Below are 57,671 nucleotides of genomic sequence, written 5' to 3'. Positions count from 1 at the left end.
GATCCGTGCAGCAATGAAAGTTGTAAAAAAAATCAATCATAATGTGGTGCTAATTGATGATGAAGGAATAGAGAAAGTTGCGATGGGAAAAGGAATAGGTTTTTCTACTTCTGTCAATGAACTATTTGATCCGACTGTTGCAGATAAATTTTTTACTTTAGATTCTAAAGAAAAAACGAAGATGTTTACGGAAATGGCTGCTCAGATTCCAATCGAATTTATTGAGTTTTCTGAAGAGGTGATTCAATTTATTTCAAAAAATATCTCATCTCAGCTGGATTCAAATATTTATATCGCATTGACAGATCATATTTATTTTGCAATCCAAAGACAAAAGGAAGATAGTCAAGTAACAGCTATTATGTTGCCTGAGATGAAGTTGCTTTATCCTGATGAATATGAAACAGCAAAAGAAGTCGTTGCTCTTATCAATCAACGGTATGGGACACAATTAGGTGCTAATGAAGTTGGGTTTATTACAATGCATATTATCAATGCGGAATTGGGTGAGCCCAATAGTTTTAATAGCTTGAAAATATTGGAAATGACCAAAGAAATCAGCTTGGCATTGGAAGAAATTTATGGCTATCGCTTTGATACAGACTCCTTGATCTATTCCCGGATGATGATCCATATCAAATTTTTGGCAAAACGGTTAGTTTATCAAGAAGATTCTTCAAGTAAAAATATTGGTTTTTTTAGTAATGCTTTTAAGGAAAGCGAGCCATATCGAGTCGCTTTTGCAATCAAAAAAATGATTGAAGAAAAGTTTCATTTAAACGTTCAAGAAAATGAAGTGACTTATCTCGCAATCCATTTAGCAAGAATTCAATAATTAGGGCGTAACTATCAGGTAGGCGTAACCTTTTGAAACACAAAATTTTTTGTGGTCATGAGGTTGCGTCTATTTTTAGTGAAAAAGAAAGGAAGGAAGAAATGGGAAAAGTAATAATTAATTCAGATGATTTTGGTTATAGCAATGGCGTAAATTATGGAATTGTTGATGCTCATCAGCAAGGGATTCTAACTTCAACAACTTTAATGGCAAATATGCCAGGATTTGATCACGCAGTAAAGTTGAAAAAAGAATTACCAGATTTAGGGGTTGGCGTTCATTTAACGTTGACATGTGGAGAACCACTTTTGAAAAATGTAGATAGTTTGATGGATGGAGCAAACTTCAAAAAATTAGCTTTTTATCAACGGCCTTTTGAAATAGATGGTGACCAGTTATATGAAGAATGGAATGCACAAATTCAAAAGGTTTATCACGCTGGAATCATTCCGACTCATTTAGATAGTCATCATCATACGCATACTTTTGGAATGAATCAGGAAGTTGTTGTGGCATTAGCAAAAAAATATGGGCTACCTGTTCGTGGAAACTTTGAAAAAAGAGCAGAAGTTCGCCACGTTGATTATTTTGAACCACATTTTGATGATGTTGGAGAAAGTATTGTAGAAAAACGTCAGATTAATTGTTCAGTAGAAGAGTATTTAGAAGGACTACTAGAAATTTTACGTGAAGAAAAAACTGTTGAAATCATGTGTCACACAGCTTATATTGACCAGTTGCTGTTAAATGGATCAAGTTTTATTTATCCACGAGTCAATCAAGTTGAATTTTTGATTCACTCAGCTTTTGCGAAACAAGTGAAAGAAGATGAATTGATTGAACAAATCACGTACCAAGAATTATAGATAAGGGGGAGAAAAAGTTGTCAAATTTTAAAGAAAGCGTACAAAAGCTTGGTAGAGCAATGCTATTACCGGTCGCTGCAATGCCTTTAGCTGGATTGATTATGCGTCTCTCAGCTGATGATATGTTAAATATCCCAGTAATTGGGGCTGCCGGAAATGCTGTGTTTGGAAATTTGGATATTCTATTCGCAATTGGGGTAACGATTGGATTTGCGAAAACGAAAGATAAAGGAATACCTGCACTTACAGGTTTCTTGGCAATTGCAACGTTGAAAAAAGGATTGGAAATCATGAATCCGGCAGTCAACATGGGGATATTTGGAGGGATTATTTCTGGTTTGATTGCGGCTTGGACGTATAACCGGTTTAAAGAGCAACGCTTACCAATGGTGTTTTCTTATTTTGCTGGTGAAAAATTTCCATTGACGATGATTATGATTTTTCAGACAGTCACTTCAATTGTTTTTGGTATTTTATGGCCATTTGCACAAGCGGGAATCGACAGTTTTGCACGATTATTAGTTAACATGGGTGCTTTGGGTGTTGGAATTTTCATGTTCTTGAATCGTCTACTGATTCCTTTTGGACTGCACCACGTGCTTAATACGTATGTCTATTATGATCTAGGTAGTTATACTGCGCCCAATGGCGAGGTTTTTCGAGGAGAAATGACCCGTTTTATCAATGGTGACCCACAAGCAGGCTTGTTTTTATCTGGCTTTTTTGTGGTTATGATGTTTGGGGTACCAGCGATTTGTTTAGCTATTTATCGAGCTGCGTTTAAAGAAAATAAAAAGATGGTGAAAGGGATCATGGGGAGTGGAGCAGCTACTTCTTTTATCTCGAATATCACAGAACCAGTAGAATTTAGTTTTATGTTTATTTCACCAATGCTATACGTTGTTCATGCGGTATTTGCTGGTTTGGCTGGAATGGTTTGCTACTTGTTGAATATTAGGATTGGTTTTACATTTGGTGCTTGTATCGTAGACTATCTAATCAATTTTAAGATTGCGACGAATGCGATTTTGATTCTTCCAGTTGGCCTCGTATTTTTTGGATTATACTATTTTACTTTTTATTATTTAATCAAGAAACGGGACATTCCAACTTTAGGAAGAGAAGTGGCAACGGAATATGGCGCTGAGGCAATCACTGAAGAAAATGAGTTGGTTTTAGCAAGTAAAAATTATGAATACATGGCAAAAAAAATGTTGCAAGCTTTTGGTGGTTCCGAAAATATTTCTGATGCGTTTAGTTGTAACACACGTTTAAGAGTTGAAGTGGAAAAACCAGAAATTGTTGATGAACAACGTATCAAACAGTTGGGAATTAGTGGTTTGATAAAACCAACAGAAAAAAATTATCAAGTCATTATTGGGCTAGAGGTTACGTATGTAATGGCGGAATTCAATAAATTATTAGAGCAATAGAAAGGAAGAAAAATATGACAAAAAAACAAATTATTACAATTGCTGGTGGAGGTAGCACTTATACACCAGGAATCATTCAAGCAGTATTAAATAATTCAGAACGCTTACCACTCTCAGAAATTCGGTTGTATGACATTGATGCACAAAGAAATGAGGACATGTACTTGATTATTCAGTATATGTTGGAGAAAGAAGGTTTTTCAGATGTCGTAATCTCATCAACAGAAGATCCAGAAGTAGCTTTTACTGGTTGCGACTTCATTTTCTCGCAAATTCGAGTTGGTGGTCTGAAAATGCGTGAAAAAGATGAAAAAATTCCTTTGAGTCATGGTTTGGTTGGTCAAGAAACTTGTGGTTTGGGTGGCTTTGCTTACGGGATGCGTTCAATGAGCGGGCTCTTGGAAATCGTAGGATATGTACAGAAATATGCACCTGAAGCATGGATTTTGAATTATACGAATCCTGAATCAATTGTTTCGGAGGCTGTTCGTCGACGCTATCCAAAAGCGAAAATGATTAATGCTTGTGATATGACAATCTCAATTGAAGAAACAATTGCGATCAACTATGGGTATGATCGTAAAAACTGGATTCCGACATATTATGGATTAAACCATTTTGGTTGGTACACAGCTATTTATGACAAGAAATTGAAGCGTGATGTTATGCCTGAAATCATCAAAAAGCTGAACGGTCAGGAAATGCAGGTTGCAGACTTTAATGCTGGAGATCAAACATGGCAAGAAGCATTTAGTATGATGTCTGTAATTACAAAGAACTTTCCACAAAATATTCCGAATAATTATTTAGAGTATTATTTATATCCGGATATGGTTATTGAGCATTCTGACAAAAACTATACTCGTGCTAATATGGTGATGGAAGGGCGAGAAAAAAATACCAAAGAAATGGCGAAAAAAATTCGGAATGGTGTGACCAAAGATGTTTTAAACTTTAACTTTGGTGAACATGGTCAATATATCGTTGACATGGCAACCTCTTTACTAAACGATGAGCGCCGACGTTTTATGTTGATTGTTCCGAATCAAGGTGCTATTCCTAATTTACGCCCAGACGCCGTGGTAGAAGTTCCTGCTTATGTCGGAGCAACAGGTGTGGAACCCATTTCCTTGAGAGAACCAATTTGTGATTTTCATAAAGGTATGATGGAAGCACAAGTAGCAGCAGAAAAACTATTAGTTGACGCTTATTTTGAAGGTTCCTATCAAAAAGCATTACAGGCATTTACGCTAAATCAAACAGTTCCTAATGCCAGAGTTGCGAAAAAAGTTTTGGATGAAATGATTGAAGCGAACAAAGAATACTGGCCAGAATTAGTTTAGGAGATGAAAGAATGCTTTTTTTTAAAACGAAGAAGATGTTGAAGTCTGTTGCGAACGGCTATGTTATCCCATTAGAAGAGGTTGATGATGAAGTTTTCTCTTCAAAAATGATGGGTGAAGGCTATGCCATAAAACAACATGATGGTAAGGTTTACGCACCGGTTGAAGGACGCGTGGAGAGTATTTTTCCAACGCTTCATGCACTCACGATTGCATGTAAAACAGGTGAGAAATTATTGATCCATATGGGAATAGATACTGTGGAATTAAAAGGTAAACCTTTTTCAATTCAAGTAACCAAAGACCAGAAAGTAAAGGCTGGAACATTGTTGGCTATTATCGATCTTCCACAATTAGAAAAAGCACAAAAAGAGGCTACACTTATGGTTGTTTTTCCGGGAATGACTAAGGGGAAAATTTTGAAAGAAAAACAAAAAGTTTCCTTACAAGATGAGTTGTTCCAATTTTAGAGCAAAAAGAATATCATTTATTTTTATCTCATCCGAAGTAAGAAGCATCGTGCACTGTAAGGAATTGATCCAACAAACTGAGACAAATTAAAAAAGCACCTCTTGTTGAATTCAAATAAAATGAATTTAACTAGGAGGTGTTTTTTTTGGGGGGAATCGAGTAGCTTATCTGATTTCACCTCAAAGAAACGGATATACAGATGAAACAAAATGAAATTCCTGTAAAAATGATAATGGGAGAATTAGGTATTAAGAACAAAACACAAATAGAAACGTGGCAACGGTGGCTTACTTTTGTTTTTTTAGGAATGTATTTTTATAAAAAAGTGGTATTTAAAAATATTGCAGAGTTAGAGGTATTAGAATATTTAAAAAAATCTGTCGTTATTGAATCAAGTGATCCATTTTAAAGATGGAAATAATTATTTAGTATTAAGAATGAGAATTTTATATAAACTATCGAAATTATTCAGCAAAGAGATATGCTATAATTAAGAGGTAGAAAAGTGAAAAGATGGTGGCTAATCTCTTGAAAAAGGGGTGATGCCTATGGTTCATAGCTTTATCCCTAGAAGGGAGTAGGCACGTGTCAAGTTTTGAAGCAATTCAACTGATGATCGCTTTCGCGACGTTAGTTTTGCTGATTATTGACCATAAAGACCAAAAAAAAATAACCATCTAATAACACTTTGGCGAGTAGTTAGATGGTTAAAAAATCAAAACAATAAAAGCCACCGTCTTTTTAACGGTTCTACATTGGAGCTATGTTAGAGCATAGTTCCTTTTTCTTGTCTTTAGTATATCATAATTCTTTTGAAAAATACAAATACTAGATTGCTAGGAGAAAAAAATGTCCGCTAGTATGTTTAATGATTATTTAGAAAAATGGTTGAAAGAACCTAGATTTAAAGTGATGTTTGAAGCTGAAAATGATAAATTGACTAGTGTACTTGATTCTCAAAAAGAATGGACAAAGACTCTGATTTAAGAGAAAAGGGTCGAGTAGACACTGATTATTAGATTAGGAAAAATGATAACAATATCATTAGTGATAAAGAATTTGAGAAATTGCTAAAAGATGATAGTAATAATTTTGAATTAATTGATGCAGAAAAATAATCAAAGACTAGTTAGCGTATGGAAGTGCAACTACTTTTTGATACAAAATAAAAAGAGCAACTCAATTTGATGGAACTGACCCAACAAACTGAGACAAATTAAAAAAGCACCTCTCGTTGAATTCAAATAAAATGAATTTAACTAGGAGGTGCTTTTTGGGAGAAAAATCGAGTCGCTTATCTGATTTCAGATCAAAGAAATGGCTGTACAGATGAAACAAAATGAAATTCCTGTAAAAACGATAATGGGAGAATTAGGTATTAAGAACAAAACACAAATAGAAACATGGTGGCGCTGGTATCCTAACGATGAGAATCACCGACTGGTCCAATTGGGGCCACAACCTTATTCCTCAATCATCATTGCCTTAATACCAAAACCTGCCAAAATTCGAGCAGAAGTATACGTATTCAACCCTTTTCTAAAAGTAAGAAAGACTTGTCGATCTTTAGGAATTTCATCAATTCGATCACGTAATTCGTTCATCGGAATATTTTTGGTTGCTTCGATACTACCAGATTTTGGCTTATCTGTTTCGCGGATATCTAAGAAGAAACCATTTTTTAATTCTTCTTGGGTTAATTCACTTGCTTTGATTGTTTCCACTGTATTATTCAGTTGATTGATTGCAACGTAACCAGCGATATTCAATGGATCTCTAGTAGTTGAATAAGGTGGAGAGTAGGGCAACTCAAGATCTGGTAAATCAAAGACAGTTAAGTTTCCTGTAATGGCAACAGATAATTCCCCAATTCGTTTATCGACACCATGTTCACCAACTGCCTGCCCACCCAAAATTTTACCAGTTTCTTCTTCAAAAATCAGTTTGAGATTTAGTCGAGTAGCACCTGGATAAAAATTAGCATGATCAAAAGGTGTAATGAAAATTGTTCTATAGTTAGTGATACCTGTGTCTTTTAATTGGTGTTCAGTAAGACCAACATAACTTGCAGTATAGTTAAAAATTTTTGCTACACCTGCACCAATATATCCACGATACGTAAATGGCGCACCATTTACGATATCTGCTAGTAGATGGCCTTGCCGATTTGCCGCACTTGACAACATGCTTGGTGTTGGCTGATGCGTAATAACACTAGTTGTTTCGATAATATCACCAATGGCAAAGATATCAGGAAGATTTGTTTTTAATTGATTATCAACGATAATTTGGCCATGCTCATTCATTGAAATACCAGCAGACTGAATGATTTCATTATTTGGTGCTACACCAGTGGCAAATAAAATCATGTCGGGATGCAGAAGAGCTCCATCTGATAAGTGGACTTCGCTTCCTTGTTGTCGAATTTCATTGATGTGCGTATTTAAATGAACCGTTAAGCCTTGTTCAATTAGTTTATCATAGACTAAATCGGCAATCTCATGATCGTAAGGAAAAGCAACTTGATCTAGCTGGTCGACTAAAGTCACTTCCATACCGCGATGCTTAAAGTTTTCAGCTAGTTCCAATCCCATGACTCCAGCACCTAAAACTAAAACATTTTTCGGAGCATTGTTTTGAATGAAGGATTGGATTTTGTCGGCGTCAGTCACACTACGCAAAACAAAACCATTTTCGGCTTGGTCTGCACCAGGGATTGATGGTAAAGTAGGACGAGCCCCCGCAGAAATAATTAGATAATCATAATTTGTTTGGCTGACTTGGCCAGTTGTTAAGTCATGGATGGTCAACTCTTTTTTATCTGGGTCAATCTTTGTGACTTCGTGTTTTGTAAAGACATCAATATTGTTTTTAACTTTTAAAATTTCAGGTGTCCGCTCGATCAATGAATCACGATCATCAATTACTTGTCCGAGATAATAAGGAAGTGCACAACTAGCATAGGAAATGTGTTCACCTCGTTCATAAATCACAATTTCATGTTCTTCATTTAATCGGCGTAAGCGAGTCGCAAAGGAAGGACCGCCAGCAACGCCACCAATGACTACAAATTTCATAAAAACAACTCCTTTTCTAATTTGAATAGTACTATTTTATTTGTAATCCAGCAAAGAATTGTGCCGGAAGCAAAGCAAGTAATGGAAATGAGCAAAAAGAAAAAAGCATGTGAGACGAAAAAAAGTCGCTACATGCTTTTTTGACAAGTAAATAATTGTTTTATTTTGTGGTGAAGATTTTTAATTTTTTTGTCAGCTTAATGTTGTGTGTCACAACTTTAGCTATAGTGTTCCCAAAGCAATTCCTCGAAATAATTCATAACTGTTCGAAAATATGAAAAGCTATTTTGAGTGCCCGCTGACTATCTTTTCGGAGCTAAACGTTTTGCGCCACAACCTTATTCACGGTGTTCCCAAAACAACTCCTCCATATAGCTTACATTCACTTCAAAATATGAAAAGCTATTTTGAGTGCCTGTTCGCTATCTTTTCGGAGCTAAACGTTTTGCGCCACAACCTTATTCACGGTGTTCCCAAAACAATTCCTCGATATAGTTTGCATTCACTTCAAAATATGGAAAGCTATTTTGAGTGTCTGTTCACTATCTTTTCGGAGCTAAACGTTTTGCGCCACAACCTTATTCATACTCTTCCAACTCAATACTCAAGTTTTCCCAATCAACTAGCTTTTCTTCTTGCTCAACTCGCGCATTTTCCAACTGCTGGTTCAAGTCGTTTAATTTTACATGATCGTCAAGAACATCAGGACGAACCATTTCGGCCTCTAGCTGTGCAATTGTTTCGTCCAATTGTGCCATTTCTTCTTCGACTTGCGTAATTTTTCGACTTAAACTACGCATTAATTTTTGTTGTTCTTTACTTTGATAGTAATTTGATTTGCTAGTGGGTGTTTCAACGACTTCTGTTTGTTCTTCTTTTGCCAAGAGTTCTGCAATTTCTTCTTCTTCCTGTTTCTTTTCCAAATAATAATCATAGTCGCCAAGGTACATCTTGCTACCATTTTCAGATAACTCAACAACCTTTGTTGCGATACGATTGATAAAGTAACGGTCATGAGAAACAAAGAGCAGGGTACCATCGTAATCTATCAGAGCATTTTCTAGAACTTCTTTATTATCAATGTCTAAGTGGTTTGTTGGCTCATCAAGAATTAAAAAGTTTTCTTGATTCATCGCTAGTTTGGCTAAAGCAACTCGTGCTTTTTCGCCACCACTTAATAACGGAATCGTTTTTTCAACATCTTCGCCAGAAAATAAAAAAGCTCCTAGCGCACTACGAATTTCTTTTTCCGGTAAAGTAGGATGTTCATCCCATAATTCTGCCAAAATTGTTTTATTTGTGTGTAAGTCTGCTTGTCCTTGGTCATAGTAACCAATTGTTACATTCGTTCCAAGGTGCTGATTTCCTCGAATAAAAGGCAGCTGATGAATAATTGATTTAAGCAAAGTTGACTTCCCGATTCCATTTGGTCCAACGAGAGCAATCGCTTCTTGACGACGAACATCTAAATTAATTGGTTCGGATAATACTTCACCGTCGTAGCCAATTGCAGCATCTTCCACTTGTAAGACAACATTTCCAGAAGGTTTTTCTGCGTGGAAAAGAAAATGCGCTTGCTTTTCATCCCCTTGAGGACGATCTAGGCGGTCCATTTTTTCTAGCGCTTTCCGACGGCTCTGGGCACGCTTAGTTGTTGATGCTCGCACAAGATTCCGCGCAACAAAGTCTTCCAGTTTGTGAATTTCTGTTTGTTGTTTTTCGTATGCTTTCCAATCACTTGCAAGTTGTTCCGCTTTTAGGTCAAGATATTTGGAATAATTTCCTTTGTAATGACGCATCTTTTGACGGCTAAGCTCGTATACTTCAGTGACAACTTTGTCAAGAAAATAACGGTCATGTGAGACAATTAGTAAAGCACCTGTGTAGCCTTGTAAATAATTTTCTAACCATGAAAGTGTTTCAATGTCCAGGTGGTTAGTTGGTTCATCGAGAATCAAGATGTCTGGATGTTGCAAAAGCATCCGAGCTAGTGCAAGACGGGTTCGTTGGCCACCTGATAAAGTATCGATTGTTTGTTCATAAAAAGAAGGATCAAATTTGAATCCATGCAAGACGGAACGAATTTCGTTTTCATAACCATAGCCGTTTTTGTCGGAAAATTCGTGTTGTAATCGATCATATTCTTTTAAAAAAGAGTCGTAAGCAGGTGTTTCAGGGACTCCTTCACTGATTGCAATCTCTAGTTCGCGCATGCGTTGTTCCATTTTGCGAACTTCTGCAAAAGCTTTTAGCATTTCGTTCCAGACGGTTTCATTAGAAGACAAACCGGTATCTTGCGCTAAGTAACCGAGTGTAGCTGTTTTATTTTTGGTAATCGCGCCTTCATCCGGAGCTTCTAGACCTGCAATTATTTTTAGTAATGTTGATTTCCCAGCACCATTGCGACCAACTAAGGCAATTCGTGCGCCAGTGCTGATTTCTAAATGAATATTTTGAAACAAAACGTCCGCACCAAAATGGCGGGCGACTTGGTTGGCTTGTAATAAAATCATCGAATCCTCTTTTCTACTTTGTGAATTCTTCTAGGAATAAAAAGTAATTTTCAACTTGTAGTCTACCATAAATTCATTAAGACTGCGAGATTAGCGACAATGATAAAAAGATGAATAAAGAGTAAAAATTCACAATATCCGAGCAATCAAATTGATTTTTTCCTATAGATACTGCTATGATGGGTAAATCAAAGAAAAATTAGAAACTCGTGGAGGTAAGCAAGTGAAAGATCATATAATTCCAAAGGCAACAGCAAAGCGTTTGCCCTTATATTATCGTTATTTGAGAATTTTAAATAATGCTGGAAAGAAAAAAGTTTCTTCAACTGAATTAAGTGAGGCAGTCCAAGTCGACAGTGCAACTATTCGACGTGACTTTTCTTATTTTGGAGAACTAGGAAAACGTGGCTATGGGTATGACGTGGAAGATTTAATGCACTTCTTTGCTAAAACACTAAATGATGATCAACTAACAAACGTTGCCTTGATTGGTGTCGGAAATCTTGGAAGCGCCTTGTTAAAATATAAATTCCATCAAAGTAATAGTATACGTGTTAGCTGTGCTTTTGATGTCAATGAAGAAATCGTTGGAAGAATTGTTGATGGAATCCCTGTCTATCCAATGGATGATATGATGGAACAAATCAAGATCCAACAAATCGAAGTAGCTATTTTGACTATCCCAGCTTCAAAAGCGCAAGAAGTAGTAAACCGTTTAACTGAAGCAGGAATCAAAGGGATTCTCAACTTTACCTCTGCGCGATTAAACGCGCCAGCAGATGTTTTGATTCAAAATGTTGACTTAACAAATGAATTACAGACATTGATTTATTTCTTGCATTCAGATGCAACTTTAAACACAGTGGGTGAAGAATAAGTTAAAGAAGGTTGTAAAAGAAGTGTCTAGCTCCAATAAATAAGAATAAATTTTCAGAAATTGCTTCTAAATTTTTGTGAAATTTAGGCTTATTTTGAAGGAGTTACTTCTTGAACATTGAGAAAAAGGTTGTGGCGCAAAGCGTTTAGCTTCAAGCAATAAAAAAATTTTTCTAAAAATAGTTTCGCATATTTTTATGAAAAATGACTTATTGCCGAAGAAGCTGCTTTGGGAACACCGCTTATTCATAAAAAAGAACCTATGGTAGAACTAAAAATAAAACGTTTCTCAATTTAAAACCGCCTAAAATAATCGTTTATAAAAACGAATTTTAGGCGGCTTTTCTATTTGAGCTATTCTTGTCATTATCCCTTTTTTGTGTTGAAAATTTCTTCATAGTTTAGTGCGTCAGTAGTATGGGTTATTTGAGTTAAAAGGAACTCAATTTTTTCTAAGTCAATGAAACGTGCTTGACGTGCAATCTCTTTTCCTTTGTGAAAAATCAAAATCACTGGGACAGTCAAAACTTCAAATGTGCTAGCAACCTCAGGAATTTCGTGAGCATCCAAATGCAAGGCAGGAATATCGAATGAAGTGAGCAACTTCTGTAAACGTGGTTCAATTGCATGACAGACACTACAATGAGGCATGGAAAGAAAAAGGACAACCGTGTCTTCCGTGTCGATGAGTTGTAATGCTTCTGCTAGCTGAGTTGTTTTCTTCATTCAAACGACCTCGTTTCTCTTTTTTATTTTCTGTGACTAATGTAGTTGGGAATGAGTGAATTGTCAATCAAGTTGCTTTTACAAAAAAACAAACTAAAAGATAAGAGAATAGTAAACTTTTTTTCTTAACTTGTAATTTTTTAAGGAAAAGCGTATATTATTTTGGCAAATGACGTTGTATTAGAAGGAGAGACAGTATGTTTTCTTGGATACCCAATTCGGTTTTGCAAATGAGCACGATTTTTTTATCCATCGTTATCGAAGCATTACCGTTCGTTTTATTAGGTTGCATCATTTCGGGAGCATTACAAGTTTTTTTGACGCCGGAACGTGTTCGACGTTGGCTTCCTAAAAATAAATTTTTATCTATTTTAGTTGGCTCTGGATTAGGATTCTTTTTTCCTTCATGTGAGTGTGGCATTGTGCCAATCGTCCATCAATTTGTAAAAAAAGATGTTCCAGTACCAACTGCATTTGCTTTTATGTTGACTGCACCGATTATCAATCCAGTGGTGATTTTTTCAACTTATATCGCATTTGGCAATTCTTGGAAAATGGCAGGCTGGCGTGTACTAGGTGCTTTTTTGGTTGCCCTAGTAGTAGGCATTTGGTTGGCTTATTTTCAAAAGGAATCTGTTTTGAAAGAAAAATTGATTCAAAATCACTTAAATGAACAGCAAAAACATTCACATCATCATCATGAGTTGCCGATTGAAGACCAGAAGATGAAAGAAAGAAGATTTGCCAACATCCATCGATTGGGTCAGCAAGTATGGCATGTTTTGACTCATGCGATTGATGAATTTTTTGATACAGGTCGCTATTTGATCATTGGTGGACTGATTGCGGCAGCGATGCAAACTTATTTACCAACACGAGTAATGTTGACTTTAGGATCAACTAAAATCTTAGCAATTGTCATCATGTTGTTATTAGCATTTACGATGTCGTTATGTTCTGAAGCAGATGCATTTATTGGTTCTTCCCTATTAAGTTTATTTGGGACAGCACCTGTCGTCGCTTTTTTAGTTTTTGGACCAATGGTGGATATCAAAAACTTGTTGATGATGAAGCGTTACTTTAAAAGTCAATTTATCTTTGCATTGATTTGTGTCATTGCAGTGGTTGTTATAGGTTATACATTACTCATCTAGGAGGGAAAGTGATGATCCGTTTTTTAATTTTATCAGGTTATTTTGAACTGATGATGTATTTACAAGTTTCTGGCAAGTTAGACCAGTATATCAATGTTCATTATCGGTATTTAGCAATCCTTTCGATGATTTTATCTGCAGTACTAGCATTAGTTCAACTCTATTTATGGGGAAAAAATGACCCAGAAAAAGGAACAGATGAGCATCACGATCATGACCACGGATTGACAAAACCAAGCCAGCGTTTGGTTGCTTATGTACTACTAGCTTTACCAATCATAGTAGGAACATTGTTTCCAACGGTTAGTTTGGATACCACGATTGTTGAAGCAAAAGGATTTAATTTTCCTGTTAGTAAAGAATCTGTGGGTGATCCGGAAATGCAGACGCAATATCTGAAACCTGATACAAGTATTTATTTCAATCAGTCTGATTATCAAGAACAGATGAACGAGTTAAAAGCAAAATATGGAGATAAACAAACTATTCAAATCACAGATGAAAATTATTTGGAGATTATGGAGCTGATCTATAATTATCCAAGTGAATTTATTGGGAAAACAATTAGCTATGATGGGTTTGTTTATCAGACGCCAGATAAAGAAAAACAAGATATTTTCTTATTCCGTTTTGGCATCATTCACTGTGTAGCAGACTCAGGTGTTTTTGGGTTATTGACGCAGATGCCAGAAGGAATCACGGTCAAAAATGATGAATGGTATCATGTGGAAGGTGTGATTCAGTCTGAATATTACCAGCCATTCAAGCGGGATATTCCGACCGTACATGTGACGACAGCGAAAAAAGTGACTGCGCCAAAAAATCAGTATGTCTATCGTTCTTTTTAGGGAAGGAATATGAAAGGATTATTCCACTCTAAAAAGAAAAAAACTAGAAATGACTTCTCCCATTCTTGCGTAATTTGACTTTATTTTGAAGAATTACTGCTTGAACATTATAGACAAAGTCATGGCATAAAGCGCCTAACACTAAAAAAACAAGTGTAAAGGATTAAAGCAAAAGAAAACGTCGAGCCCAGTTACGCTCGACGTTTTCTTTATTTTTTTGTCAGGAATTTCTTTTTACGTTTGCTAATCATAGATTCACGCTTTAATTTAAAGTTTCGAATATTGTGATTAAAAACCTCAGATAAAACTAGTCCTAAAGCAATTGCACCAGCAATCATAATTGCTTGTACCGCGTATGTAATCGCGTCTTGATAAGAACCAGTGACTAAATTGCGGACAGCTTGATAAGCTAGCCCCCCAGGAACCAATGGAACCATTCCAGGAATATTAAAAATTGTGACCGGCATCTTGAATTTTTTTGAAAAAACATCGCTAATAAAGGCGACTCCCAGTGAACCAAGTAAGGAGCCAAATGCAGCATTACCACCAAAGGTAATCGTGACCCAGTAGATCATCCAGCCAAGTGCGCCAGAAAAACCACACCAAGCCAATGCGCTTCGTGGCACATTTGTGATAATAGCAAACGCGGCTGTTGCTAAAAAACTAAAAGAAAATTGTATCAGTATCGTCCACATGGGTAAGCTCCTTTTCGATTAAAAAAGTTGAAAGATAAAAGCAATGGCAAAGCCAATCATAGTGGCTGTCATCATAGCTTCTGTTCCGCGAGATACACCTGAAAGGTAATGGCCAGCTAACAAATCGCGAATGGCATTGGTAATTTGAACCCCAGGTACTAACGGCATGACACAACCGATAATAATCAAATCTTGATTGATTCCGATATTTAGTCGAACACTAAGAATAGCCGCTAATCCAATAAATAAAGAAGAAAAAAATTCTGAAAGAAATTTTATTCTGAAAAATTTCAAGCTATATAAATAAATGGCGTATCCTATGCCACCAATGAGTAATGCAATGGGAAGGTCAGCTAATTCGCCACCAAATAAAACCATAATAGTTGCACTGATGATAGCTGCGCTAAAAATTTGTAACCAAACAGGAAAAAAGAAGCGCTCTTTATAAATGCCTTGTAAGGCATCGTAGAGTTCAGTCAATGTTAATTCCTTAGCTACGTATCGTCGAGATAGATCATTGACCTTTACTACTTTTTCAAGATTGATGGAACGATTGGTAATTTGTTCCATTCGAATAGTTGAAGTTCGATCAAGTCCAATAAACAATCCTGTTTGTGTGACATAACTAACTAAACGATAATTGCCAGAAGCTAGAGCAATTCGACTCATTGTATCTTCTACTCGGTACATTTCGGCGTTGCTTTCCATCATGATTTTACCTGCAAGTAAACAAGTATCAAGTAATAAATTCAATTCTTTTTCCGACATACCATCTTCTCCAATAGTTCATTTGTTGTTTTCATTCTACTACAAAAAACAGAAATGAAGTAAAAAACTGAATGAAAAAACACTTGAGCAATGAAAAAAAGAGGCGTATACTTTTTTTAGTCATGCGGGTGTAGTTTAGTGGTAAAATCCCAGCTTCCCAAGCTGATGTCGCGAGTTCGATTCTCGTCACCCGCTTTGTACAAAGGACGTGCTTTTATTGTCGTATAGACGATAACTGCACGTTCTTTTTTGATTGAAGATAAAAAGGGAGTTTCTAAAAAGGGGAACATATGTTAAAGTTTAGAAGAATTGGCAAGAAGAGGAGTAGATAGATGAGTAAGAAAACCACTAAGACTATTATGGGTGTTGTCATCGCAATTTTAGCCGGAGCTTTTGGGATTTCGACAACGCAAAATGATTCGGATATCTTTCAACAGATTACTGCAATTTTCGATTCAGCACCACAAGCAGCAAAGTTAGCAGATGTTCCTGAATACGATGGTAAGCATCAAGAAATAGAAATCAATAATAATCAGCCTGATTTTTCTCAATCAGATCTTAGTTTGGCCAACGGTGTTTGGGAAAAATATTCTGAGGTTGATCGTTTAAATCGAGTAGGTTCAGCAAATGCGATGTTAGGAAAAGAGTTATTTCCAACAGAAAAAAGAGAACCTCTTTACGTAAATCCAACTGGATGGAAGCAAAAAAAACTAACTGATGGTCAATGGTTGTACAATCGTAGTCACTTAATTGGTTTTCAGCTAACTGGTCAAAATAATAACATCAAAAATTTGATGACAGGGACTCGTTCGCTAAACACACCTTATATGTTGGCGCATGAAAATGATATTGCTGCATACATCAAAGAAACAAATCATCACGTGCGTTATCGAGTGACACCTTACTTTGAAGATAGTGAGTTAGTAGCACGCGGTGTTCAATTAGAAGCGCAAAGTATCGAAGACTCTAAGTTGAAGTTCAATGTTTTTATTTACAACGTTCAAGACGGTTACACAATCAATTACCAAACAGGTCAAGCTGTTAAGAGTAAAAAATAAGTAAAATGATGGTAAAGTACAAACTCTCCAGAATGATTTTTTGTACTTTGCCATCACTTTTTTTATTTGAAACAGAAAAACGTACATTTTATCTAAAATAACGTATAATGAACAACGAATGTTTTATTAAAGAAGCTTGTACAAATAAAAAAAGAAACAAAAAACAAATGGTAAATTTCCAATTGTTAAATGTTTTATTATTACTGAAAAAAGTACATAAGATTTATTTGTAGTTTGAGCGTTCTTCTAGTAAAATGAATGTGGATAAGGTAGAATAAATACCTTGCGGGAAAGAGGTGTAGAATCATGGGTTTTACAGATGAAACCGTACGTTTTGATTTTGATGATAATCGCAAAAAAGAAGTCGGTGAAACATTAGCAATCGTTTATCGGGCTTTGGAAGAAAAGGGCTACAATCCTATTAACCAGATTGTTGGCTATTTACTTTCTGGAGACCCGGCCTACATTCCTCGTTATCGTGACGCACGAAATTTAATCAGACGTCATGAGCGCGACGAAATTATGGAAGTAATCGTGAAAGATTATCTTTCAAATCATGGAGTGAATTTATGAGAGTAATGGGCTTAGACGTTGGCTCAAAAACAGTTGGTATCGCAGTAAGTGATCCATTCGGTTGGACTGCCCAAGGTGTAGAAATTATTCGAATTGATGAGGCAGCTGGTGAATTTGGTTTTGACCGTCTAAAAGAATTGGTCGCTGAATATGAAGTGGATCGATTTGTTGTAGGATTGCCCAAAAACATGAATAACTCAATCGGACCAAGAGCAGAAGCTTCCATGGCTTATGGAGAAAAAATCAAAGAACTATTTTCTTTACCGGTCGAATTTCAAGATGAACGGCTAACAACAGTTCAAGCTGAACGCATGTTAGTGGAACAGGCAAATACGTCACGAGCAAAAAGAAAAAAAGTAATTGATAAATTAGCCGCAGTCATGATTTTACAAAACTATCTTGACGGCTCGGGTAAACAACTATTTTAGAAAACGAAAAGAGGAATTGATATGACAGAACATAATCATTCACACGATCATGACCATGAAGGACATGAGCACATCACATTAGTTGATGATCAAGGAAACGAAACACTTTACGAAATCTTATTGACTGTTGATGGGCAAGAAGAATTCGGTCGTAACTACGTACTATTATACCCAGCTGGGGCTTCTGAAGATGAAGATGTTGAGTTACAAGCTTATGCTTACATCGAAAACGAAGATGGTACAGAAGGCGAATTGCAACAAATTGAAACAGATGCTGAATGGGATATGATTGAAGAAGTTTTCAATACATTCATGGCGGAAGAAGAAGAATAGTCCTTTTAAAGAGCAGAATCCTTATTATATAAGAATTCTGCTCTTTTTCTTCTTTTTTGAATGCCAATCTGAAGGACATTCTTTTGATCTTTAGCTTGATTTAGTGATATCTGTAGTTTTTTCCCTTCTCAAGTTGTTGTTATTCCATAGGTTAGTGTCTGTTGTACTGTAAGCAACATTCATGAATGGAATCAGATTAATTTTTTTGTAGTCTATGATTGTTTGTGTATTCATTTATTTGTTGTTATACTTCCCAATGTATGTCAAGGCATTATGTATGGGTTACCGTTAATATTCGTTCAGGCCTCTCAAATATTGCATCCAAAACAATGATATACTATGAAAAATTTAAAATAAGGAGTACAAGATGATTACACTAAAATCCAAAAGAGAGATTGACTTGATGACTCAATCTGGATCATTATTAGCAGACGTTCATATCCACTTACGAGACTTTATTCAGCCTGGAATTACCAGTTGGGACATTGAAGTTTTTGTACGTAATTACATTGAAACTCATGGCGGAATTGCCGCTCAAATTGGATTTGAAGGTTACGAATATGCTACGTGCATTAGCATCAATGATGAAATTTGCCACGGCTTTCCAAAAAAACAGGTCTTAAAATCAGGCGATTTAGTGAAAGTTGATATGTGTATTGACTTAAAAGGTGGCATTTCTGATTCTTGCTGGGCTTACGTCGTGGGAACAAGTACACCTGAAGTTGACAATTTGATGGAAGTAACCAAAAAAGCTCTCTATTTAGGAATTGAACAAGCACAAGTTGGGAAACGAACTGGAGATATTGGTCATGCAATCCAGACCTATGTAGAAGCTAAAGGATACAGTGTCGTACGAGATTTTATTGCTCACGGAATTGGTCCTAGTATTCATGAAGAACCTTTCTTTGCACATTATGGTGAAGCTGGAAAAGGTATCCGCCTGAGAGAAGGAATGATTATCACCATTGAACCCATGGTAAATGTTGGTGATTGGCGGATGAAGATGATGCCTAATGGCTGGGAAGCAAAAACTCTAGATGGTAGTTTAAGTTGTCAATACGAGCATAGTTTGGCAATCACTAAAGACGGCCCACTAATTTTAACTTCTCAAGGAGAAGAAGGGACTTACTAATACATGATTTACAAATGTTAAGTCCGTCTTAAGGCAGTAGCTTAGTTCCAATTAAATAAATTGAATGAAACAATATGTAATCATCCCTTTGCTTCTTCTGCTATCGCGGGAGTCGGCTTCATTCATGGCAGAAGAAGAATAGTCCAAAGTTGTTCCTGTTCTAGGAACAACTTTTTATTTTGCAAAAAATCAAAGGAAATTTATTAACAAACCAATCATTGAACATTTAAGTTCCCTTTAAGCTTCACTTCTTACACTATCTGTAACGAGGTGAGTGAGAAGATGAAAAAAATATGTGGCTTATTTTTAGTGGTGGGTGTCTTGTTCATTGCTACAAATCATTTGGGAATCTTTGAACAAAAGACAACAGCTGAACAAACAGGAAGCACCCAAACAACTGAGATAAAAGCAACCAGCACAACGACAAGTAGTCATGAAACACGACAGCAAATCAAAATTGGTAAAGAAGATAGTACGTTATATGCCGATAAAGAATTAACGATAAAACTTGCAACGATTAATGGTGGGGAACTAACGGAATATCTTTCCGAAACAGACGACAGCTATCAAATAAAAACGAATGCAGGGACAACGGGTTATTTAGCCAAGACAGATGGAACAATGCTTGTGCAGAAAACACAAAATCAACCAGCTAGTTTGTCTGACGCAGTGATTGTACTTGATCCTGGACACGGTGGAGATGATGTCGGCGCATTGAGCAATGACGAACAGACGGAAGAAAAGACACTCACGCTGAGTACAGCTAAAAAACTAAAAGCAGCTTTAGAGGCGGAGGGAGCAACTGTTTATTTGACCCATACGACAGATGAGTTTATCCAACTTGGTGACATTTGTACCTTCAGCAAAGAAAAATCAGCTGATGTCTTTATCAGTTTGCACGCTGATTCAACAGAAATTGCGAACGAAGCAACAGGAATCACTACTTATTATTATTATGAGAAAAATGAGGAGCTTGCACAAACAATTGCTGATGGCTTTTCTGAGTTGCCTCTGAATTCTCGCGGAATCATGTATGGCAACTATCAAGTGTTACGAGAAAATCTTCAACCAGCCATCTTGGTGGAGATGGGGTATATGAATAATGATTCTGACTTGGCTGAATTAGTAACGGATGATTACCAAGAAAAATTTGCAGAAAGTTTGACAAATTCATTACTTGCTTATTTTAGTGAATAACAATTATCAATAAATAAAAATCAAATATAAACTGATTCGTCGCGCGTTTGATTTAGACTGTAAACAAAGACTTTAGTTATCTTCGTTTTAAAAAAGATATCTGAAGCCTTTGTTTATTTTTTCATAAAAAAGCAACAGGAGTACACATTTACTATAGGATTAGATTTATTGTGAGAAAAATAAGTATCGTATGTATGATTTTTCAAGTTTTGATATGAGATCTATCGGATGCTGTTTTTTTATATCTGTCAAAAGCTGCTTAATCGTTTCTTCAGTTTTTGTATATCCTTAGACAAAAATTGTGCCTTGGATAAATCTACAAGTGTTGTTATTCTTTTTATATGTTTTCTATTTTGAAGTAGCTTTGCTTTTGGTTTTTACAAAATTTGTCATTCACGTAAAAGGTGATACTTCATAATTGTTATACGCTATAATTTTTGTTCATCTTACTTATTAGGAACAATAGGTTTGATAGACAGATGATATCGGTTTTTTTAGAAAAGTTTAGAGAGAGTCCCCTTTCATGATACAATTATCTACTGCCACAATGACTTTAAATAAAAAATGAGGAGAAGAAAAACTATGACTAATCAAAGTTTGCTGAAGTTCGAGGACGCTTGGGAGATTGTGAAGCAAGAACCAACGGTATGGGAATTTATAGAAATAAAAAATGATTCTTTCTACTACAAAATAAATCAGGAAGAATTGTTTCTAAGTAGTTTTAAAAGTAAAAATCTACCGTCATCTCCTTATACATTAACATTTTTGGGTGAAGTGCTAACAAAGTTGAGTCCTTTAGCTAATATCATGTCACGACGTCCAGGAACAGAAGAAGTTACTTTTTATGTTTTACTTAATACACCACAGTCGGGTTTTTTTGGGAAAAAAGTAGACAAAAAAATGTTAGAGGTTGCCGCTCCACCACTTGTTTGGAGGAGACAACAAATCCAAGAAGGAATAAGGCAAAAAATCAAAGAGTACATAGAAAAGAATGAATCTTTTTTCTTTCTTGATATTGGTTCAGGGGCAGGTTTTGATAGCCTTGAGATTGAGCGCCTAATACATAGAACCAACGACTTAACAAATAATTGCTTTAATAAACCTTATGAAAGTCTAAATATTGACATTGATTCAAAATGGTTGAAGAATAATCAACTATTAGCAGAAAAATTATTTGGTTTGAATCATTTTATAACAAGAGAAAATATTTCTATTTTTGATTTTTTGGAAAAATATCCAAGGGCCACGCTCGGACAATATGATCATTTAATTATTTCTTGTAATGGATTTGCTGAATTTTTATCTGACGTAGAACTTCGAAATCTATATGAAAACATATTTCTGTTTACACAAACATTTGATGGGAATGTCGATATTATCTTGCCTTTTGCGAATAAAAATAAAAAACAAGAATCTCTTGGACATAAGATTGGCTTTAAATTCAAAGCAAAAGAAAAGCAGGAGATAATCAATATGATCAAAGAAATTTTTATAAATTACAAAGTGTCGTATTGCGAGAAATATAGCCACATTGTAATGAATGTGCAAAAAGATAGTGATTAATTGAATACGTCAACAGCATAAAATCAAAATCATAACTTAACAGATATGATCTGGATTTTATGCTTTTCTCAATTGTTGTAGCCAATTTTTTACACTCGATCTCAAGGTGGAAAATATCAGTGAGAAACAAAGGATGAACTTTCACAAATGTTAAATACTAGTTTTCTGAACATTGTTATCTAGCAAGATATGTAGCATTAAGCTCAAATAGCTTATACTTAAAGTAAGCATCAGAAACTCGCTTTAAGAAGAGGTGAAAAATTCAGTAGCTATAATAATTGCAAAAGGAAATATTTTTTGTGAAGGAGTGTTTGGATGAACTTATTACTTAAAGATGTTGACGAGTCTAATTGGCGGGACGTTATTGCGTTGTCTGTTTCAGATAATCAAGTAAATTTTATTGAAACGAATGCCACATCTTTGCTGGAAGCAGCCTATGATGTATCACTGGGGTGGCGACCATTAGCCATGTATGACGGTAAGAAACTTGTTGGTTTTTCGATGATTGGTGCTAAAAAGGAACAGGCTATGTGGTTAGACCGATTGATGATTGAAGCGAACTCGCAGGGAAAAGCATATGGCAGTTTATTTTTGCCTTTACTCATTCATTTGATGAAAGAACAATATGCCGTTGAACGAATTTATTTAAGTGTGCATGACGAAAATGAAAAAATCATACCTTATTATCAACGTTTTGGATTTGTTGATAGTCAAAGGTATGATCCAGAAAATGGTGAACGAATCATGTATTTAGATGTGTAGGTTAAGATCTTCGATTTTTATTTATTTTTTTGTTAGCTTTTTGATAACGAGTACCAATGTTAGAATCACTAACACAATTATCAGAAAGGCAAACAGCATTTCTGATAACACGCCTATCTTGACGATTAAATCACCCATGATTACTTTCCTCCTTTTGATAAGAAACGAATTGATAAATGAGTCTTCGTTTCTGTTCATATTCGAAATGCTAATATTATGTAAAAATCAAAAATTCTTGTTAAGTCAGTAGAAGACTACAAGGAAATTGATTTGTTTTTATCTTATCTATATTTTAGAAATTCAATCTATTTCGTTCTTTTTATTCTAAAGTTTCAATGTTGTCCCCGCAAAAGGCTGCTTAGTTAAAAGTAGTCATTGCGGGGATCTTTGTTTGTTCAGTATTTTTTCAACATTTTAAAAGGATAATCAAATGAGTTTTTGTGCTTTTTGCGTATTAGCAAAATGCAGCTTCGCATAATTGGCGAGTAGTGGTAGACCACCCTTTTTTAAGATGGTTGCTGCAACTGTATCTGATTTTGTGCCTGCACCAGATGGTAAAGTTATTCCAAGTTCAGCAGAAGCTTTATCAAGTTCTTCTAAAAAACTTGCACGGCTGATGATAGAAGCTGCAGCAACTGCTAGATGATATTGTTCACCCTTTGTCACAAAATAAAGTTTTTCTTGAATTTTATTTTTTTCTAGTCGTGCATACTTTTTGAAATTTGCTTCAGGGGTAAATTGATCAATTAAAATTGCTTCAGGCTTTGTTGGCGAAATTTTTTGTAAAAGTAAATGAATTGCTTGATTATGCAAAGCAACCTTCATCCTAACAGCATTATATTCAGGTTGTATTTCATTGTATTTTTTTGGTGTAAGTACTAACAATTGATAAGGAATCGTTTCCTTTAAAACTTTTGCTAATTGAATGATTTGAGTATCTTTCAGTTCTTTTGAATCTCTAACTCCTAAATTTTTCAAGGTTTTTAAGTGCTCTCGATCAACGTAAGCAGCGCAGACAGTAACAGGACCAAAGTAGCTTCCATTACCCACCTCATCACTACCTAGAACAGAAAGCTGACTAATATTATTAGGCAGTGAAGCAGAATTTTTTGCATTCACCTTTTTTGTAGGTGAGGATGTATTCGTGACTCCCCAGCGACTTGCTTCTTGTTCGGCATTGGCGCCTTGAAACATTACTTTTCCAGATGTATAGGCAGTGATTGTAGTACCATTTTTTTTAGCAGAAAAAGTTGTATAGGGCATTTTTTTTTGAAGCAAGTTTATTTGGTAAGCAGCTTTCATTTCATTCATTTTTGCTTCAGAAACTTTGATTATTACATTACTCATTTTAGGCCTCCATTATTTGCTGTGATCATGATAGTATGATTCGTTTGACAGAATCAAGGTGTCACTGATGGGACATAGCATTTTTTCAAAGTTTATCATATAATAGTAAAGTATGTTTAAGAAAAATGTGCGAAGTACACACGTATAAAAACTTCGTGGTACACTATATAGGAATTTTATTATGGGAAGGAAATGGTTCGTATGGCGCATGAAAAAACACGCTATAAAGCAGTGATTGCTAATCAGACGTATACGATTATTGGTCGCGAAACGAAGCATCATATGGATATCGTTACAAAATTAGTGAATGACCAATTGATGGAGCTAAAACAATTATCGCCACAAATGGATAATGAACAAGCCGCAATTTTAATGGCGGTCAACGCGCTTTCGGATCAGTTGAAAAAACAAGAGCAACTCTTGGAATTAAATGAAGAAGTCGCGCAATTAAAGAAAAAAATGATTAAGTTTACTGAACTAGAAAATCGTGTGAAACGGATGGAAGCCATCGAGAACGAAGCACGTGAAGTTTTGAAAGAAAATGGTCAACCTGATCGTGAAATCAAAAATCATGTTGAAGCACAACAGATTTTGAATGAGAAGCGTAAAGGCCAAATCAAGCAGAAATCTGCTACTTAATCAAACAAAGTTTTTTGACTAAAGCTAGAAGAGAAAGGAACATGGCATGCTAAGTCTATTGATTATTATTTTTTTACTGATTGCCTTTTTTTCTGGTGCGAAAAGAGGATTTGCTTTACAAGTTGTCTATACTGTTGGCTATTTGGTATCTTTTCTTGTCGCACAACATTTTTATAAGCAGTTAGCGAATCATTTGGAACTATACATTCCTTATCCGGCCGTAACGCCAACATCGGATTTGGTCTTTTTCGATCAAACGATTTCTTTTAGTTTAGATCAAGCATTTTATGCAGGTATCGCATTTCTTCTTATTTTAATGGCTGGTTGGTTGATTACTCGATTTGTTGGTATCTTTGTACACAGCTTAACGTACTTGCCTGTGCTGAAACAAGTTGATTGGCTAGCTGGTGGTCTTTTGTCAGTTGTCGTAACTTTTGTCATGATTTTCTTGCTGTTGAGTTTACTTTCATTTGTCCCTTCAGATTTTATCCAAAACCAATTTAGAAGTAGCGGACTTGCTCGATATATTGTTGAAAACACACCAATATTAACGAATAAAATTTATGATTTGTGGATTACGAGGGTGATTGGATAAGGTTGTGGCGCAAAGCGTTAACTACGACAAGATAGCGAGTAGTCACTTCAAATAGTTCTTCATATTTTGAAGTGACTGCAAGCTATATCGAGGAGTTGCTTTGGGAACACCGTGGATAAGGTTGTGGCGCAAAGCACTTAGCTTCAAGCAATAAGAATGCTTTTCTAAAAATAGTTTTCCATATTTTAAGAAAAGGGGATTTATTGCCGAAGGAGCTGCTTTGAGAACACCGTGTATGAGGTTGTAAAAGAAGTGCCCAGCTCCAATAAATAAGAATAAATTACCAGAAATTGCTTCTCAAATTTTTGAGTAATTTGGGCTTATTTTGCAGGAGTTACTTCTTGAACACCGTAAATAAGGTTGTAGCGCAAGGCGTTCAGCTTACATCAATAAAAATTTCCCTAAAACAGCATGCATAGTTTTGAACAATTCTGAGTTATTTTGAGAAAAAGATTGTGGTACAAGAACCATTCTTAAAGTGATAAGAAAATTACGAGTTTTTAATGTAGTTAGTAGTATGTGAGTTGAAAAATGTAAAAAGTCTGGGGTTTTTGTTTGATCCCAGACTCCTTTTTATAGTTAAAGTGAAGTAGGTGAAAAAATGAATAAACGAATTTTAGAAACATTAGAATTTGAAAAAGTAAAACAGATGATCCAACAATTTGTCGTGACGGCCCAAGGAAAAGAAGAACTTGCTCGACTAGTTCCAGACAATCAATTGCAAAAGATTACCAATGCTCTTCAGGAAACAGAAGACGGGTTAAAAGTACAACGATTACGCGGAGGGATTCCAATCCCTAAACTAGAAAATATTCGTCCGCATATGAAACGGATTGAAATTGGCGCTGACTTAAATGGTGTGGAACTGGCGCAAGTTTCTCGAGTGTTATCTACAACAAGTGAATTAGCTCGTTTTATCGACGATTTAAAAGACAGTGAGATAGAGTTTAATCGTTTATACATGTGGGCGGAGCAATTAGTTACAATCCCTGTTTTGAGTCGTCGACTAAAAGAGGCAATTGATGAAGATGGGCGAGTAACAGATGATGCTTCGCCAGAATTAAAAATTATTCGTCAAAATATTCGTCGCAGTGAACAAACGGTTCGTGAACAATTGGATAGCATCGTACGTGGGAAAAATGCGAAATATCTAAGCGATGCAATTATTACTATGCGTAATGATCGTTATGTTATTCCTGTTAAGCAAGAGTACCGCGGTGTTTTTGGCGGTGTTGTACATGACCAAAGTGCTTCGGGGCAAACGTTATTTGTTGAACCAAAACAAATTGTGGATTTGAATAATCGTTTACGTCAATATCAGATTGCAGAACGAAATGAAGTGCAACGAATCTTAAGTGAATTATCTGCAGAATTAGTCCCACATCGACAAGAAATCATTCATAATGCGTATGTTATCGGACAGATGGACTTGATGAATGCAAAGGCTCGATTTGGGAAAGAAATCAAAGCAATCGTGCCAACGATCAGCGAAGAAAACTATGTTGTCTTGAAGCAAGCACGTCATCCTTTAATCGATCAAGAAAAAGTGGTGCCAAATGACATTTCCATTGGTGAAGGGTATCAGGCAATTGTTATCACTGGACCAAATACTGGTGGGAAAACAATCACGTTGAAAACACTTGGATTACTTCAATTAATGGGACAGGCAGGTCTTCCAATTCCAGTTGATGAGGAAAGCCAAATCGGTATTTTTGAAGAAGTTTTTGCGGATATTGGAGACGAACAATCAATTGAACAAAGTCTTTCTACTTTTTCTTCTCATATGACAAACACGGTAGAAATCTTGTCAAAAGTAAATGAAAAAAGTTTAGTGCTTTTTGATGAGTTAGGTGCTGGAACAGATCCACAAGAAGGTGCGGCCCTTGCGATTGCCATCTTGGATGACTTGGGTAAAAAATCGGCTTACGTTATGGCAACGACTCATTATCCTGAATTAAAAATTTATGGGTATAATCGAGCGAACACCATTAATGCTAGTATGGAATTCAACGTTGATACCTTGAGTCCAACCTATCATTTATTGATTGGTGTTCCAGGACGAAGTAACGCTTTTGAAATTTCCAGCCGGTTGGGGTTAGCACAAGAAGTAATTGATGAAGCAAAACAACTAATCGACGACGAAAGCCAAGATTTAAACGAAATGATTTCTGATTTAGAAACGCGTCGAAAAATGGCTGAAACAGAATATTTAGAGATGCGTCATTATGTTGAAGAAGCGGAAGCACTTCAAGCAAACTTGAAAGAAGCATATAGTTATTTCTTTGAAGAACGCGAAAAGGAATTAGAAAAAGCAAAGAAAAAAGCGAACGAAGTGGTTTCAGAAGCAGAGGAAAAGGCAGAAAAAATTATTGCTGACATTCGCAAAATGCAGCAACAAATCGGTCAAACGAACGTGAAAGAGCACCAGCTGATTGATGCCAAATCACAATTAGCTGACTTACATCAAGAAGAGACTCTTAGAAAAAATAAAGTGTTACAAAAAGCAAAACAACAAAAAATCTTAAAAGTAGGAGATGAAGTTTTAGTCACTACTTATGGTCAAAGAGGAACTTTGTTGAAGAAAAATGGGAATCAATGGCAAGTTCAAATTGGTATTTTGAAAATGAATGTGTCAGAAGATGACTTAACACCAGTAGCACCTGAAAAAGAACCAAAACAACGAGTGGTTCATGCTGTTCGTTCTGAATCAAGTAGCCATGTGGCGAATCAATTAGATTTGCGTGGGAAACGTTATGAAGAGGCACTAAATGAAGTAGATCAATACTTAGATTCGGCGATTTTAGCCGGCTACCCACAAGTGACGATTGTTCATGGAAAAGGAACTGGCGCGTTACGTCAGGGAATCACTGAGTATTTGAAAAATCATCGTAGTGTGAAAAGTTTTGAATTTGCACCTGCAAATCAAGGTGGAAATGGTGCAACGATTGTGAAATTTAAGTAAGACTTACTAATGGTAAGCAAATTGTTCGATGGATTGAGTTGAAGGTGTTATACTAGCCAGAGATTAATAAAAACGGAGGTCTTTTTTATGTCACGTGAAATTACAGATCAAACATTTAGCCAAGAAACAGATAAAGGATTAGTTTTAATCGATTTTTGGGCAACATGGTGTGGCCCTTGTCGAATGCAAGCACCAATTTTGGAACAATTACAAGAAGAATATGATGAAGACGAATTTCGTATTGTAAAAATGGATGTAGATGAAAATCCTGAAACACCACAACAATTCGGAATCATGAGCATTCCAACTTTACTTTTGAAAAAAGATGGTCAAGTAGTCGAAAAAGCTGTTGGTGTTCATTCAAAAGAACAATTGCGTCAAATGGTTGACCAATACTTATAAGAAATAAAAATCAAAGAGCGCAATTGCGAGAGGTCGGCAACTAGTCGGCCTCTTCTTTTTGACGTTAATTAATAGAAGGGGAACTTTTGTTCTTGACAACCATGTTATAATAAATAAAAGAATAACGAAGAGGGGAGTACCCGATGAACGAAAGAATTAAGAACAAATTAGCTTTGCTTCCTGATCAACCGGGCTGTTACTTAATGAAAGATAAGAACGGGACGATCATTTATGTTGGTAAAGCAAAAATTTTGAAAAATCGAGTTCGTTCATATTTTACTGGTAGTCATAATACAAAAACAGAACGATTAGTCAGTGAAATTGAAGACTTTGAATATATCGTTACAGAATCAAATATTGAAGCATTACTTTTAGAAATTAATTTGATCAAGAAAAATGATCCTAAATATAATATTATGCTAAAGGATGACAAAACGTATCCTTTTATCAAAATCACAAATGAAAAGTATCCACGTTTGGTCATTACCCGAAAAGTTCTCAAAGATAAAGCAACGTATTTTGGTCCCTATCCAGATGTTGGTGCGGCTAATGAAACAAAAAAAATTTTAGATCGATTGTTTCCACTACGTAAATGTAAACCAAGTCAGACAAAGGAACCTTGCTTGTATTATCATCTAGGACAATGTTTATGTCCTTATTTCTTCCATGTTGATCCAGCTGTTTACACAGAAATTGTGGACGAAGTTAAACGATTTTTAGGTGGCGACTATGTAGCGATTGAGACAGAGATTCAACAAAAAATGGAAGCAGCAGCTGAAAATATGGAATTTGAAAAAGCTGCGGAGTATCGTGATCAAATTCGGGCAATTGATACCGTGATGACCCGCCAAAAAATGACAAATACTGACTTGAAGAATCGTGATGTTTTTGGTTATGCTGTTGATAAAGGCTGGATGTGTGTACAAGTGTTTTTTGTTCGTCAAGGAAAGTTGATTGAACGTGATGTTTCCATGTTCCCTTTTTATAATGAACCTGAAGAAGATTTCTTAACTTATATCGGGCAATTTTATCAAGAAAATGAACACTTCATTCCACAAGAAGTGCTCATTCCAGATACGATTGATAAGCCAAGTGTGGAAGCCCTACTTTCAACTAAAGTTTTGCAACCGCAAAGAGGAGAAAAGAAAAAATTGGTTGAATTAGCCAATAAGAATGCTCGAGTGGCATTAAATGAGCGTTTTGATCTCATTGTTCGAAAACAAGAACGAACAATTGGTGCCGTAGAAAAATTAGGAAATGCAATGAACATTCCAACACCGATTCGTATCGAAGCGTTTGATAACTCAAATATTATGGGAACATCACCCGTTTCGGCTATGGTTGTATTTATTGATGGAAAACCTGCCAAAAAGGAGTATCGAAAATATAAAATCAAAACAGTTCAAGGCCCAGATGATTATGCATCGATGAAAGAAGTGATTTATCGCCGTTATTCTCGCGTGTTAAAAGAAGGCTTACCACTCCCCGATTTAATTTTGATTGATGGTGGTAAAGGGCAAGTTGATGTTGCCAGAGAAGTGCTAGCAAATCAGTTGGGTGTCGATATCCCGATTGCTGGGTTGGCAAAAAATGATAAACATAAAACAAGTGAGCTTTTATTTGGTCCTGAACTTTCGGTGATTCCTTTAGAACGTAATTCTCAAGAATTCTTTTTACTTCAACGGATTCAAGACGAAGTGCATCGGTTTGCGATTACGTTTCATCGTCAATTACGTAGCAAAAACAGCTTTGCTTCTCGTTTGGATGGAATTGATGGGCTTGGACCTAAGCGAAAGAAAGCCTTACTTAAGGAGTTCAAGTCTTTAAAAAATATCACTGCAGCATCAATTGAAGACTTGCAAGCAATTGGTCTACCAAAGAATGTTGCACAAAATGTACACGATAAGCTAAGTCAAAACTAAGTTAGGGACACTTTACAAACCTTGTAAAGTGTCCTATTATTTTTTATATAAAGAAAAAATGGATTGAAACAAGTTTTTTTTGACCAATATCTTTAAGTCAAGAAAGCTTGTCTCTTTTTGTATCTGTTTCAACTATTTTTATGAATGAAATGAAGAGCAACAGTTTAGGGAAGAAAAGGAGTGAAGTGATGTTAGAGGTTACAGATTTAGTTAAGACATTTGGCGACTATACTGCAGTTGACCATGTATCTTTTCGAATACCAGATGGAAAAATCATGGGGTTGATTGGACAAAATGGTGCAGGAAAAACAACTACGTTTCGTTTGATTTTGGATTTCTTGACTCAAGATCAAGGAGAAATTTTGTGGAATGGTAAACCATTAGGGGAAAAAGAATATGATATTATTGGGTATTTGCCTGAAGAACGTGGGCTTTATCCAAAAGTTACGATTCAAGATCAATTGATTTATTTTGCAGAGTTACGTGGGAAAACACGAAAAGAGATTGAGCCCAAGATTGATTTTTGGATGGAAAAGTTTCAAGTTAAAGGAAAGAAAACAGATAAGGTAAAGTCTTTGTCTAAAGGGAACCAGCAAAAGGTTCAATTGATTGCTACATTGATTCATGAACCAAAACTGATTATTTTAGATGAACCATTTAGCGGACTGGATCCAGTGAATGCAGAACTACTGAAAGATGGTATTCTTGAGCTGAAAGCAAAAGGATCATGTGTTATCTTTTCCAGTCATAATATGGATAACGTGGAGAAAATCTGCGATCATTTGATTATGTTGCGAAATGGGAAAATGGTACTTGATGGTAAGGTTCATGAAATTCGTGAGTCTTTTGGTCGAACAAAAATATTTTTAGAATCAGATTTAACACAAGCTGAAGTTGCTGAAGTTGAAGGTGTTGAAAAAGTCGTTTCGCGTGAAGATGATTCACTTGAAATTACGTTGTCAGACCCCGAGGCAGGTAAAGAAATCTTTACTCGTGCAACACAATTTGGCTATATCCCAATGTTTAATCAACAGCCGCCAACTCTTGAAGAAATTTTCAAACTGAAGGCAGGTGAGTTCGATGCGTAAATTTTGGATTATTACAAAAGATGTTTATTTAAAAAATGTAAAATCAATTTCCTTTCTAGTGATGATTCTGGTTCCATTTATTATGATGGGAATCATGTATGTGGCGGGGAACTTTGCACAGAATAATAGTGAAGTAAATAAAATCGGTATTTTATCAGAGAATCCTCAACTGAGTGAACAGATGAGCCAACTAAAATCAGATGAATTTAGTTTTGAAAAAGTAGATTCTGAAAAATCAGCACAAAAGCAACTTGAAGATGAAAAAATTGATGCCTATCTAGTCGTTACAATGGCTAATAATGAAGTCAAAGGAACTTTATACAGTGAAAATTCACTGGGACAAAGTACTCAATTGTTGATTCAACAACAATTGACAGGTATTCAATCAACTGTTCGTGCTAGTCAACTTGGGCTTTCTGCACAAGAAGTGGCAAGTTTAAGTGAGATGGCTGGGTTGGATAGACAAAAAGTTAGCTTTGATGACCAAGGGAAGATGACTATTGGGGAAGATAATTCCCTTGTGCAATATGTGGTAAGTTATGTGGTCACTATTACGCTATTTATTATCATTTTGACGTATGCACAAATCATTGCTCAAGAAATTGCGTCGGAAAAAGGGACAAGAATCATGGAAGTTATTTTGTCTAGTACGACAGCACAAAAACATTTTTATGGGAAATTAACCGGTGTTTTGTTGGTCGCTTTGACACAGATGGGCTTATATGGCGTTATCTTTGGAGTAGGATATCAACAATTTAAGAATATGGACATGGTCAAAGAAATTTTGGCAGGTATTTCTTTGACGAATATCTTCGGTCCATTCTTGTGGTTCTCATTAGCGTTCATGATTTTAGGGATTCTGATTTTCTCTGTGTTGGCAGCTTTATGTGGCTCATTGGTCAATAAAGCAGAGGATACCGCAAAAGCTATTCTACCTGTAACTTATCTTTCATTAGGTGGTTATCTTTTGGGATTGATTCTTGGCGCATCAGATCCTAATAATATTGTGATTCGGATTACTTCTTATATCCCGTTCCTTTCTTCTTATGTTATGCCAATTCGTTTGGCGAATGATACAGTGGGATTGGGTGGTGCATGGATTTCGTTGATTCTCTTACTCTTGATTACTTTCTTCTTAACAGTCGTTTCAGCAAACATGTATAAATCGAATGTTCTTGTTTATAGTGAAGGTGGCATTTGGAGTTCATTGAAACAATCAATTTCGATTATGAGAAATGAACGGAAAAAAGGGTAAACTGCGTTTGTGAGAAAAAGCAGTTCATCTCTTTCTAACTGAATTTAAGTCAAAGACTCAGACAGTTTTGTCTGAGTCTTTTTTTGGATAGACCAATTATTTGTTTTTATCTATTTTGATTGTTTTAAACTTGTTTAAAAAGTTTATTGGTAATAGAATATGAACTATACCGATTAAGGAGGGTCATTGATGGATCCGTATTTAGAATTATTGTCAGAAAAATTTCCAACGACCGAAGCAGTTTTAACTGAAATCATTAATTTAGAAGCGATTTTACAATTGCCTAAAGGAACGGAATTATTTTTAAGCGATATTCATGGCGAATTTCCGGCTTTCGATCATATTTTGCGAATTGGTTCAGGAAACTTGAAGGAAAAAGTTCGCGAATTATTTGAAAATCAATTATCGGAAGAGGAAAGAAATCAGTTAACTTTGTTTGTTGCTTACCCAGAATATGTGCAACGAACAGCTTGGTACGCTCAACAAGAAAAGGAACAACTAGTCGTACAGTTGATTGATCTCTTGGGATTTACCTCAGTTAAATATACTCGGTCTAAAGTTAGAAAAAGTTTACCTAAAGAATACAGCTATATTATCGAAGAACTTTTGTACTTAGATAATCGGTTACAAGGAAAGAAAGCTTACGCACAAAAAGTGATTGAACAACTTGTACGGTTAGGAGAAGTCGATCGTTTTTTAGAAAAACTTGCGTTAACGATTCAAACGTTAGTGATCGATCATTTACACATTGTTGGTGATATTTTTGATCGCGGAACACAAGCGGCGAAAGTGATGGATCGATTGATGACACAATCATCAATTGATATTCAGTGGGGAAATCATGATATTTTATGGTTAGGTGCATTTTATGGTTCAAAAGCTTGCTTGTTGACTTTACTGCGTATTGCAACACGCTATAATTATTTGTTTGAGTTAGAAAAAGAATACGCGATTAATTTACGACCATTATTTTCGTTTGCCCATCAAACGTATAAAAAAAATGCTGTGTTTACACCAAAAAATAGCGAAACTATGACCGATTCTGAACAAAGTGAATTGGAACAAGTTCATCAAGCATTAGCGATTATGCAATTTAAAGTTGAAGAGCAGTTGCTCATGCGAAGACCAGAATTTGAAATGGACGAGCGCCAACTTCTACACAAAATTGATTATGAAAAAGAAATAATTACTTTAGAAGGAGCAAGCTATTCGATTAAAGGTGCCTGCTTTCAAACAATTTCCCCTGAAACACCTGAACAATTGACAAAAGAAGAGGAGCAAATAATTGATAGTTTGATGTATTCCTTTCAGCACTCGCTACGAATGAAGAACCACATGGAATTTTTATTGGAAAAAGGAGCGATGTATCTCGTTTACAATGACCATTTGTTATTCCATGGGTGTATTCCAGTGGATGAAAAGGGAAACTTTTTAGCGTTAGAGCAAGAGCAAGTTGTTGGAGGAGTTGAGCTGTTAACATTTTTTGAAGAAAAAATTCGTGAAAGTGCAAAGACACCAGATTCTGGTGAAGATTTAGCAACGGATTATATTTGGTATGCTTGGAGTGGGCGGGTTTCACCTTTATTTGGAAAAAGTAAAATGGCAACCTTTGAACGCTATTTTTTAGAAGAAACACAGACCCATGTGGAAAAAAGTAACGCCTACTATCGTTTGAGAAATGAGTTATGGTTTAGCCAAAAGGTCTTGTCCTCATTTGGTATAAAATCGACTGGTTCAGTGATTATCAATGGTCATACTCCTGTGAAAGTTTGTAAAGGTGAGTCACCAGTCAAAGCGGAGGGAACTGTTTTTGTGATTGATGGAGGACTGTCTAAAGCGTATCAGAAAACAACGGGGATTGCTGGCTATTCACTACTTTTGAATTCTTATGGTTTCCAGTTAGTCACTCATTATCCCTTTGTATCAATCGAACAGCAATTAGCGCAGACAGATGAGGGAACCTATGTTAAAAAGGTGATTGATCAACAGTTGCCACGTCGTTTAAATCGAACTACGACTAAGGGAAGAGTCCTTCAACGAGAGATTAATCATCTACATCAATTACTAGAGATTTATCCAACCAGATAATTGAATTAATTAGAAAAAGGAGATGTGACAAAAGTCTTGTCACATCTCCTTTTTTCTAACAAACGGTGTTCCCAAAGCAGTTCCTCGAAATAATTCGTAACTGCCTAAAAATATGGCATGCTATTTTTGTCAGTTGCTCATTATTTTTTCGGAGCTAAACGCTTTGCGCCACAACCTCTTTTTTATAGTTCATTGACAAAGTAATCGAAGAGACTTTGATCCAGTGGATTGACTTGGTGTGTCAACTCAGGGTGCCATTGAACACCAAAAATTTTTTCTTCGGGATTTTTACTTTCGACTGCCTCAAGGATTCCGTCATTTGCAATGGCGATTGCTTTCAATGAAGGAGCTAAATCTTTGATCGCTTGATGATGGTAGGAATTGACAAAATAAGATTCTGGTAACAAAGAACCAAGTAGACTATTAGCAGAAACCTTTACTTCATGAGTAGCAAAAGTTGGCACAGTTGGTTGTTGTTCGTGTTTAACTGCCCAATTGGGATAGAGGGAAAGATCCTGATACAAGGTTCCACCTAGTACGACATTCACTAATTGTGTACCACGGCAAACAGAAAAAATGGGTTTCTTTTGTTTGATTGCTTCTTTGATCAATGCTTGTTCAAAAAGATCTCGGTTCAAGTTAGTTTCTTGTAGCTTTGGATGTGGATCTTGCTGATATAATTGAGGGCTGATATCTTGTCCCCCAGCTAATAATAATTTATCGACACGGCTGATAAAGGCAGCTGCGTAGCTTGGTTCAAGTATAGGAAAGACGAGTGGTAAACCACCTGCTTGTTTCACTGCTTGAACAAATCCTTGTGGGGTATAAGTAACTTCATTTCCTTGAAAAGTATCTGTTGCTTTATTTAAATGATTACCGGCAATTCCAATAATAGGTTGCATAGTTGTTCCTCCAGACTGTAACTAAACTGATTGTAACAACTTTTGAAAAAAAGTGGAAATACTTTGAATTTTTTGTGGTACTGAAACCCTGATGCCATTAGGGTTGGCTAGACTTTTTTTGTAAGTCGCCATTAAAAAGCGTCCGAAAATGGTTGAACATTTACCTCATTTTGCTATAATGAAAGACAAATTCAAATAAAAAAGGTTGGGCGCAAGCTTTCAAGGATCAAGTTCTTCAAGGGGTGAGAAGAACAGTTGTTGAAAGTAGCTCGATTACCAGACAGATATCGTTAGAGGTAGCTGCTTTCAATGAACTTGAAAGGCAGTTACCTCTTTTTTTTATCGAAAGGATGTGAACGATTTGTTAGAAATTTTGGAACAGATTCGTAAAGCGGAAGAAAAAAATGAACAACAGATGCAAGTTTTGCGTACTGAGATGCAACAGTTAACAAAGAAAAAAGAAGATGAGATTCACGTGATTGAGGAAAGAAAAAGACAAGAATTGACTCAACTTCTTTCAGAGAAAAAACAAATCAAAGAAGCAACACTTCAGACCAAACAAAAACAGTTAGATGAGGAAATCCAACAGGTTCAACAAACACTAGCTGAACAATATGCCGAACATCAAGAACATGCAATAGATCTAATTATTGAAAGGGTGAAAGAATATGTCCGTCACTAAGATGGAAAAAGTCACACTCATTTCAGATCAGAAGAACCAAGAAGCTGTTTTACAAGCTATCCAAGGAATTCAACAAGTTGAATTCCGCAATTTATTTCAAGAAACGACTAATAATCATTGGGTCGATACCTACTTTCCACAGACCAAAACTTTTACTGAGAATACGAGTCAACATGAATTAGAACAACGGTTGCAATCAATTCGTGAAGCGGTTCAATTTATTGAGCATCATGGTCATTCTCAACAAAAGCTGGTTCATTTAAAACGAACGGAACTTTCTTTGCATGAATTAGAAGTTGCTTATTCAGAAGCTGATTTTTTGAAAAAATTACAAGAAATCTTGGAATTAAAAAAACAGTGGCAGAAGCTAAGTGAACGACGTAAAGAACTAACGGAAGAAGAGGAATATCTTTCAAATTGGCAATACTTGGATGTGATTCCTGCAACTTTTCATAGTCAAAAGACAGTTCTAGTTTTGGGAAGTATGGGAACAACTAGTTTGGAGCCTTTTCAAACAGCTGTAGCACAATTACCTGTTTATTTGGAAGAGATTTATTCTACACCAAAATCTGTTTACTTGGCGTATATTACTTTGCAAGAAGCAGCGGAACAGGTAGCAGAACTTGCAGGTCGGCATGGCTTAACGGTGTGTAATTATCCCTATGATGAAGTGCCAAGCAAAGCTTTAACCAAAATCAAACAGCAATTGCTAGAAGTGCAAACTAACCAAAAGGAACTAGCTGCCAAGATTGGTTTGTATCGTGAAAAGATTCGTGAATTTGAATGGGTGGAAGAAGTGACCTTAGCGCTGATTGAACGTGAAAGAGTCAAGCAACAATTTGTGCGTTCAAAGCAACTGATTGTTTTACAAGGCTGGATTGGAATAGATACAAAGGAAGATTTGATGACAGCTTTAGCAGAAAAACTTCCAGCTTCGGCTGTTCATGTTCAATTTGAGTCACCAACAGTCGAAGAAATTCAAATGGAAGTACCAACAAAATTAACCAATCATCCACTAGTCGAGCCATTTGAATTACTAACAGAGATGTATAGTTTACCAAAATACGAAGAAGTTGATCCAACGCCATGGTTCATGCCGTTTTATCTTGTCTTTTTCGGTATGATGGTCGCAGATGTTGGGTATGGGTTATTGTTATTGATTGGTTCGATCTTATTACAAAAATGGGTCACTTTACCACGTGGACTTACAAGATTTGTTAAGTTTTTTGAGATTTTATCTATCCCAACGATTATCTGGGGCTTGATTTACAGTTCATTTTTCGGCATGGCGTTACCAAAAACAATCTTTGGTCTACCACTACCATTTCCTATTTTATCAACAACAGAAGATGTTAATACGATTTTGATTTTATCAGTTATTTTTGGTTTGATTCAAATCTTAGTTGGTCTATTTGTTTCAGCAAAAGAAAACTTGAAGAGAAAAGCGTACTTAAATGCGATTAGCGAAGGATTTGCATGGCAAGGTATCTTAATCGGAATTGTCTTAGCTGTAGTCGGAGCAGTTGTGTTAAAACAAAAACAATTTTTGTATCTTGGAGGCAGTATTGCTATTTTATCGGCGCTTTGTATTGTGATTATTCCAATCATTCAGTCTACTTCGAAAGCGAAAGGGGCTGCCAAGGGCGTATACAATCTATACGGATTAACGAGTTATATCGGTGACCTAGTTAGTTATACTCGTTTGATGGCACTTGGGATTTCTGGTGGAAGTATCGCCGCCGCGTTTAATATGTTGGTAGCATTTATGCCACCAGTAGCGCGATTTAGTGCAGGTTTGTTTTTGATTGTTCTCTTACATGCATTAAATCTATTCTTAACATTATTGAGTGCATATGTTCATGGTGCTCGGTTACAATATGTCGAATTTTTTGGCGAGTTTTATACAGGTGGTGGGCGAGCATTTCAACCACTTAAAACCGCAGAAAAATATGTCAACATCAATCATCGAAAACAAAAAAAGTGAATAATGGAGGAGTTTTAACAAATGATGGATTACTTAATTACAAATAACGGTGGAATTGTTTTTGCAGTATTGGCGATGGGCGTGGCTACGATTTTTTCAGGAATTGGTTCAGCTAAAGGTGTGGGAATGACTGGTGAAGCAGCAGCAGCACTGACAACTAGCCAACCAGAAAAATTTGGTCAGGCACTGATTTTACAATTGTTACCAGGAACGCAAGGACTCTACGGCTTCGTAATTGCTTTCTTGATTTTCATCAACTTGAGTGGCGACCTATCTGTTGTTCAAGGAATGAGCTATCTAGGTGCATCTTTACCAATTGCATTTACAGGATTATTTTCTGGTATTGCACAAGGTAAAGTGGCGGCAGCAGGTATTCAAATTTTAGCGAAAAAACCGGAACATGCAACGAAAGGAATTATTTTTGCTGCGATGGTTGAAACCTATGCGATTTTAGGCTTCGTGATTTCTTTCTTATTAGTTTTAAACGCGTAAACGTAAAGGAGGAGAATCAATGGATGCCATTGAACAAATCATTAAGCAAATAAATGAAGACGCAGCAAATGAACGTGCTGCTTTTGAGACAGCTGAACGTAAAAAGATTGAGCAAGTGTTCAAACAAAAATCAGAACAAGTAACGACTACTTTTCAGCAACAAGAGCGTAAGCAACTCGAGTCATTAGAGCGACACTATCGTCAATTAGAAAATCGTCAGCAAGTCGAAGCTCGACAAGATATGCTAAATCAAAAACAAGCTTTTTTAGATAAGTTATTTGATAAAGCAATTGAGAAAATGGAAGCGTGGAAACCACAAGATGCTCTCGCATTTGTACAGACAGCTTTAAGTCCATTGGCATTAAAAGGAGAAGTAATCTTTCGCGTAGGTGAAAAATCGGCAGATATTTTTACGGAAGAGCAAATAAAAGATTTCTCTCAAAAACTGCCCTTTACATTAGTTAAAGATCCAAAGGTAATCCCAAATGAAGCTGGTTTTATCTTGGACAGTAAAGGAATTCAATACAATTTTTTGTTTAGTCGGTTAGTGACGGAGTTAAGAGGCTCGATGGGGTATGAGCTAGCACAACAATTGTTTACTTAAGGAGGGGAACGATGAACTATCACGAATTAAATCCTTTGATTCGCGGGAGAGAGCTTGAATTATTGACGAATGAAGATTTTGAGCGTTTGATTCAAGCCCCTTCAATCGACGCATTTGGCGAACAATTGAAAACGACGATTTATCAACCTTATGTTTATGAGGGATTTGAATACGAATTGGAACAAAACTTAGCAAAGGAACAAAGTGAATTGTTTGCATGGCTAAAGGAACGAGTTCCTGAACCAGAGATTCTTTGGATTTATACGATGCGCTTTACTTTCCATAACTTGAAAGTTTTAACCAAGGCAGAGCTAACAGGCAAAAGTCTGGATCAGTTATTTATTGATGACGGCTTCTATTCATTAGATATGATGAAAGAAGCGATTCGAACACAAGATTCTGTTGAATTACCGGAGACATTACTTGCCAGTATCCGTGAAGTGTTTGATTATTTTGAAGGGGCAACTATTTTACAGGGAATTGATGTGATTTATGATCGTCATTTTCTAAAAGAACAGCGCCGACTTGGCGAGAAACTCGGGTACAAGGAACTGTTAACGGAAATCATTGCATTGATTGATCTCACAAATATTATAACGATGGCACGTGGACTGAGTCAAAATCGAACGAAAGGATTTATGACAACTGTTCTTTCAAGTGCGGGTGGCATCGAAAAGGAAATCTTTTTGTCTTTTGTTGGTCAAGAATTAGAAGCATATACTCGCTTTTTATTAACAACTGATTATGCAGAAATTATTCGCCCTGCACTAAAAGAAACAGAAATTGATCTAATTACTTTGGAACGTTTGAAGGATGATTACCTTTCCTCCCTTTATCAAGAGGCGCAAACACAGGCTTTTGGTCCATTACCATTACTTGCTTTTTTAAATGCAAAAGAAGTAGAAGGAAAAAATTTGCGTTTGTTAGCAGTTGGTAAACGTAGCCAATTTAGTACAGAACAAATCAGAGAGCGGGTGAGGACAGTCTATGGGACATAAAATTGGTGTAATTGGTGACAAGGCATCTGTCTTACCTTTTCAGTTAGTTGGTTTTGATGTTCACTTTGAAACAAATCCACAGAATGTACGACGACTCGTGGAGCAAATGGCAAAAGAGGGCTATGGTGTAATCTATGTCACAGAACAATGTGCGACTTCCATCCCAGAAGTAATTGCTCGCTACCAAGAACAACTGATACCAGCAATCGTATTGATTCCTAATTATCAAGGAACAGAGAAGATTGGATTAACTGAAATTCAAAACAATGTTGAAAAAGCCGTAGGTCAAAATATTTTATAGTAGGGAAAAGGAGCGAATGATTTGCAAATTGGAAGAATTATCAAAGTGTCTGGACCACTTGTTATGGCTGAAAATATGAGTGATGCTAGCATTCAAGATATGTGTTTAGTAGGAGAACTTGGGGTTATTGGCGAAATCATTGAAATGCGTGGTGATGTCGCTTCAATCCAAGTTTATGAAGAAACATCAGGAATTGGACCAGGTGAACCAGTACGTTCAACGGGCGAAGCACTGTCTGTTGAACTGGGACCAGGAATTATTTCTCAAATGTTTGATGGTATCCAGCGCCCGTTGGATACCTTCATGGAAATCACCCAAAGTAATTTTTTAGGTCGGGGTGTACAACTACCAGCTTTAGATCATGAGAAAAAATGGTGGTTTGAAGCAACAGCTGAAGTAGGAGAGTTTGTCGTTGCGGGGGATGTAATTGGAACTGTGGCTGAAACGAAAGTAATCCAACATAAAATCATGGTTCCAAATGGAATCAGTGGGAAAATCAGCCAATTAGCGTCAGGAAATTTCACGATTGATGAAGCTGTATGTGTTCTTGAAACTGAACAAGGAAGTCAAGAATTAACGATGATGCAAAAATGGCCAGTGAGACGAAGTCGACCAATTAAGGAAAAACGCAACCCAGAAGCGCCTATGATTACTGGACAACGAGTGATTGATACTTTCTTCCCAGTGACAAAGGGAGGAGCAGCAGCTGTTCCCGGACCATTTGGAGCTGGAAAAACAGTTGTGCAGCATCAAATTGCTAAATGGGCAGATGTTGATATGGTTGTTTATGTTGGTTGTGGCGAGCGTGGAAACGAGATGACGGATGTCTTAAATGAATTTCCTGAATTGATTGATCCAAATACTGGTGAATCCATCATGGAACGTACAGTTTTAATTGCAAACACATCAAATATGCCAGTTGCGGCACGAGAAGCGTCGATTTATACAGGCATTACAATTGCTGAGTATTTCCGTGATATGGGCTATGATGTGGCAATCATGGCAGATTCTACTTCTCGTTGGGCGGAAGCTTTACGAGAAATGAGTGGTAGATTGGAAGAAATGCCGGGAGACGAGGGGTATCCAGCTTATCTGGGCTCGCGTTTAGCAGAATATTATGAGCGGTCAGGGCGAGTAATGACTCTTGGTTCAGTGCCCCGAGAAGGTAGCATTACAGCCATCAGTGCCGTTTCTCCTTCAGGTGGAGATATTTCTGAGCCTGTGACACAGAATACATTGCGTGTGGTGAAAGTTTTCTGGGGGTTAGATGCTAACCTAGCACAACGTCGTCATTTTCCATCAATCAACTGGATGCAAAGTTATTCTTTGTATTCGACGGAAGTTGGTCAATATTTGGATCAAGTATTGCAAGCAGACTGGTCAAAAATGGTTACAGAAGGCATGCGTATATTAAAAGAGGAAGAACAATTAAATGAAATCGTTCGTTTAGTTGGGATTGATTCACTTTCTGATAATGATCGTTTGACTTTGGAAGTTGCAAAGTCAATTCGAGAAGACTATCTTCAGCAAAATGCTTTTGATGATGTTGATACATTTACTTCAAGAGAAAAACAGTTCAAAATGTTGCAACTGATTTTAACGTTTGGACAAGAAGCGCGTCGTGCGCTGTCTGTAGGTTCATATTTAACTGAAATTATGGAAGGAACGGTTGTCCTTCGTGACCGAATTGCACGAAGTAAATATATACCAGAAACTGAAATCCAGCAGCTTGATGCACTATTGGTTGAAACGAAAGAAACAATCCAAAAAATCATTGTGGAAGGAGGAATGACTGTTGATTAAAGAATACCAAACGATTGGTGAAGTAGTTGGTCCTTTGATGGCGGTAGAAAAAGTAGCAGGTGTAAAGTACGAAGAGCTGATTGAAGTTCGTATGCAAAATGGTGAAATTCGCCGAGGACAAGTGTTAGAAGTTCAAGAAGACAAAGCAATGGTTCAGATTTTTGAAGGAACTAGTGGTATTAATCTGCGAGATTCTGCTGTACGATTTCTTGGGCATCCGTTAGAACTTGGTGTTTCTGAAGACATGATTGGCAGAGTCTTTGATGGTCTAGGTCGCCCGAAAGATCATGGTCCAGAAATTTTGGCAGAGAAAAAAGTCGATATTAATGGGGAAGTTATCAATCCAGTTGCACGAGATTATCCCGATGAATTTATTCAAACTGGTATTTCAGCAATCGATCATTTGAATACGTTAGTAAGAGGACAAAAATTACCTGTATTCTCTGGTTCAGGACTCCCACATAAAGAATTGGCCGCTCAAATTGCACGACAAGCAACGGTGCTGAATGAAGCGGAAGATTTTGCTGTCGTCTTTGCCGCAATTGGGATTACATTTGAGGAAGCAGAATTTTTCATGGAAGACTTTCGTCAAACGGGTGCAATTGATCGAAGTGTCATGTTTATGAATCTGGCTAACGATCCTGCAATTGAGCGGATCGCTACACCACGAATGGCATTGACAGCAGCAGAGTATTTAGCTTATGAAAAAGGGATGCATGTCTTGGTCATTATGACAGACATGACCAATTATGCGGAAGCTTTGCGCGAAATTTCTGCGGCACGACGAGAGGTTCCAGGACGTCGTGGCTATCCAGGGTATCTATACACGAATCTAGCAACGTTATTTGAACGTGCTGGTCGAATTCGTGGCGTAAAGGGTTCTGTCACTCAGATTCCGATTTTGACGATGCCAGAAGATGACAAAACGCATCCGATTCCTGATTTGACAGGTTATATCACAGAAGGGCAGATTATTTTATCACGAGAATTGTATAAGAGTGGGATTCAGCCGCCGATTGATGTGTTACCTTCCTTATCTCGACTAAAGGATAAAGGAACGGGTGCCGGCAAAACAAGGGTCGATCACGCAGCTACGATGAATCAATTATTTGCAGCCTATGCGCAAGGAAAGCAAGCGAAAGAACTTGCAATCGTATTAGGTGAGTCGGCGTTGTCTGATGTGGATAAAATCTATGCAAAATTTGCGAACCGTTTTGAAGAAGAGTACATCAATCAAGGATTTACCACGAATCGCTCAATTTTTGAAACCCTTGACCTAGGTTGGGAATTACTTTCGATGTTACCAAGGACAGAGTTAAAGCGAATCAAAGAAGAGTTGCTAGAGGAATATTTACCTGAAAAGGAAGTGCGCTAATGGCAAGACTAACGGTGAATCCAACGCGTATGGAGTTTACTCGTTTAAAAAAACAGTTAACAACGGCTACTCGTGGACACAAATTACTGAAAGATAAGCAAGATGAATTGATGCGTCAGTTTATTCTACTCGTTCGCAAAAATCATCAGCTTCGTCAAGAAATGGAAGCTGAGTTACAGGCTGCCATGGCAAATGTGGTTCTTGCGAATGCATCAATCAATGAAGCCTTCATTGAAGAATTGTTTGTGCTACCTGCCGAAACGATGGAATTAGCAGTGACTGAAAAAAATATTATGAGCGTCAAGGTACCTGTGATGAACTTTCAATATGATGACCGACTGGGAGAAGCGCCGTTAGAATATGGCTATTTAAACTCCAATGCAGAACTAGATCAAGCAATTGAACAATTTACGAGTGTGTTGCCTAAACTGTTAGCATTAACGGAAATCGAAAAAACGTGTCAGTTGATGGCAAGCGAAATTGAAAAAACACGACGAAGAGTAAATGCTTTAGAGTACATGACGATTCCTCAGTTGGAAGAAACGATTTATTACATTCAAATGAAACTCGAAGAAAATGAACGTGCAGAAGTTACTCGTTTAATCAAAATCAAGGATATGGGAAGTAGCCATTCATAGTAGCTACAATTCCGCGTAAGCGAAAAAAGAGAGTTGATGAAAATCAAGTCTCTTTTTCTCAAAAATGAACTAGCACAAGACGAACAGGAAGGCAGTGAACTTGCTTGAAGACACGATTGATTCAACTTTTTCAAAAATTATCAGCGGTACAATTATTAGCTTTCGGTTTTTTTGCGCTGATTTTTACTGGAGGAAGCTTATTATCCCTGCCATTTTTTAGTCGAAGTGGGGAGGCAACCAACTATCTGGATGCGCTGTTTACAGCGACATCGGCGATTTGTGTTACCGGACTGACTACTTTAAATACTGTCGAACATTGGAATGGTTTGGGACAACTGGTTTTGCTGATTTTAATTGAAATTGGTGGATTAGGCTTTATGATGGTGCCAATTTTATATTTCATGCTTGCTCGAAAAAAGATTAGTTTGAGTACACGTATTGTGTTAAAAGAAGCGTTGAATTTAGAAAAAATGGCTGGTGTAACCGATTTGATGCTTTATATTTTTAAGTTTGCTTTAGTAATCCAGCTAGTAGGTGCCGTGGCATTATCAATCGTGTTTGTTCCTGAATTTGGTTGGATTAAGGGAAGCTGGTATGGTATTTTTCATGCTATTTCTAGTTTTTGTAATGCTGGATTTGATTTGTTAGGCGAGAGCCTGGTTGCACATCAAGAAAATAATTATTTATTACTCGTGATTTCAATATTGATTATTGCTGGTGGATTAGGGTTCATTGTTTGGCGTGACTTGTTGACCTTTCATCAAACGAAAAAAATCAGTTTACACTCAAAAATTGCTTTAAGTATGACGAGTATTTTGTTAGTAGGTAGTTTTTTCGTTTTTCTTTTTACGGAAAAAAATGGAGCAAACTTTTTACAAGGCAATTTTAGTAATCGGATAGTTAATACATTCTTTTTAAGCGTGACACCTCGAACGGCAGGTTATTCGTCGATTGATTATTCTAAGATGAGCCATGCTGGTTTGATCCTAACCATGTTTTTGATGTACATCGGTGGAACTTCTGGTTCAACTGCGGGGGGACTTAAAACAACCACTTTGGGTGTGTTGCTAGCGCAAATGCGTTCAATGTTTAAAGGGAGAACAAGAGCTGAAATTTTTGGACGTACGATACGACAACCAACTATTTTGCGTGCGTTGACTTTATTTTTTTTAACACTGACTCTTTGTGTGGTGGCAGTAATGATTTTATCAATTACAGAATATGTACCAGAAAAAATGGGGCTTGAATATATCGCATTTGAGGTCTTCTCTGCTTTTGGCACGGTTGGTTTGACAATGGGATTGACGCCAGATTTATCAGTTGTTGGGAAAATTTTGATTATGGCATTGATGTATACTGGGCGCGTTGGCGTGTTGACGATTGCTTTTTCATTGATGAAAAAAGTTCATCAGCAAGAAATAAAAATCAAATATCCAGAAGAAAGTGTGATGATTGGGTAAGTCAAATAAAAATAGTACTTTTTTGACGATACTCCAAACAAAAAAGAAACTGGGAAAAAATAAAAAAACCGTCGTTCTTAACACATTTCAAAAAAAACGCCTAAAATCAACGTTTTCAAAACGAATTTTAGGCGTTTTTTCTATCTAGGTTAGCTCTTTTTAAGTGAGTGGATTATCCACGAATAACTTCAATTTTGTAACCATCAGGATCGATAACAAAGTAATAAGAAGGAGCAGTTCCCGGCAATCCTTTTAAGTCAGTTATATTTAAACCAGCAGCTTGGTGTTTCTCATGTAATGCTTCCAAATCATCTGCAGCAATTGCAATATGGCCATAACCGTTTCCTAGATCATATGCTTCATGATCGTAGTTGTACGTTAATTCTAGTTCGTAATCATCTCCCGGCAAAGTTAAGTAAACAAGAGTGAACTTATTTTCTGGAAAATCACGACGGCGACTTTCTTCAAAGCCAAACGCAGTTTGATAAAATTCAAGAGATGCGTCAAGGTCTTTTACGCGGACGCAAGTGTGTGCCATTTTCATAAATAAAAACTTCCTTTCTTTTTTATTCATGATAGCAAAGAATAACAAGAAAAATAAATATTGGTGCTTGTTCATGAGAAAACTCTCATGTAAAATAAAAAGAAAAAGGTGGGAAAATGAATGGATTATCCAGTTTTTGGAGAAAAGAAACAGTCAGCCAGCTATCAAACACGCTATGCTGCATATATCATTGTAGAAAAAGAAACAGAAATAGCTTTGGTTGAGGCACCAAATGGCGCATTTTTCCTACCCGGCGGAGAAATCGAGGGACAAGAAACCAAAGAAGAAGCCATTGCTCGTGAGATGATTGAAGAACTTGGTATCACGGTAGTCATTGATTGTTTCTTAGGACAAGCAGATGAATATTTTTATTCCAACTACCGCGCGACCTATTATTACAACCCTGGTTATTTTTATGTTGCTAAAAGCTGGGAAAAAATTGGGGAGCCTACTGAAACAACAAATCGTATTTGGTGGGTAACTCCTGCGGATGCGATTGTGAAGCTGAAGAGAGGTAGCCATCAATGGGCGGTTAAAAAATGGCTAGAGGACAAATATAAAGTTGAACAAGAAATTGAAACAAAAAATTAAAATCGTAAGTACAGAATTAAGTTGTTTAAAAATTCAACGTCTATTTTAGAAGATTTACTTAACAGATGGTTATTAAAAGTTTAGTTCTGGCTTGTGATTCATTGAGGAAAGTAAAAAAGTTGTGGCACAAAGGAGTTAACTTCAAGTAATAAGAACGTCGTTTCTACAAACAACGTTACATAATTTTAGGAAGGGTAGATTTATTACTTGAAATTGCTTTAGGAACGCCATTTATTCAGAAAAAAAAGGGCTGTGACAATCCATTTGTCACAGCCCTTTTTGCTGGTTCGCCTTACTAATTTTTTGGGAATAGTAGTTGCTCAAATAAGTGATGCAGCTGGCTTAGTTTAGCACATATTTTTTGATTGCTTCGGCTACACCGTGTTCTTCATTTGAAGTTGTCAATGCGTCGGCTGCTTCTTTCACGATGGGCAGAGCATTCTCCATAGCTACTCCAAGGCCAGCATATTCGATCATTGATAAATCATTTTCATTGTCGCCAATTGCCATGACTTCGTCTTGTGTGATGCCAAGATGTTGTGCCAAGTTTGCAACTGCGGCTCCTTTATTGGCTTCTTTATTCAAGACTTCAAAGTAAAAAGGTGCACTTTTAACCGTTGTATATTTATCACGAAATTCTTGAGGAAGACGCGCAATTGCTGCATCTAAAATTTCAGGTTCGTCGATCATCATCATTTTGACAATATTCATGTCAGGTGTCATTTCTTCAGGGGTACGATATTTCAACGGCATGTTTACAAGGCCAGACTCATGGACAGAGTAAGGGCTAATATCACGGTTTGGTGTGTAGATTGCTTTTTCATCAATTGAGTGTAAGTGGCTGCCAACTCGACGCGCCATCACTTCGATTTCTAAAAAGTCTTCGTGAGTCAATCCGTGACGCGCGATGATGTTTCCTGTTTTCGTTTGTTGAACTAAAGCACCATTATAAGTGATGACATAGTCTGTGTCTTTGAATAATTCTAATGCTTCGAGTTGTTCTCTGACACCAGGTAATGGACGACCTGTACATAAGACAATATTTACTCCTTGTTTGTCTGCTTGTTGAATTGCTTCTTTGACTTCCGTTGTTAATTCACGTTGATCATTTAACAACGTGCCATCGATGTCGATAGCGATTAATTTGATAGACATAATTTCCTCCAACATTTTTCTTACTTATTTTCAATTAGTGCGCCATTTTGAATGTGACTGGCAAATTCTTGATATGTTTCATCAAAGAGATCATAATGGTTTCTCAAAGTGGGATCAACCATTTCTTTTGGGAAGAAGAACCGTTCGTCACCTTGTTCTTGACCAGCTAAAGCAGCAACTAATTGGCTAACCTTGGATAATTCTATCAAAGTTCCGTCATTTCTCAAAATCTCAATTTGGGTACGATGTCGGTTTTGCTCTGGACGATAGAAATCATAAGGTAAATCATAACTAGAATTGATTGCGGTGTAGTACACAGGATTGTACCCCACTTTTTCAACTAATAGAGTGAGTTCTTCGATTAGTGGTGAGTTGCGATCACCGGAAAAAGTGGCAGATTTTAATGGTTTTCGATTTAAAAATCGTTTTGCTAAATCATTTAAAATCGGATCAGTTGCTTCTGTCCATTGTGTAAAATAAGTCCCTAATACGCCATCGTCAAGTTTCAAGTAATCATCTAACGTAAATGATTCAGCCAAGAAAGGAAGCAACAGTTGTGCATGCATTTCAAATGCAGCAGAGTCTTCCAAATAAAGTTCATGTGCCCGATGAAGTAGGTGTTCTAAAATGACTTCCATTCCACGAGAAACTGGATGGAAATAAACTTGAACGTACATTTGGTAACGACTAACAATGTAATCCTCCACAGCGTGCATCCCATTCATTGAAAAGGCGATACCACCTTCGTAGGGACGAATCACTCGTAAAATCCTAGTCAAATCAAAAGTTCCATATTCAGTCCCTGTGTAATAAGCATCTCTCAATAAATAATCCATACGATCGGCATCGATTTGACTAGAAATCATTTGAACAACCTGTGGATTGGGGTACGTTTTTTGAATCACACTTGCAACTTTTTCGGGAAAGCCATCTTCCACTCGATTCAAGATTTGATAAACTTCTGTTTCTGGTGAAGTAATGATTTCTACGGTAATTGCTTCATGATCCGTATGGAAAATATGTTCAAAAGTATGTGAGTAAGGACCGTGACCGACATCATGAAGAAGTGCCGCGCAAAGCGTAACTAATCGTTCTTTGTCATCCCAGCCATTTTCACCAATTTTTTCTTTCGAGTAGTTCCGTGAAAAGATATCACAAATTCGTCGGGAAATTTCATACACACCTAATGAATGTGTAAAGCGACTGTGTTCTGCACCATGAAAAGTAAATGAAGCTGTACCTAATTGCTTAATGCGTCGTAGTCGCTGGACTTCTTTTGAGTTGATTAAGTCCAAAATAACTTGATGCTGTACATGGACATAATTATGGACAGGATCACGAAATACCTTTTCAATAGGAAGAACTTGGTATTTATAAGGAATTGTCATACTGTTGCTCCTTTAAGATAGAATTTCTGTCAGCCATTCGTGCTAGCTGTGTTTCCCATTCATCTGCTGAAATATAGTTTTGTAACCAATCAGTAGAAGAAAGGGGAATGAGAGGCACAGATTGCCCCATAAGGTTTTGAAAAGCAGTTGCTAAGCGGATTTTAACCTCAGAGACGGTCAATTGTTGCTGTAAAAGGTCGCTAAGATTTGCCATTTTTTCTGGTTGGACAGCAGGATAGCCATCTATACCAAAAGCTTCTTTTAGTGAGACTTGATAAAAGCTTCGCATCAATTCGCCGCGTGCCTGTTGATTCCCATTGACGCTTAGATACATCATGACGGCAATCCCGTTTTTGATTCGGCGTTGTGCAATTCCAGCAAATTTTTTCCCAGAGATACTCAAATCATACGTTCCAGGACAATAGGAGTCAGAAATTTCAAAAGCTTCAATGGCTGCTTCAGGAAAAGCTTTTCTGGTCAAAGCTAACATTCGTTCGTAACCATCATCAATTGAAATTTTTTTATCATCTGTTTGTGGAAATAGCAAGGAAACATTCAAAATACCAGTATCAGAAACTATACCTAAGCCTCCTGAATTTCGTACGACAGGCGTATATCCCGCTTTGCGAATGGATTGAACACCTTCAGTAAAGAAAGGTGTGCGGGTATCTTTCATTCCAAAAATCACTGTTTTGTTATATTGCCAGAAATGAAGAAATGTTTGTTGCTGTTTCTTCGTTTCAGCGGTTAATAAATCGGTCAATGCAAAAGGGGAAAAGTCATTGCCCTGATAGATGTCTTGATCCAATAAAATAGGAGGATTCATTTCATCAACTCCTTGTTCAGTTAGTTCCCTTATTTCTCTCCTAGTATACCTCAAAAACAGTCAGAAGTTTTTAGGTACGCTTCTTATTAGAAGAACTAACAGCGGCTAAAGAAGGGTGAAAAAAGCAAAAAGATAAAAAATATACAAGTTGGTTGACAAAATAGCAGAAACTGGGAACAATAAGCCTATGAGAAGTAAAGGAGAATGCGAGATGGATTTATCACAAGGAACACCGATTTCAATAAAACTACGTACAAAAGTGAAACAGCAAGGGGAAGTGCAAGACTTTTATTTTGATTTAACGGGTCAAATGGTAAAAATTGGTGATACGTTATACATACGGTATAAAGAAGTTCAAGAAGAAACAGGACAAGAAGTTCCGGTGACGATCAAAATCATTCCTGATGGTCATGTTCAGTTAATTCGTGCTGGGGAAATGCGAATGCGTCTAAAATTTGGCTATAAAGAACGTTTAGAAACAGCCTACAAGACACCTTACGGAATGATTTTAATTCAGACCTTTACCAACGAACTGCATGTTAGTTTAAAAGATCGACCGGCCTCAGGAAATATTGTGATTGCTTACGATCTATTTATGGGCGAAGAAAAACTAGGTGAATATCATTTGACCTTAGATTTTACAGCATAATTTAAAAGAAAAGTTTGATTTTTTATCGTTGATTTTGTATGATAAGGGATAGACTGTGAAAGGACGTGTCCTGATTGGAAATTAGTGTATTTGAAGGTGCAAACAAAAACGAATTATCAATGATCGAAGTTGCACATGCGATTTTAGAACAACATGGTGATGTGATGGATTTTTCTGATTTAGTTAATCAAATCCAAAACTATCTTGGCAAAACAGATGGAGATATTCGTGATTCATTAGCACAGTTTTATACTGACTTAAATATTGACGGCAGCTTTATTTCTTTAGGTGACAACCGTTGGGGCTTGCGCTCATGGTATGCAATTGATTCAATTGATGAAGAAGTAAATCATGGAATTGACGAAGAAGATGAAGATAAACCTCGTCGCCGCAAACGCAAAAAAGTGAATGCCTTTATCAATGATGATGAAGATGCAATCGACTATAACGATGATGATCCAGAAGATACTGACTTGTCTGATGAAGATGACGATGATCTATTTGAAGATGATGATGACGACGATGAAGAAATCGCGGCGTACAACTCTGATTTACAAGAAATCGGTGCGGATGACAATAGTGACGATGAAGAAGTATTACCAGGAAACATTGAAGAAGACTTGAGCATTATCGAAGACGATGACGACGATGATGATGAAGAGTATGACAATGAAGAATTTTCTGAAAAAACAGAGTAACGAATCTTTCGCTTGAAGAGCAATGCATTCTAATTGTAGAAATGTATAGAAAGATCAGGACCAACTAGCTGGGAAATGGCTGGTTGGTTTTTTTGTCGATGGTAAAAGAGAACAAACAGAGGCTGTGACAATACTTTTGTCACAGCCTCTGTTTCAATACATGATGTTTCAGACGCGACTTCCTCGAAAGTAAGTCGAAACTCCACAAGAAAAGGAGAAGCCAACTGCTTCTGTCATAACCTCTTCTTTTAAATATAGAAAGCAAAGATGTTTAAATTATGCTAAAATGGCTATTGAACGCGTCCTGAGGGAATCGAACCCCCGTCTCAAGAACCGGAATCTTACGTGATATCCACTACACTAAGGACGCAAGCACTGGCATAATTGTAACCAACCAAAAAATAATTTACAAGGGGATAAGGCAAAAAAATGAAATTTCAACAGAATTTTTCACAAAAACAACAACAAACGCAAAAATTGGCTATGACTCAGCAATTGCAGCAATCAATCCAAATCCTCCAATATAATAGTGAAGAATTATTAGCCTTTGTTGAAAATCAGGCGCTAGAAAATCCTTTGGTTGAAGTAGTCGAGCCTGAATGGCAACCGGACTACAAAAAAACAAGTAACAATTATGATGGAGAAGAGACAAGCTATCTTAATCAAATTCCTGATACAAAAGGCTCGTTGTTTGAATCATTGATCGATCAAGTACATTTGAATTATCGTGACACATTTTTACGTAAAATGATTTTATATTTGATTGAATACATTGATTTAAATGGTTTTTTGACAATTGATTTGGCCGATGCGTCCGAAGACACGGGTGCATCAGCAATCCAACTATTAGATGCATTGACGTTAATTCAACAACTAGAGCCGGCAGGTGTAGGTGCTAGAAATCTTCAAGAATGTCTGATGTTACAAACTGAAAGAGATGATTTTGCTCCAGCTTTAGCTTACATTGTTTTGGAAGAATGCTTTGATGAACTAGTCCAACGAAAATGGAAAGACATCGCACAAAAATTTTCAATCGAACTTAGTGAAGTTCAAAAAATATTTGATTATCTTCAAACTTTATCACCAAGTCCAGGTAGGATCTTTGACAACAGTAATGAACTGTATATCATTCCAGATGTGAAGGTTTTGGTTCATAGCAACAACGAAGTGCAGGTAGTTTCGAATCGAGCAAGTCAGCCGAATATTCGTTTTCAAGAAACCTATTTCAAACAAATGAATCAAAAAGCAGACAAAGAAACAGCTACGTATTTAAAAGAACGTAAGCAAGAATTTGATTGGCTAAAAAAAACAATGATGCAACGCGGTGATACTATTTTAAAAGTGGCACAAGTAATCGTTTCTCGCCAAAAAGAATTTTTCACCGATGTTAATCGACCAATCAAACCATTGACCTTAAAAGAAGTGGCTTCTGAAATCAATGTCCATGAATCAACTGTGAGTCGAGCTGTTCACGGAAAATATTTGGAAACAACTTTTGGCATTTTTGAACTTAAAAAGTTTTTTACAACCCGCATAGCAAATAACAATACGACTGGGTCGGAAGATTTATCCACAGAAATGGCAAAGAAAAAACTACAAGAGTTAGTTGATCTGGAAGATAAAGCAAAGCCATTATCGGATCAAAAGTTAGTCGAACTTCTAAAAAAAGAAGAAGTTGTGATTTCTAGAAGAACCGTTGCAAAATATCGAGATCTTTTAGGAATCCCGAGTTCATCAAAAAGAAAACGGTATGATAAATAAAAAAAAGAGGGCTAGTAAAAGTATTTTACTTTTCTAGTCTTTTTTAGTTGAAAAGTTAGGAAGAAACTGTTAGACTAACGCATGTGAGGTTGAGGTTTTCCTTTTCATAAAAAAGAAAGTAAAACAATCAATTTTATTTTTTTGTCGTACATGGGTCGTTTTGAGTCTACATTGGACGTTTATCGTCCAACTAAGGAGATCGCTATGCTAGATGAATTGAAAATGATTGAGTCCGTTGCACCAGATATTATCGAAGTTCTTCAAGAACGCTATAAAATTTTACGTAATATTTATTGGATGCAGCCGATTGGTCGACGTAGCTTATCTGAAAGTATGGGGATAACAGAGCGAGTTTTGCGAACAGAAACAGATCTTTTGAAAAATCTTCAACTAATCGATACGTCAAAAAGTGGCATGACGTTGACCACGAAAGGTGAGGAAGTTTATCAAAGTCTTGAAAACTTCATGGATCAGCTTTTAGGAATGCATCAGACAGAAAAAAAACTGGCTGAGTATTTTGGTAATCAACGTTGTATCGTTGTTTCGGGGAATAGTGACGCACAATCAAAAGTGACAGATGCTTTTGGTGAAGCTTTAAATGAATCCTTGAACTTATTACTTCCAGAAGGTGAAAATATCATTGCCGTAATGGGAGGAACCACAATGGCTGTGGTTGCTGAACAGTTGACGAATTTGGAAAACAAGAAACGACATAACTTGTTTGTTCCTGCAAGAGGGGGAATTGGTGAGGCGGTTACCGTACAAGCGAATTCAGTTAGTGCCAGAATGGCAGCTAACACAAATGGGGATCATCGGGCATTGTATGTTCCAGAGCAACTAAGTTTAGCTACCTACAATTCTTTACTCAATGAACCATCTATTCAAGAAGTGTTAAACTTGATAAGTCAGGCAAATTGTGTTATTCATAGTATTGGACGTGCATTGCATATGGCAGCCCGCCGAAAAATGACTGAAGAAGAGTTAATCATGTTGAAGCAGGCGAATGCTGTAGCGGAATCCTTTGGTTATTTCTTTAACGAAAATGGAGAAGTTGTTTACAAGGTTCCAAGAATCGGCATCGAACTGAAAGATTTAACACAGGTACCAATCATCCTTGCGATTGCTGGCGGAAAAACAAAAGCCAAAGCAATCCGAGCGTATATGAAAAATGCACCAAAACAAACGTGGCTGATCACAGATGAGGCCGCAGCAAATGAGATTTTAAAAGGGGTAACCCTTTAAAATAAAAATTTTTTTGATTTTCATAAGGAGGAAATCTTAAATGACAGTTAAAGTAGGTATTAATGGTTTTGGACGTATCGGACGTCTAGCGTTCCGTCGTATCCAAGATGTAGATGGAATCGAAGTAGTAGCAATCAATGACTTAACAGATGCTAAAATGTTAGCACACTTGTTAAAATATGACACAACTCAAGGACGTTTCAACGGAACAGTTGAAGTTCATGAAGGTTCTTTCAACGTTAACGGTAAAGAAGTTAAAGTTTTAGCTAACCGTAACCCTGAAGAATTACCATGGGGCGAACTAGGCGTAGACATCGTTCTAGAATGTACTGGTTTCTTCACTTCTAAAGCAGCTGCTGAAAAACATTTAACAGCTGGTGCTAAACGTGTTGTTATCTCTGCTCCTGGTGGAGACGATGTTCCAACAATCGTTTATAACACTAACCACGAAACATTAACTGGTAAAGAAACAGTTATCTCAGGTGCTTCATGTACTACTAACTGTTTAGCTCCTATGGCTAAAACATTGAACGACAAATTTGGTGTTGTTGAAGGATTAATGACAACTATCCACGCTTACACAGGTGACCAAATGACTCTAGACGGACCACACCCTAAAGGTGACTTCCGCCGTGCACGCGCTGCTGCTGCAAACATCGTTCCTAACTCAACAGGTGCTGCTAAAGCTATCGGCTTAGTTATCCCTGAATTGAACGGTAAATTAGACGGAGCTGCTCAACGTGTTCCTGTTCCAACTGGTTCATTAACTGAATTAGTAACTGTTCTTAACGAAAAAGTAACAGTTGACGAAGTTAACGAAGCTATGAAAGAAGCTGCAAACGAATCTTACGGATACAACACTGACGAAATCGTTTCTTCAGATATCGTAGGTATGACTTTCGGTTCATTGTTTGATGCAACTCAAACTAAAGTAATGACAGTAGGCGACCAACAATTAGTTAAAACTGTTGCTTGGTACGACAACGAAATGTCTTACACTGCACAATTAGTACGTACTTTAGAATACTTCGCTAAACTATAAGAAACACGTACGAGTGTAAATTTAAACAAGTACACTTAAAAGCGGGGAAGCAATCGCGCTTCTCCGCTTTTTTTGATAACAAGTTCATTTAGGAGGAAACAAAATGGCTAAGAAAACAGTAAAAGATATCGACTTAAAAGATAAAAAAGTTCTTGTCCGTGTTGACTTTAATGTTCCTTTGAAAGATGGCGTGATCACTGATGATACACGTATCAAAGCTGCTTTACCAACAATCAACTACGTGCTTGAACAAGGCGGAAAAGCAATCCTTTTCTCTCATCTAGGACGTGTGAAAGCTGAAGAAGATAAAGCAGGTAAATCTTTAGCACCAGTTGCTAAACGTTTAGGCGAATTATTAGGTAAAGAAGTTACTTTCGTACCTGAAACTCGTGGAAAAGAATTAGAAGACGCTATCAGCAACATGAAAGACGGCGAAGTTGTTGTTTTTGAAAACACTCGTTTTGAAGATGTTGATGGTAAAAAAGAAAGCAAAAATGACCCAGAATTAGGTAAATATTGGGCTTCATTAGGTGATGTTTTTGTAAACGATGCTTTCGGTACAGCTCACCGCGCACATGCTTCTAACGTAGGAATCGCTTCAACTGGTATTCCAACAGTTGCTGGATTCTTAATGGACAAAGAAATCAAATTTATCGGTGAAGCTGTTGAAGAACCAAAACGCCCAATGATCGCAATCCTTGGTGGCGCTAAAGTTTCTGACAAAATCGGCGTTATCGAAAACTTGATTCCAAAAGCTGACAAAATCTTGATCGGTGGCGGAATGACTTATACATTCTACGCAGCAAAAGGAATTAAAATCGGTAGTTCTTTAGTTGAATCTGACAAAATCGAATTAGCAAAAGAATTGATTGAAAAAGCAGGCGACAAACTTGTATTACCAATCGACAACGTTTGTGCACCAGAATTCTCAAACGACGTAGAAACTCAAGTTATCGAAGGCGACATTCCTGATGGATTGATGGCTTTAGATATCGGACCTGCATCAGTTAAATTATTTGCTGATACATTAAAAGGTGCGAAAACTGTTGTTTGGAACGGACCAATGGGTGTGTTCGAAATGAGTAACTTCGCTAATGGTACAATCGGAGTTTGTGAAGCAATCGCAAACCTTGAAGATGCTACTACAATCATCGGTGGTGGGGATTCTGCAGCTGCAGCTGAACAACTTGGCTTTGCTGACAAATTTACTCACATCTCAACTGGTGGGGGCGCAAGTTTAGAATTGTTAGAAGGTAAAGAGTTACCTGGTCTAGCAGCAATTAACGACAAATAATTCACTTATATCTAGGTGTACACTTTGAAAAGAGTGTACGCTTAGCCTTGTGTTTTGAAAAAGAAAAAGGAGTGTGTGTTCATCATGCGTAAACCAATCATCGCTGGTAACTGGAAAATGAACAAAACTGCATCAGAAGCAAAAGCATTTGCTGAAGCAGTAAAAAACAAAATCCCTTCAAATGAAGTAGTTGATTCTGTTATCGGATCACCTTCATTATTCTTACAAGAATTAATGGCATCTGCTGAAGGTACTGAACTAAAAATTTCTGCACAAAACTGTTTCTGGGAAAA

Annotated in this window: 56 protein-coding genes, 2 tRNA genes and 1 other annotated feature (1 of these 59 cut by a window edge); of the genes, 46 read left to right on the top strand and 12 right to left on the bottom strand. The window is 36.7% G+C overall.

All coding sequences use genetic code 11. From position 1 onward, the window contains the following. Window positions 1–13 precede the first annotated feature (13 nt). The 8 genes from AB3I20_RS07415 to AB3I20_RS07380 all read left to right on the top strand — a co-directional run bounded on the left by AB3I20_RS07415 (window position 14) and on the right by AB3I20_RS07380 (window position 5,935). On the top strand, window positions 14–835 hold the full coding sequence (locus AB3I20_RS07415; RefSeq protein WP_067481562.1) for a PRD domain-containing protein: 822 nt from the start codon (window positions 14–16) through the stop codon (window positions 833–835). Between the two features lie 101 nt (window positions 836–936). Then, window positions 937–1,701 carry a carbohydrate deacetylase gene (locus AB3I20_RS07410; RefSeq protein WP_067481564.1) on the top strand — a complete coding sequence of 255 codons (765 nt, stop codon included), beginning with the start codon at window positions 937–939 and terminating at the stop codon, window positions 1,699–1,701. A gap of 59 nt (window positions 1,702–1,760) precedes the next feature. After that, window positions 1,761–3,134, top strand: a complete 1,374-nt coding sequence (locus tag AB3I20_RS07405; protein WP_284590594.1) for a PTS transporter subunit EIIC — start codon at window positions 1,761–1,763, stop codon at window positions 3,132–3,134. 14 nt (window positions 3,135–3,148) lie between these two features. Then, complete coding sequence (locus AB3I20_RS07400; RefSeq protein WP_071868641.1) at window positions 3,149–4,477, top strand: maltose-6'-phosphate glucosidase; 1,329 nt, start codon at window positions 3,149–3,151, stop codon at window positions 4,475–4,477. Window positions 4,478–4,488: 11 nt separating this feature from the next. Continuing rightward, the gene (locus tag AB3I20_RS07395; RefSeq protein ID WP_067481570.1) at window positions 4,489–4,947 is read left to right on the top strand and encodes a PTS glucose transporter subunit IIA; all 459 of its coding nucleotides are present in this window, start codon (window positions 4,489–4,491) and stop codon (window positions 4,945–4,947) included. Between the two features lie 200 nt (window positions 4,948–5,147). Continuing rightward, on the top strand, window positions 5,148–5,357 hold the full coding sequence (locus tag AB3I20_RS07390; protein ID WP_311797917.1) for a hypothetical protein: 210 nt from the start codon (window positions 5,148–5,150) through the stop codon (window positions 5,355–5,357). Window positions 5,358–5,533: 176 nt separating this feature from the next. Next, the gene (locus AB3I20_RS07385) at window positions 5,534–5,629 is read left to right on the top strand and encodes a putative holin-like toxin (protein ID WP_368027137.1); all 96 of its coding nucleotides are present in this window, start codon (window positions 5,534–5,536) and stop codon (window positions 5,627–5,629) included. 168 nt (window positions 5,630–5,797) lie between these two features. After that, window positions 5,798–5,935 carry a hypothetical protein gene (locus tag AB3I20_RS07380; protein WP_179189240.1) on the top strand — a complete coding sequence of 46 codons (138 nt, stop codon included), beginning with the start codon at window positions 5,798–5,800 and terminating at the stop codon, window positions 5,933–5,935. 476 nt (window positions 5,936–6,411) lie between these two features. On the opposite strand, the gene AB3I20_RS07375 is transcribed toward AB3I20_RS07380, so the two are convergent. Both AB3I20_RS07375 and AB3I20_RS07370 read right to left on the bottom strand, forming a co-directional pair. Next, complete coding sequence (locus AB3I20_RS07375; RefSeq protein WP_218658102.1) at window positions 6,412–8,025, bottom strand: FAD-dependent oxidoreductase; 1,614 nt, start codon at window positions 8,023–8,025, stop codon at window positions 6,412–6,414. A gap of 578 nt (window positions 8,026–8,603) precedes the next feature. Beyond that, window positions 8,604–10,538: an ABC-F family ATP-binding cassette domain-containing protein gene (locus tag AB3I20_RS07370; protein WP_067481574.1), complete on the bottom strand. Its 1,935-nt coding sequence runs from the start codon at window positions 10,536–10,538 to the stop codon at window positions 8,604–8,606. 223 nt (window positions 10,539–10,761) lie between these two features. On the opposite strand from AB3I20_RS07370, the gene AB3I20_RS07365 reads away from it, so the two are divergent. Then, entirely contained in the window at window positions 10,762–11,415 is a 654-nt protein-coding gene (locus tag AB3I20_RS07365; protein ID WP_071868643.1) for a redox-sensing transcriptional repressor Rex, read from the top strand. A 365-nt stretch (window positions 11,416–11,780) separates the two neighbouring features. Here the strand turns inward: AB3I20_RS07365 and AB3I20_RS07360 are convergent, their stop codons facing one another. Further along, a complete protein-coding gene (locus AB3I20_RS07360) occupies window positions 11,781–12,140 on the bottom strand; it encodes a thioredoxin family protein (RefSeq protein ID WP_067481578.1) in 360 nt (119 codons plus the stop codon). Between the two features lie 197 nt (window positions 12,141–12,337). Here AB3I20_RS07360 and AB3I20_RS07355 point away from each other — a divergent pair, with 197 nt between their 5' ends. Together AB3I20_RS07355 and AB3I20_RS07350 are read left to right on the top strand one after the other, a co-directional pair. Next, on the top strand, window positions 12,338–13,294 hold the full coding sequence (locus tag AB3I20_RS07355) for a permease (protein WP_071868644.1): 957 nt from the start codon (window positions 12,338–12,340) through the stop codon (window positions 13,292–13,294). An 11-nt stretch (window positions 13,295–13,305) separates the two neighbouring features. Beyond that, window positions 13,306–14,142 (top strand): TIGR03943 family protein, encoded by an 837-nt coding sequence (locus AB3I20_RS07350; RefSeq protein WP_075492160.1) that lies wholly within the window; start codon window positions 13,306–13,308, stop codon window positions 14,140–14,142. Window positions 14,143–14,351: 209 nt separating this feature from the next. Here AB3I20_RS07350 and AB3I20_RS07345 read toward each other — a convergent pair whose 3' ends face one another. Continuing rightward, window positions 14,352–14,837: a threonine/serine exporter family protein gene (locus tag AB3I20_RS07345; protein ID WP_067481582.1), complete on the bottom strand. Its 486-nt coding sequence runs from the start codon at window positions 14,835–14,837 to the stop codon at window positions 14,352–14,354. A gap of 18 nt (window positions 14,838–14,855) precedes the next feature. After that, window positions 14,856–15,605, bottom strand: coding sequence for a threonine/serine exporter family protein (locus tag AB3I20_RS07340; RefSeq protein WP_075492162.1), 750 nt, complete (start codon window positions 15,603–15,605; stop codon window positions 14,856–14,858). A 124-nt stretch (window positions 15,606–15,729) separates the two neighbouring features. Here AB3I20_RS07340 and AB3I20_RS07335 point away from each other — a divergent pair. The 9 genes from AB3I20_RS07335 (at window position 15,730) to AB3I20_RS07295 (ending at window position 22,651) form a co-directional block, all read left to right on the top strand. Next, window positions 15,730–15,800, top strand: a tRNA-Gly gene (locus AB3I20_RS07335). Window positions 15,801–15,937: 137 nt separating this feature from the next. Then, entirely contained in the window at window positions 15,938–16,663 is a 726-nt protein-coding gene (locus tag AB3I20_RS07330; RefSeq protein WP_071868648.1) for a DNA/RNA non-specific endonuclease, read from the top strand. Between the two features lie 306 nt (window positions 16,664–16,969). After that, complete coding sequence (locus tag AB3I20_RS07325) at window positions 16,970–17,236, top strand: IreB family regulatory phosphoprotein (protein ID WP_067481587.1); 267 nt, start codon at window positions 16,970–16,972, stop codon at window positions 17,234–17,236. After that, window positions 17,233–17,664, top strand: a complete 432-nt coding sequence (gene ruvX / locus AB3I20_RS07320) for a Holliday junction resolvase RuvX (protein ID WP_067481589.1) — start codon at window positions 17,233–17,235, stop codon at window positions 17,662–17,664. The genes AB3I20_RS07325 and ruvX overlap by 4 nt, the downstream gene beginning before the upstream one ends. Window positions 17,665–17,685: 21 nt before the next feature. Continuing rightward, window positions 17,686–17,997 (top strand): DUF1292 domain-containing protein, encoded by a 312-nt coding sequence (locus AB3I20_RS07315; protein ID WP_067481590.1) that lies wholly within the window; start codon window positions 17,686–17,688, stop codon window positions 17,995–17,997. 367 nt (window positions 17,998–18,364) lie between these two features. Then, window positions 18,365–19,129, top strand: a complete 765-nt coding sequence (gene map, locus AB3I20_RS07310) for a type I methionyl aminopeptidase (protein ID WP_067481630.1) — start codon at window positions 18,365–18,367, stop codon at window positions 19,127–19,129. A gap of 282 nt (window positions 19,130–19,411) precedes the next feature. Continuing rightward, window positions 19,412–20,326, top strand: coding sequence for an N-acetylmuramoyl-L-alanine amidase (locus AB3I20_RS07305; protein WP_067481631.1), 915 nt, complete (start codon window positions 19,412–19,414; stop codon window positions 20,324–20,326). Between the two features lie 582 nt (window positions 20,327–20,908). Further along, window positions 20,909–21,889 (top strand): hypothetical protein, encoded by a 981-nt coding sequence (locus tag AB3I20_RS07300; RefSeq protein ID WP_067481634.1) that lies wholly within the window; start codon window positions 20,909–20,911, stop codon window positions 21,887–21,889. 315 nt (window positions 21,890–22,204) lie between these two features. Beyond that, a complete protein-coding gene (locus AB3I20_RS07295) occupies window positions 22,205–22,651 on the top strand; it encodes a GNAT family N-acetyltransferase (RefSeq protein WP_067481636.1) in 447 nt (148 codons plus the stop codon). Between the two features lie 426 nt (window positions 22,652–23,077). On the opposite strand, the gene rnhC is transcribed toward AB3I20_RS07295, so the two are convergent. Beyond that, window positions 23,078–23,998, bottom strand: a complete 921-nt coding sequence (gene rnhC / locus AB3I20_RS07290) for a ribonuclease HIII (RefSeq protein WP_368027135.1) — start codon at window positions 23,996–23,998, stop codon at window positions 23,078–23,080. 201 nt (window positions 23,999–24,199) lie between these two features. On the opposite strand from rnhC, the gene zapA reads away from it, so the two are divergent. From zapA to AB3I20_RS07250, 8 genes are all read left to right on the top strand, one after another. After that, a complete protein-coding gene (gene zapA / locus AB3I20_RS07285; RefSeq protein WP_067481642.1) occupies window positions 24,200–24,637 on the top strand; it encodes a cell division protein ZapA in 438 nt (145 codons plus the stop codon). A gap of 46 nt (window positions 24,638–24,683) precedes the next feature. Further along, on the top strand, window positions 24,684–25,232 hold the full coding sequence (locus AB3I20_RS07280) for a CvpA family protein (RefSeq protein ID WP_067481644.1): 549 nt from the start codon (window positions 24,684–24,686) through the stop codon (window positions 25,230–25,232). 601 nt (window positions 25,233–25,833) lie between these two features. After that, window positions 25,834–28,194, top strand: a complete 2,361-nt coding sequence (locus AB3I20_RS07275) for an endonuclease MutS2 (protein ID WP_075492007.1) — start codon at window positions 25,834–25,836, stop codon at window positions 28,192–28,194. Window positions 28,195–28,281: 87 nt separating this feature from the next. Then, complete coding sequence (trxA, locus tag AB3I20_RS07270) at window positions 28,282–28,596, top strand: thioredoxin (protein WP_067481710.1); 315 nt, start codon at window positions 28,282–28,284, stop codon at window positions 28,594–28,596. Window positions 28,597–28,739: 143 nt separating this feature from the next. After that, window positions 28,740–30,518 carry an excinuclease ABC subunit UvrC gene (gene uvrC, locus AB3I20_RS07265; RefSeq protein ID WP_368027134.1) on the top strand — a complete coding sequence of 593 codons (1,779 nt, stop codon included), beginning with the start codon at window positions 28,740–28,742 and terminating at the stop codon, window positions 30,516–30,518. 188 nt (window positions 30,519–30,706) lie between these two features. After that, window positions 30,707–31,606, top strand: coding sequence for an ABC transporter ATP-binding protein (locus AB3I20_RS07260; protein WP_067481714.1), 900 nt, complete (start codon window positions 30,707–30,709; stop codon window positions 31,604–31,606). Further along, window positions 31,599–32,861, top strand: a complete 1,263-nt coding sequence (locus tag AB3I20_RS07255; RefSeq protein ID WP_067481716.1) for an ABC transporter permease — start codon at window positions 31,599–31,601, stop codon at window positions 32,859–32,861. Before AB3I20_RS07260 ends, AB3I20_RS07255 begins: the two co-directional genes overlap by 8 nt. Window positions 32,862–33,050: 189 nt before the next feature. Further along, entirely contained in the window at window positions 33,051–34,949 is a 1,899-nt protein-coding gene (locus AB3I20_RS07250) for a fructose-bisphosphatase class III (protein WP_067481718.1), read from the top strand. 182 nt (window positions 34,950–35,131) lie between these two features. Here the strand turns inward: AB3I20_RS07250 and AB3I20_RS07245 are convergent, their stop codons facing one another. Next, a complete protein-coding gene (locus AB3I20_RS07245; RefSeq protein WP_368027133.1) occupies window positions 35,132–35,851 on the bottom strand; it encodes a gamma-glutamyl-gamma-aminobutyrate hydrolase family protein in 720 nt (239 codons plus the stop codon). A gap of 203 nt (window positions 35,852–36,054) precedes the next feature. Next, window positions 36,055–36,103: a sequence feature (sodium ion sensor (DUF1646 type); this cis-regulatory element may regulate processes involved in with the transportation of sodium ions), on the top strand. Between the two features lie 109 nt (window positions 36,104–36,212). Between AB3I20_RS07245 and AB3I20_RS07240 the strand changes: the two genes are divergently transcribed. From AB3I20_RS07240 to AB3I20_RS07195, 10 genes are all read left to right on the top strand, one after another. Then, complete coding sequence (locus AB3I20_RS07240; RefSeq protein ID WP_067483714.1) at window positions 36,213–36,533, top strand: hypothetical protein; 321 nt, start codon at window positions 36,213–36,215, stop codon at window positions 36,531–36,533. Further along, window positions 36,520–38,517, top strand: coding sequence for a V-type ATP synthase subunit I (locus AB3I20_RS07235; protein ID WP_368027132.1), 1,998 nt, complete (start codon window positions 36,520–36,522; stop codon window positions 38,515–38,517). Before AB3I20_RS07240 ends, AB3I20_RS07235 begins: the two co-directional genes overlap by 14 nt. A 21-nt stretch (window positions 38,518–38,538) precedes the next feature. Further along, window positions 38,539–39,009 (top strand): V-type ATP synthase subunit K, encoded by a 471-nt coding sequence (locus AB3I20_RS07230; protein ID WP_067483716.1) that lies wholly within the window; start codon window positions 38,539–38,541, stop codon window positions 39,007–39,009. 19 nt (window positions 39,010–39,028) lie between these two features. Next, complete coding sequence (locus tag AB3I20_RS07225) at window positions 39,029–39,613, top strand: ATPase V (RefSeq protein ID WP_368027131.1); 585 nt, start codon at window positions 39,029–39,031, stop codon at window positions 39,611–39,613. An 11-nt stretch (window positions 39,614–39,624) separates the two neighbouring features. Then, on the top strand, window positions 39,625–40,611 hold the full coding sequence (locus AB3I20_RS07220; protein WP_271026899.1) for a V-type ATPase subunit: 987 nt from the start codon (window positions 39,625–39,627) through the stop codon (window positions 40,609–40,611). After that, window positions 40,601–40,912: a V-type ATP synthase subunit F gene (locus AB3I20_RS07215; protein WP_071868660.1), complete on the top strand. Its 312-nt coding sequence runs from the start codon at window positions 40,601–40,603 to the stop codon at window positions 40,910–40,912. Before AB3I20_RS07220 ends, AB3I20_RS07215 begins: the two co-directional genes overlap by 11 nt. A 21-nt stretch (window positions 40,913–40,933) precedes the next feature. Continuing rightward, window positions 40,934–42,715: a V-type ATP synthase subunit A gene (locus tag AB3I20_RS07210; protein WP_071868661.1), complete on the top strand. Its 1,782-nt coding sequence runs from the start codon at window positions 40,934–40,936 to the stop codon at window positions 42,713–42,715. Continuing rightward, window positions 42,708–44,090 carry a V-type ATP synthase subunit B gene (locus tag AB3I20_RS07205; protein WP_067483724.1) on the top strand — a complete coding sequence of 461 codons (1,383 nt, stop codon included), beginning with the start codon at window positions 42,708–42,710 and terminating at the stop codon, window positions 44,088–44,090. Before AB3I20_RS07210 ends, AB3I20_RS07205 begins: the two co-directional genes overlap by 8 nt. Continuing rightward, entirely contained in the window at window positions 44,090–44,728 is a 639-nt protein-coding gene (locus tag AB3I20_RS07200; RefSeq protein ID WP_067483725.1) for a V-type ATP synthase subunit D, read from the top strand. Before AB3I20_RS07205 ends, AB3I20_RS07200 begins: the two co-directional genes overlap by 1 nt. Before the next feature lie 104 nt (window positions 44,729–44,832). After that, window positions 44,833–46,188, top strand: coding sequence for a TrkH family potassium uptake protein (locus AB3I20_RS07195; protein ID WP_071868662.1), 1,356 nt, complete (start codon window positions 44,833–44,835; stop codon window positions 46,186–46,188). A 172-nt stretch (window positions 46,189–46,360) separates the two neighbouring features. On the opposite strand, the gene AB3I20_RS07190 is transcribed toward AB3I20_RS07195, so the two are convergent. Further along, a complete protein-coding gene (locus AB3I20_RS07190; RefSeq protein ID WP_067484141.1) occupies window positions 46,361–46,732 on the bottom strand; it encodes a VOC family protein in 372 nt (123 codons plus the stop codon). Between the two features lie 120 nt (window positions 46,733–46,852). Here AB3I20_RS07190 and AB3I20_RS07185 point away from each other — a divergent pair, with 120 nt between their 5' ends. Next, window positions 46,853–47,323, top strand: coding sequence for an NUDIX hydrolase (locus AB3I20_RS07185; protein WP_067483727.1), 471 nt, complete (start codon window positions 46,853–46,855; stop codon window positions 47,321–47,323). Between the two features lie 342 nt (window positions 47,324–47,665). On the opposite strand, the gene yidA is transcribed toward AB3I20_RS07185, so the two are convergent. The 3 genes from yidA to AB3I20_RS07170 are packed head-to-tail and all read right to left on the bottom strand — an operon-like array spanning window position 47,666 to window position 50,692. After that, window positions 47,666–48,478 (bottom strand): sugar-phosphatase, encoded by an 813-nt coding sequence (yidA, locus tag AB3I20_RS07180; protein WP_067483729.1) that lies wholly within the window; start codon window positions 48,476–48,478, stop codon window positions 47,666–47,668. Window positions 48,479–48,498: 20 nt separating this feature from the next. After that, a complete protein-coding gene (locus tag AB3I20_RS07175) occupies window positions 48,499–49,866 on the bottom strand; it encodes an HD domain-containing protein (RefSeq protein WP_067483731.1) in 1,368 nt (455 codons plus the stop codon). Then, window positions 49,850–50,692, bottom strand: coding sequence for a lipoate--protein ligase family protein (locus AB3I20_RS07170; protein ID WP_270345966.1), 843 nt, complete (start codon window positions 50,690–50,692; stop codon window positions 49,850–49,852). The genes AB3I20_RS07175 and AB3I20_RS07170 overlap by 17 nt, the downstream gene beginning before the upstream one ends. Window positions 50,693–50,903: 211 nt before the next feature. On the opposite strand from AB3I20_RS07170, the gene AB3I20_RS07165 reads away from it, so the two are divergent. Together AB3I20_RS07165 and rpoE are read left to right on the top strand one after the other, a co-directional pair. After that, a complete protein-coding gene (locus AB3I20_RS07165) occupies window positions 50,904–51,341 on the top strand; it encodes a DUF1934 domain-containing protein (protein WP_067483735.1) in 438 nt (145 codons plus the stop codon). A 74-nt stretch (window positions 51,342–51,415) separates the two neighbouring features. Beyond that, entirely contained in the window at window positions 51,416–52,039 is a 624-nt protein-coding gene (gene rpoE, locus AB3I20_RS07160) for a DNA-directed RNA polymerase subunit delta (RefSeq protein ID WP_067483737.1), read from the top strand. 298 nt (window positions 52,040–52,337) lie between these two features. Here rpoE and AB3I20_RS07155 read toward each other — a convergent pair. Beyond that, window positions 52,338–52,409 (bottom strand) — tRNA-Arg (locus AB3I20_RS07155). A gap of 59 nt (window positions 52,410–52,468) precedes the next feature. Between AB3I20_RS07155 and rpoN the strand changes: the two genes are divergently transcribed. The 5 genes from rpoN to tpiA form a co-directional block, all read left to right on the top strand. Beyond that, window positions 52,469–53,800 (top strand): RNA polymerase factor sigma-54, encoded by a 1,332-nt coding sequence (rpoN, locus tag AB3I20_RS07150; protein ID WP_067483738.1) that lies wholly within the window; start codon window positions 52,469–52,471, stop codon window positions 53,798–53,800. A 150-nt stretch (window positions 53,801–53,950) separates the two neighbouring features. Then, on the top strand, window positions 53,951–55,042 hold the full coding sequence (locus tag AB3I20_RS07145) for a sugar-binding transcriptional regulator (protein ID WP_176694879.1): 1,092 nt from the start codon (window positions 53,951–53,953) through the stop codon (window positions 55,040–55,042). A 40-nt stretch (window positions 55,043–55,082) separates the two neighbouring features. Next, entirely contained in the window at window positions 55,083–56,084 is a 1,002-nt protein-coding gene (gene gap / locus AB3I20_RS07140; protein ID WP_067483741.1) for a type I glyceraldehyde-3-phosphate dehydrogenase, read from the top strand. 103 nt (window positions 56,085–56,187) lie between these two features. Then, window positions 56,188–57,378, top strand: coding sequence for a phosphoglycerate kinase (pgk, locus tag AB3I20_RS07135; protein ID WP_067483742.1), 1,191 nt, complete (start codon window positions 56,188–56,190; stop codon window positions 57,376–57,378). 84 nt (window positions 57,379–57,462) lie between these two features. After that, window positions 57,463–57,671, top strand: the 5' end (the start) of a protein-coding gene (gene tpiA, locus AB3I20_RS07130; protein ID WP_067483743.1) for a triose-phosphate isomerase. Its footprint extends 547 nt past the window's final position; only the first 209 of its 756 coding nucleotides appear in the window; the start codon lies at window positions 57,463–57,465; the stop codon falls past the right edge of the window.

It is taken from the genome of Enterococcus sp. C50 (genome assembly GCF_040887505.1).
Lineage (GTDB): Bacteria > Bacillota > Bacilli > Lactobacillales > Enterococcaceae > Enterococcus_B > Enterococcus_B thailandicus.
This window is presented reverse-complemented; position numbering and strand designations above follow the sequence as displayed.

Bases quoted from the DNA above. Each gene is read 5' to 3' on its own strand.
- AB3I20_RS07145 (WP_176694879.1), top strand. From the start codon at position 53,951: ATGGGTCGTTTTGAGTCTACATTGGACGTTTATCGTCCAACTAAGGAG.
- AB3I20_RS07315 (WP_067481590.1), top strand. From the start codon at position 17,686: ATGACAGAACATAATCATTCACACGATCATGACCATGAAGGACATGAG.
- AB3I20_RS07215 (WP_071868660.1), top strand. From the start codon at position 40,601: ATGGGACATAAAATTGGTGTAATTGGTGACAAGGCATCTGTCTTACCT.
- AB3I20_RS07280 (WP_067481644.1), top strand. From the start codon at position 24,684: ATGCTAAGTCTATTGATTATTATTTTTTTACTGATTGCCTTTTTTTCT.
- AB3I20_RS07410 (WP_067481564.1), top strand. From the start codon at position 937: ATGGGAAAAGTAATAATTAATTCAGATGATTTTGGTTATAGCAATGGC.
- AB3I20_RS07275 (WP_075492007.1), top strand. From the start codon at position 25,834: ATGAATAAACGAATTTTAGAAACATTAGAATTTGAAAAAGTAAAACAG.
- trxA (WP_067481710.1), top strand. From the start codon at position 28,282: ATGTCACGTGAAATTACAGATCAAACATTTAGCCAAGAAACAGATAAA.
- AB3I20_RS07230 (WP_067483716.1), top strand. From the start codon at position 38,539: ATGATGGATTACTTAATTACAAATAACGGTGGAATTGTTTTTGCAGTA.
- AB3I20_RS07220 (WP_271026899.1), top strand. From the start codon at position 39,625: ATGAACTATCACGAATTAAATCCTTTGATTCGCGGGAGAGAGCTTGAA.
- AB3I20_RS07370 (WP_067481574.1), bottom strand. From the start codon at position 10,538: ATGATTTTATTACAAGCCAACCAAGTCGCCCGCCATTTTGGTGCGGAC.
- AB3I20_RS07360 (WP_067481578.1), bottom strand. From the start codon at position 12,140: ATGAAGAAAACAACTCAGCTAGCAGAAGCATTACAACTCATCGACACG.
- pgk (WP_067483742.1), top strand. From the start codon at position 56,188: ATGGCTAAGAAAACAGTAAAAGATATCGACTTAAAAGATAAAAAAGTT.
- AB3I20_RS07295 (WP_067481636.1), top strand. From the start codon at position 22,205: ATGAACTTATTACTTAAAGATGTTGACGAGTCTAATTGGCGGGACGTT.
- AB3I20_RS07345 (WP_067481582.1), bottom strand. From the start codon at position 14,837: ATGTGGACGATACTGATACAATTTTCTTTTAGTTTTTTAGCAACAGCC.
- AB3I20_RS07380 (WP_179189240.1), top strand. From the start codon at position 5,798: ATGTCCGCTAGTATGTTTAATGATTATTTAGAAAAATGGTTGAAAGAA.
- AB3I20_RS07395 (WP_067481570.1), top strand. From the start codon at position 4,489: ATGCTTTTTTTTAAAACGAAGAAGATGTTGAAGTCTGTTGCGAACGGC.
- AB3I20_RS07330 (WP_071868648.1), top strand. From the start codon at position 15,938: ATGAGTAAGAAAACCACTAAGACTATTATGGGTGTTGTCATCGCAATT.
- AB3I20_RS07300 (WP_067481634.1), top strand. From the start codon at position 20,909: ATGACTAATCAAAGTTTGCTGAAGTTCGAGGACGCTTGGGAGATTGTG.
- ruvX (WP_067481589.1), top strand. From the start codon at position 17,233: ATGAGAGTAATGGGCTTAGACGTTGGCTCAAAAACAGTTGGTATCGCA.
- AB3I20_RS07165 (WP_067483735.1), top strand. From the start codon at position 50,904: ATGGATTTATCACAAGGAACACCGATTTCAATAAAACTACGTACAAAA.
- AB3I20_RS07255 (WP_067481716.1), top strand. From the start codon at position 31,599: ATGCGTAAATTTTGGATTATTACAAAAGATGTTTATTTAAAAAATGTA.
- zapA (WP_067481642.1), top strand. From the start codon at position 24,200: ATGGCGCATGAAAAAACACGCTATAAAGCAGTGATTGCTAATCAGACG.
- rnhC (WP_368027135.1), bottom strand. From the start codon at position 23,998: ATGAGTAATGTAATAATCAAAGTTTCTGAAGCAAAAATGAATGAAATG.
- gap (WP_067483741.1), top strand. From the start codon at position 55,083: ATGACAGTTAAAGTAGGTATTAATGGTTTTGGACGTATCGGACGTCTA.
- AB3I20_RS07400 (WP_071868641.1), top strand. From the start codon at position 3,149: ATGACAAAAAAACAAATTATTACAATTGCTGGTGGAGGTAGCACTTAT.
- uvrC (WP_368027134.1), top strand. From the start codon at position 28,740: ATGAACGAAAGAATTAAGAACAAATTAGCTTTGCTTCCTGATCAACCG.
- AB3I20_RS07390 (WP_311797917.1), top strand. From the start codon at position 5,148: ATGAAACAAAATGAAATTCCTGTAAAAATGATAATGGGAGAATTAGGT.
- map (WP_067481630.1), top strand. From the start codon at position 18,365: ATGATTACACTAAAATCCAAAAGAGAGATTGACTTGATGACTCAATCT.
- AB3I20_RS07200 (WP_067483725.1), top strand. From the start codon at position 44,090: ATGGCAAGACTAACGGTGAATCCAACGCGTATGGAGTTTACTCGTTTA.
- AB3I20_RS07350 (WP_075492160.1), top strand. From the start codon at position 13,306: ATGATCCGTTTTTTAATTTTATCAGGTTATTTTGAACTGATGATGTAT.
- AB3I20_RS07260 (WP_067481714.1), top strand. From the start codon at position 30,707: ATGTTAGAGGTTACAGATTTAGTTAAGACATTTGGCGACTATACTGCA.
- AB3I20_RS07250 (WP_067481718.1), top strand. From the start codon at position 33,051: ATGGATCCGTATTTAGAATTATTGTCAGAAAAATTTCCAACGACCGAA.
- AB3I20_RS07170 (WP_270345966.1), bottom strand. From the start codon at position 50,692: ATGAATCCTCCTATTTTATTGGATCAAGACATCTATCAGGGCAATGAC.
- yidA (WP_067483729.1), bottom strand. From the start codon at position 48,478: ATGTCTATCAAATTAATCGCTATCGACATCGATGGCACGTTGTTAAAT.
- AB3I20_RS07305 (WP_067481631.1), top strand. From the start codon at position 19,412: ATGAAAAAAATATGTGGCTTATTTTTAGTGGTGGGTGTCTTGTTCATT.
- AB3I20_RS07355 (WP_071868644.1), top strand. From the start codon at position 12,338: ATGTTTTCTTGGATACCCAATTCGGTTTTGCAAATGAGCACGATTTTT.
- AB3I20_RS07245 (WP_368027133.1), bottom strand. From the start codon at position 35,851: ATGCAACCTATTATTGGAATTGCCGGTAATCATTTAAATAAAGCAACA.
- AB3I20_RS07340 (WP_075492162.1), bottom strand. From the start codon at position 15,605: ATGTCGGAAAAAGAATTGAATTTATTACTTGATACTTGTTTACTTGCA.
- rpoN (WP_067483738.1), top strand. From the start codon at position 52,469: ATGAAATTTCAACAGAATTTTTCACAAAAACAACAACAAACGCAAAAA.
- AB3I20_RS07325 (WP_067481587.1), top strand. From the start codon at position 16,970: ATGGGTTTTACAGATGAAACCGTACGTTTTGATTTTGATGATAATCGC.
- AB3I20_RS07225 (WP_368027131.1), top strand. From the start codon at position 39,029: ATGGATGCCATTGAACAAATCATTAAGCAAATAAATGAAGACGCAGCA.
- AB3I20_RS07405 (WP_284590594.1), top strand. From the start codon at position 1,761: ATGCTATTACCGGTCGCTGCAATGCCTTTAGCTGGATTGATTATGCGT.
- AB3I20_RS07415 (WP_067481562.1), top strand. From the start codon at position 14: ATGAAAGTTGTAAAAAAAATCAATCATAATGTGGTGCTAATTGATGAT.
- AB3I20_RS07235 (WP_368027132.1), top strand. From the start codon at position 36,520: ATGTCCGTCACTAAGATGGAAAAAGTCACACTCATTTCAGATCAGAAG.
- AB3I20_RS07185 (WP_067483727.1), top strand. From the start codon at position 46,853: ATGGATTATCCAGTTTTTGGAGAAAAGAAACAGTCAGCCAGCTATCAA.
- AB3I20_RS07190 (WP_067484141.1), bottom strand. From the start codon at position 46,732: ATGAAAATGGCACACACTTGCGTCCGCGTAAAAGACCTTGACGCATCT.
- AB3I20_RS07175 (WP_067483731.1), bottom strand. From the start codon at position 49,866: ATGACAATTCCTTATAAATACCAAGTTCTTCCTATTGAAAAGGTATTT.
- AB3I20_RS07375 (WP_218658102.1), bottom strand. From the start codon at position 8,025: ATGAAATTTGTAGTCATTGGTGGCGTTGCTGGCGGTCCTTCCTTTGCG.